The sequence below is a fragment of the Pseudomonas sp. GW821-FHT02C04 genome, assembly GCF_059421845.1.
The window spans coordinates 339,689-394,334 of record NZ_JBWKVT010000003.1 but is presented as its reverse complement, the minus strand read 5'-3'; the positions used below and the strand labels follow the sequence as shown (position 1 = coordinate 394,334).

Here is a 54,646-nt window from a genome sequence, read left to right as displayed (position 1 = left end):
TTGTAGAACTTCAGGTCATCTTCGGTGATGGTGAAGTGCACGACTTTCTGCTCGCCGGCCTTGAGCATGATCTTCTGGAAGTTCTTCAGCTCCTTGACCGGACGGATCATCGAACCGGTGACGTCCTGGATGTACAGCTGCACCACGGTTTCGCCGTCACGCTTGCCGGTGTTTTTCACCGTGACGCTGGCGTCGAGCTTGCCGGTGGTGTTCAGGGTGGTCGACGACAGCGCCATGTCGCTCAGGCTGAAATCGGTGTAGCTCAGGCCGAAACCGAACGGGAACAGCGGCCCGGTGGTGTCATCGAAATACTGCGAGGTGTAGTTGCCCGGTTTGCCCGGCGTGAACGGCCGGCCAATGCTCAGGTGGTTGTAGTAGGTCGGGATCTGTCCCACGGAGCGCGGGAAGGTTACCGGCAGTTTGCCCGACGGGTTGTAGTCGCCGAACAGCACGTCGGCGATGGCGTTGCCGCCCTCGGTGCCGCTGAACCAGGTTTCCAGAATCGCGTCAGCCTGTTCCTTTTCCTGAAGGATCGTCAGCGGACGGCCGTTCATCAGCACCAGCACCAACGGCTTGCCGGTGGCTTTCAGGGCGCGGATCAGCTCACGCTGGTTTTCCGGGATGTTCAGGTCGGTACGGCTCGACGATTCGTGGGACATGCCACGGGATTCGCCCACGGCCGCAACGATTACGTCAGCGTCCTTGGCGGCTTTCACCGCTTCGTCGATCAGCACGTTGGCCGGGCGCGGGTCATCGACCACTTCCGGCGCATCGAAGTTGAGGAAGTTCAGGTAGTCGAGGACCTTCTTGTCGCTGGTGATGTTGGCGCCACGGGCATAGATCAGGTTCGACTTGTCGCCGATCACGCTGCTCATGCCATCGAACAGGGTGACCGATTGCGCCGGACGACCGGCGGCGGCCCAGCTACCCATCATGTCGATCGGGGCCTTGGCCAGCGGACCGACCAGGGCGACTTTGGCGGATTTCTTCAGCGGCAGGGTTTCGTTCTGGTTCTTCAGCAGTACCAGGCTGCGACGGGCGACGTCGCGGGCGTCGGCGCGGTGCAGGCGGCTGTCGGCGTAGGTGTCGGCCGGATCGTCTTCTGCCTTGCCGATGCGCAGGTACGGGTCCTTGAACAGGCCCATGTCGTACTTGGCCCCGAGGACTTCACGCACGGCGTTGTCGATGTCTTTCTGTTCGATTTCACCGGACTTGAGCAGCCCCGGCAGTTCTTTGCCGTACAGAGTGTCGTTCATGCTCATGTCGATGCCGGCCTTGATCGCCAGCTTCGCCGCTTCGCGACCGTCTGCTGCCACGCCGTGCTTGATCAGCTCGAAGATCGCGCCGTGGTCGCTGACCGCCAGGCCCTTGAAGCCCCATTCCTTGCGCAACAGGTCGTTCATCAGCCAGGTGTTGGCGGTGGCCGGGATACCGTTGATCGAGTTCAGCGCGACCATCACGCCACCGGCGCCGGCATCAATCGCGGCGCGGTACGGCGGAAGGTAGTCCTGGTACATCTTCACCGGGCTCATGTCGACGGTGTTGTAGTCGCGACCACCCTCGACCGCGCCGTACAGGGCGAAGTGCTTGACGCTGGCCATGATGCTGTCGGCCGCGCTCGGCGTGTTGCCCTGATAGGCCTTGACCATGACTTTGGCAATGCGCGAGGTCAGGTAGGTGTCTTCACCGAAACCTTCGGAGCTGCGGCCCCAGCGCGGGTCGCGGGAAATATCGACCATCGGCGCGAAGGTGATGTCGAGGCTGTCGGCTGCGGCCTCTTTGGCGGCAACGCGCCCGGACTGGCCGATGGCGTCCATGTCCCAGCTTGATGCGAGGGCCAATGGAATCGGGAAAATCGTACGGTGACCGTGGATCACGTCGTACGCGAAAAACATCGGGATCTTCAGGCGGCTGCGCATGGCAGCGTCCTGCATCGGACGGTTTTCCGGGCGGGTGATCGAGTTGAACGTGCCACCGATGTTGCCGGCGGCGATCTCTTTGCGGATCAGTTCGCGCGGCATCTCCGGGCCGATGCTGATCAGGCGCAACTGGCCGATCTTCTCGTCGAGGGTCATTTGTTTCATCAGGTTACTGATGAACGCATCCTTGTTTTCCAGGGGTACCGGGGTCGTGGCGGCCAGTACTTGATGACTGGCCAGGCTGACGAACAGGCCCAGCAAACACAGCTTCTTCATGAATAGTTTTCTCAAGGGCCTAAACGGCGTTGCAATGCCGGCCAGCCAAAATTTAGGGAGCGACTATTGTTGTTCGGGTGCTGATTCAGAAAACGACAGCCGAATGTACATCGTCAGTTTCGACGACGTGATCGCGCAGGGCCTCTTTTTAGCCCATCGGCCCGCCGCAATCCAGTGGCGCGGGCGATTATGCCCCAACCGCCGGCTGAGAATGTTTCGCGAGTCATTATTCATGAAATGTGCAAGGGAGCACCCGTCCGATGAATGTCAGTCCTGTCTACCGCTCGCGTTTGCAGGTCGCCACCTTGCTGGTGCTGGCCACGCTGTTGACCGCCTGCGGCATCAACAACATCCCCACCCTCGACGAACAGGCCAAGGCCGCCTGGGGCCAGGTGCAAAACCAGTATCAGCGCCGCGCCGACCTGATCCCCAATCTGGTGGAAACCGTGAAGGGTTATGCCAAGCACGAGGAAGAAACCCTGACCGCCGTCATTGAGGCCCGGGCCAAGGCGACGTCGATCCAGGTCGATGCCAGCACCCTCGACAACCCGGAAAAGCTCAAGCAGTTCCAGCAGGCTCAGGATCAGCTGACCGGTGCCTTGAGCCGCTTGATGGTGGTGTCCGAACGTTATCCGGACCTGAAGGCCAACCAGAACTTCCTCGCCCTGCAATCGCAACTCGAGGGCACGGAAAACCGTATCGCCGTGGCCCGCCGGGATTTCATCCTGGCGGTGCAGAAATACAACACCGAGATCCGTACCTTTCCCGGTCGCCTGTGGCACAGCGTGATGTACAGCGACCTGCCGATCCGCGAGACCTTCGAAGCCACCAGCCCCGGCGCGGACAAGGCCCCGGAAGTGAAGTTCTGAGCCGGAGATGCCCATGCGCGTGTTGAGGATGGGCCTGGTGCTGATGCTGTGGCTGTTCGCCGTCAGCGCCCGGGCCGAGTTGACCTTTCCGGCGCTGACCGGGCGGGTGGTGGACGACGCACAGATGATCGAACCCTCGGTGCGCGCGCAACTGAACCAGCAATTACAGGCCCACGAACAGGCGACTGGCGAGCAGTTGGTGGTCGTGACGTTGCCGAACCTGCAAGGCACTACCATCGAGGACTACGGCGTTGAACTGGGCCGGCATTGGGGCATCGGCCAGAAGGACAAGAACAACGGCGCACTGTTGATCGTCGCCCGGGACGAGCGCAAATTGCGCATCGAAGTCGGCTACGGGCTGGAGGATCGCCTGACTGATGCCCAGAGTTCGGTGATCATCCATCAGGTGATCACGCCGTCGTTCAAGTCCGGTAATTACAGCAAGGGCATCAGTGACGGCGTGGCGGCAATGCTGGTGGTGCTGGGCGGCAATCCGCTGGACGAACCTTCCACGGTGTATGAATCGGCCGGCGATCCGTCGGATGATTTCGTCTCGCGGCACCCGGCGTTGTTCGTATTTCTGGTGATGTTGTTCATCCTGACTGTTTTTATCTGCCAGATGCTCGGTATCCTTCCCGCCGGCCGGGGCGGCTCCGGAGGAGGGGGCGGCTTTGGTGGCGGTGGTTTTGGCGGCGGCGGTGGAGGCGGGGGCTTCAGCGGCGGCGGTGGCAGTTTCGGCGGGGGCGGGTCCTCCGGCGGCTGGTGATAACAATAATGAGCAGGCACTTCACGACATGGCATTACTGACTGAACACGAACAACGCAAGGTCGCCGAGGCCATCGCCCGGGTCGAGCGCGACACCGACGCCGAACTGGTGACGGTGCTGGCGGCCCGCGCCGACGACTACGCGTACATCCCGCTGCTGTGGGCCAGCCTGCTGGCGCTGGTGGTGCCGGGTATCGTGCATTACCTGACCGGCTGGCTGACGATGCACAGTCTGCTGCTGGTGCAGTGGGTCAGTTTTGTCGTGCTGTGCCTGGTGTTTCGTTTGCCCAAGGTCACCACCCATCTGATTCCGCGCCACGTCCGCCACTGGCGTGCCTCGAACCTGGCGCGGCGGCAGTTTCTCGAACAGAACCTGCATCACACGGTAGGCAGCACCGGCATGCTGATTTTTGTCTGCGAGGCCGAGCGGTATGTGGAGATCCTGGTAGATGAAGGGATTTCCAGAAAACTGGACAACAAGAGCTGGGATTCGATTGTCGCGGTGTTTACCGAGCAGGTGCGGCAGGGGCAGACGTTGCAGGGATTTGTCACCTGCATCGAGGCGTGCGGCGAGTTGCTCAAGGTGCATGTGCCGGTGACGCAGGTGAGGAATGAGTTGCCGAATCGGTTGGTGGTGCTGGGATAAGCCGTTCGGGAAATTAGCCGTGCCCTTGAACGCCATCCCCCCTAAACTAGCGGCCATTCCCGATTTGCCCGTCCGAGGCCGCTTTTTCCCATGTCCGTTACCGCCCCATCTGCCAAACCGGCGCCCGATCACCACGCCCAGTTCATCGAGCTGCTGCAAGCCAGCCTCGAACAGAACGGCTTCATCAAACTGGTGCTGGCCAAGTACGTCGGCGAAGAAGCGGACCTGCAGCGGATCATTATCAAACCGGTGACGGTCAAGGCGCAGCCGTGCCTGTCGTTCGTTTATCGCTACAAGACCCGCGACATCACCAAGAACCTGCCGCTGGACGAGGCGGTGACGACGATTGCCGGGCTGTTGCCGGCCGCGTTCAAAAATGCGCATTTGCTCACGCTGACTGACGAAGCCCAGCTCGAATACAGCAAAAAGGGCAAAAGCTCGCTGTTCATGAGCAAACCCCAGCAATTGCGCGAAGTGCCGTCCGCCGAGCATAACCGTGAGAAGAACCGCTTCCTCGATCTGAACCGACCGTTCCTCAAGGATCTGGGCGTCACCAACGCGCAACACGAGCTGATTCCGGCGATGTCGCGCAAGTGGAAGCAGATCAACAAGTTCATCGAAGTCTTCAGCCATGCGCTGACCTCGTCGCCGCTGGCTCTGGACAAACCGGTGCGGGTGGCGGATTTCGGTTCAGGCAAGGGTTACCTGACGTTCGCCATCCATGACTATTTGCGCAACACGTTAAAGGCCGAGGGCGAAGTCACCGGCGTCGAGTTGCGCGAAGAAATGGTCAATCTGTGCAACACCGCCGCGCAGAAGCTCGATCACCCAGGGCTGGTGTTCAAATGCGGTGATGTACGCAGCGTGGCGCCGAGCGAGCTGGAAGTGATGATTGCTTTGCATGCCTGCGACATTGCCACCGACTATGCGATCCACACCGGCATCCGCTCAGGCGCATCGATCATCATGTGCTCGCCGTGCTGCCACAAACAGATCCGCTTGCAGATCCAGAGTCCGGCGCTGCTCAAGCCGATGCTGCAATACGGCCTGCATCTGGGGCAGCAGGCGGAAATGGTCACCGACAGTCTGCGTGCGCTGTTCCTTGAAGCCTGCGGTTACGAGACCAAAGTGTTCGAGTTCATCTCCCTGGACCACACCAACAAGAACAAGATGATCCTCGCCGTGAAGCGCGCCGAGCCGGTGGACCCGGCCCAGTTGCTGGTGAAGATTCAGGAGCTCAAGGCGTTCTACCAGATCAGCGAGCACTGCCTCGAAACGCTGCTGCTCGCCGATGGCCTGCTGCCGCTCAAGGCTTGAGCTGAACTCCGGCCGGTAACGTGCCCGGTTGAGCCGGGCGCACCGCCGTCTTGCGCCCGAGCATCACTGTCGCGATCACCCCGCAGGCGAACAGCCAGGTGATCGGCTCCACGTGTTCGCCGAAGAACAGCGCGGAAAACGCGATGGTGAAGAAGATCTGCAACAACTGGATCTGACTGACCCGGGCAATGCCGCCCATGGCCAGCCCGGCGTACCAGGCGAAGAAACCCAGGAACTGCGAAAACAGCGCGACGTAACCGAAGGCCCACCAGGTTTTCGTCGACACCGCGCCTTGATGCTGGAACGCCAGATACAGCACCGGGCCGATCAGCAGCGGCGTCGACAGCACCAGCGCCCAGCAGATCACCTGCCAGCCGCCCATCTCCCGGGCCAGCCGTCCGCCCTCGGCATAACCCAGACCGCCCACCGCAATCGCGCCGAGCATCAGCAAATCCCCGGCCTGAATGCTGCCGGCGCCGGTGTACAACGCATAACCCAGCACCAGCGCACTGCCCAACGCGGCGCAGGCCCAGAAGGCTTTCGACGGACGCTCATGGGACAGCCACGCGGCGTACAGCGCCACGCACAGCGGCTGCAAACCGTTGACCAGCGCACCGTGGGATGCCGGCAAGGTCTGCATGGCCCATGCGGAGAGCACCGGGAATCCGAGAATCACCCCGGCGATCACCAGGCTCAGGCCTTTGACCTGTTGCCAGGTTGGCCACTTTTCCCGTCGCCACAACAACAGTAATGCCGCTGGAATCGCCGCGAACAACGCACGGCCGAGGCCGTTGAGCAGAGGGTGAAGTTCCTGCACCACGATACGGGTGAAGGGCAGGGTGAGGCTGAAAATCACCACGCCGAGCAGGCCGAGGGCCATGCCGGTGTTTTCGCGCGAAGACATGAGGGCAACCCGATTAGAAGGTGGCAGGGAGGTGGCTTCATCTAGCCACAAACCTTGCGCATCGTGCTGTTACAGTCAGGCGCAGAGTTATCCATACAGTTTGCGGACGCCATCGCGAACCTTGGACTACTTTGAATACTCCTGTGCATTTACCAGAGGAGTCCTGCCCATGGCCGCGAAAAAAATTCTGATGCTGGTCGGCGATTATGTCGAAGACTACGAAGTGATGGTGCCGTTCCAGGCCCTGCAAATGGTCGGTCACACCGTGCACGCCGTGTGCCCGGACAAGTCCGCCGGCAAGACCGTGCGCACCGCGATCCATGACTTTGAAGGGGACCAGACCTACAGCGAGAAACCCGGTCACCAGTTTGCCCTGAACTTCGATTTCGCCAAGGTCGATGCCAAAGACTACGACGCATTGCTGGTACCCGGTGGCCGTGCGCCGGAATACCTGCGGCTGAACGAAAAAGTCCTGGAACTGGTGCGAGCCTTCGACAAGGCCGGCAAGCCGATTGCTGGTGTCTGTCATGGTGCGCAACTGCTGGCGGCGGCGGGGATTCTTGAAGGCCGCGAGTGCAGCGCCTATCCGGCCTGTGCCCCGGAAGTGCGGCTGGCCGGTGGCACCTACATCGATATTCCGGTGACCGAGGGCCACGTCCAGGGCAATCTGGCTACCGCCCCGGCCTGGCCGGCGCATCCGAACTGGCTGGCCGGTTTCCTCGGGTTGCTCGGAACCAAAATCACCCTGTGAACGAGAGGCCCATCGCGAGCGTGTTCGCGATGGGCAAGCCCGGACGGATCAGAAGAACCGTGTCACGCTGACCTTGGCATTGCGTCCCTGACTGTAAGCCCGATCACCGCTCAGCGCCGGGCGGTAATCCTCGTTGAACAGGTTGTCGACGGTGAGGTTGACCTCGGTGCCCTTGAGGTACGGCTGCTGCGGTTTCCATTTGGCGAACAGACCCTGCACGTTGTAGCGGTCGTTGGCGTACTGGTCGTAGAACACGTCACCCAGGGTGTTTTTGCTCGAGCCGTACTTGTCGCTCGGCAGGCGATCGGTCTGGCGCACGAACTCTCCTTGCCAGCCGACCTGGGCATCCCAGCTCGGAATCTTCACGCCGAGCACGGCAATCCATTTGCTCGGTGGAACGTCCCGCACCCAGACGTCCGGTCCCCATGGATTGGTGTAGGCACCTTCGTGCTTGCCGGTCATCCACGAGTAGGACAGCGAACCGAACAGGTACGTCGAGTCATAGAAGCTTTCGACTTCAAAGCCCTTGATGGTCAGCCCGCCGATGTTGCGGTAGTTGCCCATGGGGCCGGAGCCTTTGCAGTCCGAGGCGATGCTGCCGCCCTTGATGGCCTGGTTCTCGCAGCCGATGCCGGTGGCCTTGAAGATCTCGTCGTCGATCTTGTTGCGGAACAGCGTGGTGCGGACCTGCACGTTGTCGTGGTCGGTGAACACGTTGGCGAAGTGGCTGATATTACCGGCACGCCAACCGGTGATGCGTTCCGGGTCGAGATCCACGCTGGTGGCGGTGCGGCTGCCCAGCCCCTGCACTTCGTACTGCTCGTCGATGACCGGCGCGCGCCAGGTCTTGCTGTAGTCGACGAAGAAGCCGACGTCCGGGGTCATCCGCCAGAACGCCGACAGACGCGGCGACCAACCGGTGTAAGTGCGGTCGCTGTAGTCGTGGCCGAAGCTCGGGTCCGGGTTGTCGTAGTAAGGCGCGTCGTTGGCTTCGCCGCGATTGCGCACATGGTCGTAGCGCACGGACGGGGTCAGGGTGAAATCGTCCAGTGTGATCGCGTCTTGCAGATAAACGCTGTTGGTGTCGACCTTGCCCTGGGGCATGAAACTCGGCTGGAAGTAGCCGTAGTTGTACTTCGGCACTTCGTAGGTCTTGCCCGGCATCCACATTTCGGTGTCGCGGCTGTGCTTGCGGATTTGCACACCGCCGGTGACCGCGTGAGACAGCACGCCGGTTTCGAACAGGCTGATGTTGCTCGCCTCGACGATGCGGTCCTTGTAGGCGGTGTCCATCTTGCGTCCGCCGGTGGACGTCTGGAAGAACGCCGTGGCATCGCGCTCGTCGGTCTGATCGGTGTTGGACTCGGAATAGCTCAGCTTGAAATCGATCAGGCGATTGTCCAGCGGCTGGTATTGATACTTGGCCGACCACGTGGTGTCGGTGGTCTCGCGGTTGGCGAGGAAACGCTTGAGGGCGTTTTCGTAGCCGTATTGCTTGATGTTGGCGCGGGTCGGCGGGGTCGGATAACTGGCCGACGAGAACGGCGCCCAGCGTTCGCTTTGCGAACGCGAGTACGACAGGCCGACGCTGTGCTCGTCGTTCAGGTGCAGGTTGAACTTGAGCAGTTGGCCGTCCAGATCCAGCGCGCTGTTGGGCAGGCGCCGAGGGTTGATCGGGTACTGATTGTCCGGATCGGGCGGGGTGCCGGCCAGCTTCATGTCGCCGCCATCGCGCTTGGTCAGATACACCAACGCATCGGCGCGACCGTCGTCGGTACGGCCAAACGCGGCACCGGTGTAGGTTTGCTGATGGTCGTTGCTGGCGTAACCGTACTTGACCATCGCACCGCTGTTGCGACCTTCCTGCAACAGGTCCGGGGCGTCCTTGGTTTCCATGTGCACGGTGCCACCGAAACCGCCGTTGCCGGTGAGCATCGAGTGCGGGCCTTTTTCCACTTCAATGCGTTTGATCAGCTCCGGCTCGATGAAAATCGTCCCTTGCTGGTAGCGCTCGAAACCGCTTTTGGTGGCGCCGTCGACGGTCAACGGTACGTCTTCGGCATCGCCCAGGCCCCAGATGTTGATGGTCTGGCCGCCCGGTTTCATCGAACCGCCCATGCTCACGCCAGGCAGGGTCGCCAGCAGGCTGGGAATGTTGTTCGGCTGGCGGCGGTCGATGTCGGCCTGGGTCAGGGTCGAGCGGCCGACGGTGCTGGAGTCGACTTCGGTACCGCTGCCGATCACGCTCAGGGCGTCGAGCTGGATGCCGTCACCGCTGCTGGTGACCGGCTCTTCCGGGCGCACGACGTAGGTCTGGTTGACCTTGATCAGGCCGAACTGGCTGTTGTCGAGCAACGTGCGAATCGCCGCTTCCGCGCTGTATTCACCGTCGAGGGCCGGGGCCTTGAGGTTGCGCAGTTGCGCTTCATCGAACAGCAACTGGATCTTCGCCTGTTGGGCGACCTGACTCAGCGACGTTGCCAAGGGTTGCGCCGGCAAATGCAGGCTCAGGTCAGCGGCATGGGCTTGTACGCTGAACGCCAGGCAAGTGGCGAGCAGGGTCGGTCGAAGGCAAGTGAGCGGGTACGGCGAAAACACGCGAAACATGGAATCCCCCAGGGCGGCGAAAAGGCCAGAAAGGCCTGCGTACGAAGCGCAGACCGGAGGAAGACGCGGCAGGTAAAAAAAACCTCACATGCGAATGCAAAATATTCTCATGTGAGGTTTTGTCAGCGGTTTTCGAGACGGATACCGCCATCGGCCAGCGCGACGGTTTTCACCGGAACCAGAGCGGGCAGGGCGTTGATCAGCGCGTCCGGGTCGTCGACGTCGAGATTGCCGGAGACCTTGATCTGCCCCAGTTTTGCGTTGGCCAGCAGCACCGGACGCGGGCGATAGAGGTTCAGCTCATCCACCAGACTGGCCAGTTCACGGTTGCGAAAGGACAGATGCCCGGTGCGCCAGTCGGCTACCTGGCTGGCTGCAAGACTGTGTTGCTGCAGGGTGCCGCTGGCCAGGTCGACCGCGACCTGCTGCTGTGCGCCGAGCAGCAGCGGCGCGCGGCTGTCCGGTGTGAACGCGACCTGGCCGTGGGCGACGCTGACCACCAGTTGCCGCTCGCTGCGCCGCACATCAAAACCGGTGCCGACCACGCGGATCGTGGCGTCGCCGGTCTGCACCCACAGCGGCCGTTCCTTGTCCGGCGCAACGTCGATGTAGAACTGTCCGCGATCGAGAATGAGCCGGCGCTGGTGGCTGTCGAAGTCGACACGCAGTTGCGTGTTGGCATTCACCGACAAGGTGCTGCCGTCGGGTAATTCGAAAGTGCGCAGGCCTTTGGCGTGGGCAGCAATCTGCTGCTGATAGACCTCATGTGACGTGCCCAGAGGCGTAGCCAGTACCGCAACAATCAGCGCGGCGGCCATCGCCAGCGCGGGTCGCCAACGGTTCTTTGAGCGGTGTACCGGCAGTGGCGTTGGCCGGTTCAGTTGCTGCAATTCACCAAGCTCGGCCCACAACACCTCAAACGACCGATAGGCGCTGGCGTGCGCCGGCTCGCGCAGCCATTGCTCGAATGCCTGGCGCTCTGCGGGCTGCTGATCCTGACGATTGCGGGTAAACCAGGCCGCGGCTTGAGCGTCGATGCTGTCGTCGGGCAGTTCCCCGGTGACGTCGTGAGAACGGTTCATTCTGGCTGCTCCATGCCGTTGTCGTGATCCAGGCGTTGCTTGCAATGCAGCAGTGCGAAGGCGATGTGTTTTTCCACCATGCTCAGCGAAATCCCCATGCGCTCGGCAATCTGCGCCTGACTCAGGCCTTCGAAGCGGTGCAGCACAAGCGCCTCGCGCCGACGTGGCGAGAGTTCGCCCAGCACGGCTTTGAGTTGCTCCAGCCGTTGCTGGCGCTGCGCGGCCGCCATCGGATCGTGATGCTCATCGGCCAGTGGTTCGGCATCGTTGTCTTGAGTGGGCTGCACGATGTGCCGCACCTTTTGGCGGCGCCAGTGGTCACGCAGCAGGTTGCGCGCCATTTGAAACAGAAAGGCCCGCGGTTGCTCGACCTTGGCCCGGTCGCGATAGTCGAGCCATTGGGTGAACACGTCCTGGGTCATGTCCGCCGCGTCACTGGGATTGTCCGTGCGTTTGCGCAGGTAATGCAGGATGTCCCCGTAAAACCGGCGAAACGAATCGGCCGACAGAGGATCGGGCGTGAGGCGGGGCATGACTATCCTTCTCGACGAAGCTGGGGTGCAGAAAGGCGCGGATGATATGAGAATGATTGTCATTTGTCATGTTCGCATTCGCGCCTGTCAGTGCGGAGTGGCTAAACCGTCGAAACGGTCTTTACTTGCCGGGATTCAATCGACAGGAGCAGCGACATGTCCGGATGGTACGAGTTGAGTAAAAGCAGCAACGGCCAGTTCAGGTTCGTGCTGAAAGCGGCGAATGCCGAAACGATTCTGACCAGCGAGCTTTACACCACCCGCAGCGCCGCCGATAACGGCATCGCCTCGGTGCAGGTCAACAGCCCGCTGGACGAGCGTTACGAGAAGAAATCGACGAAGGACGGCCATCCGTATTTCAACCTCAAGGCGGCCAATCACCAGATCATCGGCAGCAGCGAGTCCTATTCATCCGAGGCAGCGTGCGCCAAAGGCATCGCCGCCGTGAAGGCCAACGGGCCGACGACGGTGATCAAGGACAAAACCCTGCCGGTGCTTTGAGTTCACCTCCGGCACAAAAGACTGTGGGACCGGCAGCGTGCCGATCCCACAGGTTTTGTGCAGTGCTTGAAGATCAGCGCAGGGTTTTGAGAATGGCCTGCAACTGGTTGCGCCCGGCCTCGCTCAACGGAAATACCGGCAAACGTGGATCACCGACTTCCAGCCCGGTATCACGCAGACCGGCCTTGATCGTCGCCGGCAACCCGCCCTTGAGGATGAAATCCAGCAGCGGCAACTGGCGGTAGAACAGTTCCCGCGCCTTGCCCAGATCCCCCGCCAGTGTGGCCTCGTACAAATCCAGATTGAGTTGCGGAATCAGGTTCGGTGCTGCCGTGCACCAGCCCTTGGCCCCGGCCGCAAAGGCTTCCAGCGCCAGTGGATTGCAGCCGTTGTAGAACGGCACCTGGCCTTCGCCGAGCAGTTGCAGCTTGTGCATGCGCTGGATGTCGCCGGTGCTCTCCTTGACCATGGTCACGTTTTCCACGCCGTTGACGATGCGCAGAATCAGTTCCACCGACATGTCGGTGCCGCTGGTGGCCGGGTTGTTGTAGAGCATGATCGGCACGCCGATGCTGTCGCCGATGGCGCGGTAATGGGCGAGGATTTCCGCCTCGGTCAGCTTCCAGTAGGACGCCGGCAGCACCATCACCACATCGGCGCCGTGGGCTTCGGCAAAGCGGGCGCGACGCACGGCTTTGGCGGTGGTCAGGTCGGAGACGCTGACCACGGTCGGCACGCGTTTGGCCACGTGCTTGATGCTGAATTCGGCGACCTGGTCCCACTCCGCATCGCTTAGGTAAGCGCCTTCGCCGGTGCTGCCCAGCGGCGCGATGGCATGGACGCCGCCGTCGATCAGCCGATCGATCGAACGACCCAGGGCCGGCAAATCAAGACCTTCGCCATTGGCGCCGAACGGGGTGATGGTGTAGCCGATGATGCCGTGAATGTTGGACATGAGAGTGCTCCGCAAGGATGAGTTGTTCAGTTCAGGCAATCGGCGTGTTGACGCAGGTTCTGCCGGGCGTAGTAGTTGAAGGCAGCAGCGTGGCGTTTGGGTTTCGACACCCAGTCATGGGCCTCGCGACCCAGCTCGGGAATGATCGGTTTGATCGTCCCGGCGGCCATCGCCAGCAATTGCAGTTTGGCGGCGCGCTCGATCAATTGCGCGATGACACAGGCTTCCTCGATGGTCGTGCCGGTGGACAGTTGACCGTGGTGGGAAAGCAGGATCGCCCGTTTATCGCCCAACGCGCCGGCAATCAATTCGCCTTCTTCGTTACCGACCGGCACACCCGGCCAGCCTTCAAGGAACGCGCAATCGTCGTACAGCGGGCACAGGTCCATGTGGGAAATCTGCAACGGTACTTCGAGCATCGACAGCGCGGCAATGTGCGTCGGATGGGTGTGGATGATGCAGTTCACGTCCGGCCGTGCGCGGTACACCCAGCTGTGGAAACGGTTGGCCGGGTTGGCCATGCCGTGGCCTTCGAGCACTTCCAGGTCTTCGTTGACCAGCAGCAGATTGCTCGCGGTAATTTCATCGAAACCCAGGCCCAGTTGCTGAGTGTAGTAAGTGCCCGGCTGCGGGCCACGGGCGGTGATCTGCCCGGCGAGGCCCGAATCGTGGCCGTTCTCGAAGAGGATCCGGCAGGTCAGGGCCAGCTTTTGCCGGTCCGTCCACGTATTATCCGCCAGGCTTTTTTGCATCTGGGTCAGCGCTTGCTTGACCAGTTCGTCTTTGGGTAGTGCTAATGTCTTCGCCATATCCGTGTCCTGTGGTGGTTGCCATGGATGACACTTAAGAGGCTATATGACACTTTGTGTCATTGGCAAGGACAAATCGTCTTTCCTTTGCTGGATTAATCGCTTCGCATGTCTATCCGTTTGAAATTATTGAGAAAAAAACTTGGCGTAACCCTTGAGGCACTGGCCGAGAAATCCGGCATGACCAAGAGTTATCTGTCGAAAGTCGAACGCGGGTTGAACACGCCGTCGATTGCCGCCGCGTTGAAACTGGCGAAAGCGCTGAATGTGAAGGTCGAGGAATTGTTCTCCGAAGACAACGTCAGCCTCGATAGCTACAGCCTGGTGCGCAGCCACGAGCGCCAGTCACTGGCGGCCAACGACCACAGCCCGGGTTATGCGGTGCTGGCCCATCAGGTCAGCGAGCGCAGTCTGCTGCCGTTCATCATCTATCCGCCGAGCGAATTCACCGACAAGACCTTCAAGGAACACTTGGGCGAGGAGTTCCTGTTCGTCCACGAAGGCCGGGTCGAAGTGGACTTCGTGAACGAACGGGTGCTGCTGGAGCGGGGCGACGCGCTGCATTTCAATGCGCAGAAACCCCATCGCATCCGCTCAGTGGGCGAGGTGCAGGCGCAGTTGCTGGTGGTGGTGCACAGCAGCGAGGAGTGATCAGACCTCGACCGGTACCGACAGCTTCGGATGGCCCAGCGCATGGCTCTTCGAATCAAAGAAGCGCAACTCGGCGCCTGTGCCTTCGAACACTTTTGCGTAGTGGCGCTTCTGGTGCTGGATGAACGCCGCGCTGCGCGGATAGATCGAAATCGCCACGGTCTGCGGTTTCGCCAGGCGCAGGGCGCGGACGATGTGATCGTCCTGCTCGCCCAGGGCATGGCCGAAGATGCACAGACTGTCGCCGTGCGCGAGTAGCTGGTCGTAGCAGAACGACAGGTAATCGGAACTGCGGATGGTCTTGAGCTTGTCCGCGCTCGGCCCTTCGTTGACGAACAGCGGCACATCATCGAGCGTCTTGATCGTGTTGTTGATCGCAAAGCTGCCCAGCAGCGTGCCCTCGGTAGCGGTCATTTTGCGGGCGCTGCCGTTCAGGTTGCGCACCAGATGCAGGCCACCGTGCAGGTACAGCAGACGCGGTTTTTCGGTGTGGCTTTCGCACAAGTCGAAACTGGCGTCGGGACCGTTGAACAGGTCGTCGATGGCCTCGCCCTGGTGTTGCAGGGCCCAGTAGTTGAGCAGGTCGTAATTGGTGGTGAACACCGTGCGGTAACTGGCCAGTTCGCGGTTCAGAATGCTCAGGGTCGACGCTTCGACCAGTCGCCACGGAATGTGCAAATCGTGGACGGCATTGATCAGCGCTTCCTTGATCGCGTAGTAGCGGTTGCGCGGCGCGGCCGAGCTGACAGCCAATGCCTTGTTGACCCGGCTGGTGGTTTTCAGCGCGCCGAGCACTTGCTCGAAACTGCGCGTCTGCATCGCATCGAACACGCTCAGTTCCGACGGGCTCAGGGGTTTTTCTTCCACCGTGCGGGCGCTTTCGAACAGCGAGTCGTAGCCGAAATCGTCCCACACCGCGCGGCTGGCGCCGTTGCCCACCAGCAAACCACGGAAGTCGGTGGTGGCGCGCAACGCGTTCCAGTCTTCGAGTGTGGCGTCGACATCCAGAAAATCGGTCATTGCAGGGCACGTCTCAAAACAAAGGGGCAGATGGGCGGCGACTTTATCACGAGCGGGCATTGAGCCAGATCAACATCCGCCGTGACCGATCGGTCGATCCTGTATGCATCCGCCGAATCGCAGGAGTCGATTCGGCCCCTGTCAGGAGACGCACCATGAGCAGCACCTTTTTCATTCCCGCAGTAAACATCATGGGCAGCGGCTGCCTCGACGAAGCGATGAATGCGATTCGCAACTACGGTTTCCGCAAAGCGCTGATCGTCACCGACGCCGGGCTGGCCAAGGCTGGCGTGGCGACCATGATCGCCGAGAAACTGGCGATGCAGGACATCGATTCGGTGATCTTCGACGGCGCCAAGCCGAATCCGAGCATCGCCAATGTCGAGGCCGGGCTGGCGCTGCTCAAGGACAGTCGCTGCGATTTCGTGGTGTCCCTTGGCGGCGGCTCGCCCCACGACTGCGCCAAGGGCATCGCCCTGTGCGCGACCAACGGCGGGCAGATCCGCGATTACGAAGGTGTCGATCAATCGGCCAAGCCGCAGTTGCCGCTGATCGCCATCAACACCACCGCCGGCACGGCCAGCGAGATGACCCGTTTCTGCATCATCACCGATGAAACCCGCCATGTGAAAATGGCCATTGTCGACCGTAACGTCACGCCGCTGCTGTCGGTCAACGACCCGGCGCTGATGGTCGCCATGCCGAAAGGCCTGACCGCCGCCACCGGCATGGACGCACTGACCCACGCGATCGAGGCCTACGTCTCCACCGCCGCCAACCCGATCACCGACGCTTGCGCCTTGAAGGCGATGACCCTGATCAGCAACAACCTGCGCCTGGCGGTTCGCGACGGCAGCGACCTCGCCGCGCGGGAAAACATGGCCTACGCGCAGTTCCTCGCCGGCATGGCGTTCAACAATGCATCGCTTGGCTTCGTGCATGCGATGGCGCACCAGTTGGGCGGTTTCTACGATTTGCCTCACGGGGTGTGCAACGCGGTGTTGTTGCCACATGTGCAGACGTTCAACGCGCTGGTCTGCGCCGATCGCCTCACCGCCGTCGCCCATGCCATGGGCGCCGACATTCGTGGTTTCAGCCCGGAGGAGGGTGCGCAAGCCGCGATTGCCGCAATCCGTTGCCTGGCCAAAGACGTCGATATCCCCGGTGGCTTGCGTGATCTCGGCGCCAAATGCACCGACATCCCGATACTCGCCGCCAACGCCCTGAAAGACGCCTGCGGTTTGACCAACCCTCGGGCGGCGGATCAACGGCAGATCGAAGAGATTTTTCGCAGCGCGTTTTAAGCGCGATGGCGACCGGGCGCGAACCTCACGCAGAGCACCGCGCCCAACGCCAGAGCGCAACACAACAGCGACAGCGGCCACGCTTGCGGACTGGCGAACAGGCTGGCCACAGCGCCGATCAGTGCGGCCATCAACTGGTGGATGAAACCGCTCAGGGCCATCGCGTAAGCGCCGGCAATCGGCGCTCCATCGTTGGCCCGTGACAGGCTGATCGGATAATTCAGCGACTGGCCGAACACGGCGACGCAGTAAGGCAGCCAAAGCAACCAGGCCATCGAACTGGCCAACAGGCTGCCAGCCAGCATCACCCCACTGCCGGCCATCACCAACCCGACCCCCAGTGTCATCAACCGGTGCTGACCCGTGCGCAAGACAAAGCGATTGACCGCCAGCGCCCCCAGAAAATACGCCGCACTGATCGGCCAGCCCAACAGTCCGTATTCGGTCGTCGACCAATTGAACGGGCCTTGCAGAATCAACGGCGCAGCGCTGTTGAACGCGATGATCACGCCATAGCCCAGACCGCCCGCGAGCGCCGGCAGAAGAAACGCCCGACAGGTCAGAATCCTTCCGTAGACCGCCCAGGGCGACGCGGTTGCGGGTGCCTCGACAAGATCCGGAAAATTCAGGCGCGAGACAATCGCGGCCATCATCAGACTGACCACGCCCAGCAAATAGAAGATCGCCTGCCAGCCCAGCGTCACCTGAATGAGCGAGCCGGCGTATTGCCCGATCCCGAGCGCGACAACGAACGAAATCGAAATCCATGACAGCGCTTTCGCCAGCAGATCACCCTGGAAACTGTCACGAATCAACACCCGCGCCATCACCGAAATGCCGCTGGCGCCAATCCCCTGAAGCAGTCGCATCAGCAGGAACGACTCCAGTGTCGAGCCCAGCGGCAGCGCCAGATTTGCGAGGCCATAAATCCCCAGCGCCGCCAGCAATACCGGTTTTCGACCGATACGCTGCGCCAGACTGCCCCAGAGCAGCATCGGCAGCGCCATGCCGATCAGGTACAGCGACAAGCCCCAGGCCACCTGCGTTGCATCGACCTGCAAGTGCCCGGCGATCTGTGGCAACGCCGGCAGGTAGATACTCATGCCCAGTTGGGCGAGGAACACAGTGGAGCAGGTGATGAGCAGGATGAGGCTGGGGTTCATGAGTCGTCCGTGAAGGTTCAGCGGTCGCGATGGCCGCCGTGAGTCAGTAACAGTTCGATGATCAGATCACAGAAATGGTGGATCAATGGGGTTTCCATGTCGGCACGCAGAGTAACGCGGATCGCGGCTTTACCTTGAGCCACCACCGGGAAAAACACCGCGCTGGTGAAAAAGCCGTGTTCGGCCAGTTCGATGGCAATTCGAGTGGCCAGGGCGGCTTCGCCGCAGTTGATCAAACGAATGGCCATGGGGCTGCCGTGCTGTTCGGTGCTCAACAGGCTGTCGAACAAGCGAATATTGGCCTGGAGCCGAACCTGCAATGCACGCAGCTCTGCACTGCGATGCAGCTGGATCGAGGCAAGGCCCGCACCGATGGCCGCGCAATTAAGGCTTTGCGACCAGTTGCTCGGGCCGCCGTAACGCTGGATCATTTTTTTCTGGCGCTGATTGCCGAGCATCACCAGACCGCCGCTGGCGCCGAACGATTTGGCCAGCGAAGCGACGATCAGGCAATCCTCTTCCAGCGCCGGCATTCTTGGCCGCACAAGACCGGCACCGTTGCTGCCGACCGCCGACAACGCGTGGGAATCGTCCAGATACAGGAACAGGCCATAGCGTTCCTTCAGATACAACAGACCGTCCAGATTGGCGACGCCACCCATGCTGTAGGCACCGTCGGCGATGTAGGCGACGGTGGTGTGGCGTTGGCACACCGATTCGAGAAAATCCATGTCGTTGTGAGGGCAGGTCAGTACCTGGGTTTCATCGGCGCAACTGGCTTTCAGGTGATGCATCGAATAGTGGGCCAGGCGATCGAACACCATCACCGGCGGGCGGTTGTGCGTGAACACGCCACTGGCCAGCAGCGGCAGGATACCGGCGCTCGCGGCGCTGCAGGACAGACTGCTCAGACACACCGCGCCAAACAAGTGCGACAGCTCGCTTTCGTATTGATCGAGCAGTGCCAGCTTGCAGCGATTTTTCGAGTTGGCTACGCGCAGTGTGCCGGTTTCACGTAGCGCCGATATGGCACCTTCAAGCAGGGCCGGGTGATGGTCGAGGCCCAGATAGGATGTGGTGCAAAAGTGATGGAACCGGCGCCCGTGTTGATCGAGCAAGTGGTTGCAGCCTTTGACCTCGACGTTGAGAGCAGCGATTTTTCCGGCTTCGGCAGCCTCCCAGTCGTGGTCTGCCAAAGCGATGACTTTGCGATAGTTGGAGAAGGTGTTGAGGGAATCCGTCAGATGATTCAAAGGCAGCTCTCCTTGAGCATGGCAATCCATGGGGTGTTTCAATTTGTGTGTGTTGCCAGACTTTACAGAGGGCTTTGCAAGCTCAGAATCGGCTGTATCCGATAGCGCTGAGGGCTGTTGGAGTTTTGCTTGTAGGGCGATGCCTCGCCGGGTTGTAAGGCGATGAAATGCCCGACAACCCTTAGAGTGAAGGGCTTACCTTTGCCCTGTTATCCGACGGCGGTGGCGCTCTTTTCCAGCGCCGGGGAGAACTGGATCAACACCACGCCCGCCATCAACAGCACCGCGCCGAATACCCGTGGCAATGTGAGTTGCTTCTCCAGCAGCCCGAACAACCCGAAGTGGTCCAGCGCCATCGACGCCAGCACTTGTCCGGCCAACGCGAGCGCGACAAACCCCGATGCCCCGAGTTTCGGCACCAGCATCACCGCCAATGCCACAAAACACACCCCGAACGCACCACCGGCCCACATCCACAGCGGCGCCTTGCCGATGAACGCCAGCGATGGCAGCGGTAGTCGCAGCGCGGCAATCACTGGCAACAACACCAGCACGCTGACCAGCAAAGACGCCAATGTCGCCCACAGCGGATGGCCCAGGCCCCGGGCCAGATTGGTGTTGATCGCACTTTGAAAAGGCACTACCGCCCCGGCCAATACCGCCAGCAACAACAGACCGGCCCACTGCAACGTACTCATGATCGTTCTCCAGCAAGGTTTTGCTGGACTCTAGGGTATTCGTCGCGCAGATTTAAATTCTGTTTTGTCATCAGGAACATGCATCAGATGAATGATCTTCGGCGCATCGACCTCAACCTGCTGGTGATCCTCGACGCCTTGCTCAGCGAGCAGCACGTCACCCGCGCCGCCGAGCGGTTGCACTTGAGCCAACCGGCGGTCAGCCATGCGCTGGCCCGTTTACGCGATTTGCTCGGTGATCCGCTGTTGGTGCGGGCCGGTTCGGGGCTAGTGCCCACCGCTCGGGCACTTGAATTGGTAGCGCCGCTGGCCGAGGCCTTGGCTCAGGTGCAATCGCTGCTGGCGCCGAACACCTTTGATCCGGCCAGCGCGCGCCGGACCTTTCGGCTTGCGATGTCGGACTACGGCGCGGCGATCATCCTGCCTCGCCTGATTCGTACATTGCGCGCGGAAGCGCCGGGCATCGACCTGCAAATCAGCCATGCCAGCCGCGAAGGGATGGTCGAAGGTTTGCTCAACGGCGACATCGACCTCGCTGCCGGTGTGCTCCCGGAACTCCCCGGTGAATTACACAGCACGCCGCTGTTCGAGGAGCGCTACGTCTGCCTGCTGGATCGCCAGAGCCTACCCGCCGGAGGTGTTCTCGACCTGGCAACTTATCTTTCCCGTCCCCATGTCCTGCTGGAAATGCGCGGCAGCGGCACCCCGGAAATCGAACGCACCCTGACCGCCCTGCGCGAACGCCGTCGCGTCGCCATCAGCCTGCCGCATTGGAGCGTTGCACCGCAGTTCATCAGCGGCACGGATCTGATCCTGACCGTGGCCTCTCGGGCGTTGAACGATATTGATGAAGAGGCACTGATCGTCGTGCCGCCGCCGTTCGAGATCGCGCCGTTCACCTTTGTCTCGGCGTGGCACAAGCGGCGGGGTGGGGATCAGGCGTTGAACTGGTTGAATCGGCGGATTGAGCAGGGGATAGTGCGCGGCTGAAAAACATCAAGGAGCGGGGCGTGACAGTGAAGTCTGGGGTGATGGGGTGTCTGGCGCTTTGCGGCGCGTTGATGGCGGGGCAGGTGTTGGCTGATTGTGTGCCTGCGCCGGTGGCGAACGAGCGGGATTTTTCTGTTTGCAAGGAGTGGCCGGCTTATCCCGGGTTGATCATCAACGCCAAATCGGAGCGCGTCCCTGCACCTGAAAATACCGAGATGATCGCTTCCTACAATTTGGATGTGTCTGTTCTGAAAGACGGCCAAACGGATCCGATTGCAACTCATCACCAGGCTTCTGCCTTCAAAACAGATGGCATAGCGTTCCGGGAACTTGCGCTCGATACGGCTCGATACACGCTCGCCCCTGATCTTCGAGCTTTTGGAGTCCGGGTGCAGTTCACCAACGGATCTCGCCTCATTCCGCTTGAAGAAACGCATCTCTCTCTTTATGTGAGAGACGGCGCCAAGTTGCGCCCCGTCCTGCGGCGATTAGTGGTTTATCAGTACGGCGGCGAATGGGACGGTGAATGCACCGGCGAGCGATATGAGACAACCAGAACGCTAGAAATCGCCAAGACCAGCTCCCATGGTTATGCCGATCTGATCATCAAAACCCGACAGACAGGGACGACCAATGTCGTCAAAGGCGATGATTGTGAAGACAAGACCAGTGTCGGCAGTCCGGTGTTGACGACAATTCACTACGACGGAAAATCATACGTCTTGCCTAAAGGTTTTCAGGCGATCGAGTGATACAGAACCAACGCGACTTTTATCAAGGAAGAACAATGCTCACCCCGACCCGACTTTTCATCGCCCTCAGCTTTTTCGCGATCACCGCTCAGGCGCAACCGGCCTGCGTGACAAAGAATCACGACGACCAATCGCTCTCGCGCTGCAAACCATGGCCGGCATTCAAGGAGCAGGTGATTGCCCTCAAGTCCACGTATGTACCGGACGCCGGAAGTGACGATGCGGGTGTGTTTGATCTGGATCTGGCGGTGCTGAACAGCACCAACGCCAAGCCGATTGCCACTTACACCAAACCCGGGGCTTACAACACTGATGCCATCCGGTTCGACGACCTGGTGATCGATACGGCCCGTTACAGGCTGGCTCCGGATGTCCGTGCCTTTGGTCTGCGTTCGAAGTTCGAGCACAGTTCAAGTGCCATCCCCTACGAAAAAACCGACCTGACACTCTATGTACGCGAGGGTAATAAACTGCGCCCGGTACTTGATGGCCTGGTGGTCTACAAGAATAACGGTGAATGGCTGGAAAACTGTGTGGGTGAAGGGCAGCAAATTCGCCGAACCGTGGAAATCGGCCCGACCAGCCACAACGGTTATTCCGACTTGATCATTACTTCAAGCGGCACGGCGATGAAAACCGTCAAATCCGGCAAGGAATGCGTTTCCCAGGATTCCCCACTGAAGAAAACCCAGATCACCCTGACCTACGACGGCAAGCAATACACCATCCCCGAAGACTTCAGAGGTTACTGATCCGATGCTCACCGGCCTCAACCACCTGACCCTCGCCGTCACCGACCTGGATCGCAGCCTCGCGTTCTACCGCGACGTGCTGCATCTGCGGGTCGAGGCCACGTGGGACGCCGGTGCCTACCTGTCGCTCCCGGGCCTGTGGTTGTGCCTGTCCCTCGATCCTAAGCGCAATCCCGAGCCCGCCGCCGACTACACCCATTACGCCTTCAGCCTCGACGCCGCGGACTTTCCACGGTTCGTGCAAAAGCTTCGCGCCGCGAACGTGCGGGAATGGCGCGACAACCGCAGCGAAGGTGCGTCGTTCTACTTCCTTGACCCGGACGGCCACAAGCTCGAAGCGCATGTTGGCGATCTGGCCTCGCGACTGGCCGCGTGTCGGCAAAAGCCCTACGCAGGCATGCGTTTTTTCAACGAGTCGTGAATATTCACAAACCGCTGGGATAGACTGGCGGCCACGTTTTCCGGCGCTTGCAGGTTTTCCATGACTCCATCGTTGCTTATGGCCGTGCTGGCCTCGGGTTTCATCTACGGCATCACGCCGGGGCCGGGTGTGCTGGCGGTGTTCGGCATTGGTGCTGCGCGGGGCCGGCGGGCCGGGGCGGGGTTCCTGTGCGGGCATCTGCTGGGCGATGTGATCTGGTGCAGCACGGCGTTGGTCGCGATTGTCGGCGCCCGGGAAATCGGCAGTACCGCGTTCGATGTACTCGGCGTACTCAGCGGTCTGTACCTGTTCTGGCTTGGCTGGCGCGCCGTACGGGCCAAACGCAGTAACGGCGATCAGCCACAGGGCGCTGCGCGCCAGCCGTTCTGGCACGGCATCCTGTTCGGCCTGACCAACCCCAAGGCCTACCCGGTGGCGGTGGCGACGTTCACCGCGCTGCTGTCGAGCCGCGCCGAACTGCTCAACTGGTCGATGCTGCCGATGCTGATCGCTTTGAGCTTCCTCGGTGGATTGCTCGCCTACGCTATTCTCATTGGCATTGTCGGCGCCCGACAGGTGCGTACGCTGTATCAGCGCCATGAACTGGCCATCACCCGGTTGTGCGGGGTAATGTTTATCGGTTTCGCCATCAACGCCCTGGTGCATGCGCTACCGGGGCTGATGCCGAACAAGACTTGAATGTGATCGCTGGGATGCGAGGTCGAGGTCAGGGACGGTTGATCAGTGCTGCATTGTCCGGACACCCACGCTGAACCATGGAAAGTCGAAATTCTGCACCGTTGGCGAGTTATATCGATCTGTTGCTGGACGCCGTGTGCGCAGTCGACAAGCAGGGTCGTTTCGTTTTTGTCAGCGCAGCCTGCGAGCGGATTCTCGGCTACACGCCTGACGAACTGATCGGCCAGTCGATGATCGACTACGTCTATCCCGCCGACCGTGAACGCACCTTGTCCGCCGCCAGTGACATCATGGGCGGCGAGCCCAAGCACAACTTCGAAAACCGCTACGTGCGCAAGGACGGCAGCCTCGTGCACATTCTGTGGTCGGCGCGCTGGTCTGAAGTCGATCAACTGCGCATTGCCGTGGCTCGGGATATCACCGAGCGCAAACTCGCCGAATCCCGTCAGGCGGCGTTGTATGCGATCTCCGAAGCGGCGCATGCGGCGGAGGATCTGCTGGCGCTGTTCAAGCGCATTCACATGATCATTGGCGAGTGGCTGCCGGCGCTGAATTTCTCCGTGGCGCTGTACGACGAACACTGCGCACAGCTGAACTTTCCCTATCACGTCGACGATGACGAGTTGCAACCGGAGCAGCCCGGCACCGTGACCGGACGGCTGTGCGCCGAGGTGATCCGCAGCGGCCAGCCGATCCTGCTGACCCCGGATTGCCCGCACGCACCGCCGGGTTTCGAAGCGTTGGTGGCGGGGCAGCAATCGCCGTGCTGGCTCGGCGTGCCTCTGAATTCGAAGAACGGCACCATTGGCGCGCTGATCGTCAAAAGCCTGGCCGGCGGCGAGCGCTACACCGAGCGCGACAAGGAACTGCTGCAATACGTCTGCGCCCAGGTCGCCACGGCCATCGAGCGCCAGCAATTACACGCCCGTCTGCGGCGAATGGCGCAATACGATCAGTTGACCCAGTTGCCCAACCGCGAATTGCTGCGTGATCGGCTCAAGGCTGCGCTTGCGGGTGCGCGGGAGCAGTCGGGGTTCATGGCGCTGCTGTATGTCGATCTGGATCGCTTCAAACAGGTCAACGACACCTTTGGCCACGCCGTTGGCGACATGCTGCTGCAAACTGTGGCCAACCGTCTCAAGGGCTGCGTGCGCGACACCGACACCGTGGCGCGCATTGGTGGCGATGAATTCGTGGTGCTGCTGCACAGCGTTCACGCCGCCGAAGATGCCGACAGCGTGGCGGAAAAAATCCGACAGATTCTGGTGCAACCGATGCGTCTGGACGGGCACAACCTGCACATCGAACCGAGCATCGGCGTCGCCCGTTATCCCGAGCACGGCAGCGAAGAACAACAACTGTTCCGCCACGCCGACCAGGCCATGTATGCCGCCAAACGGCAGAATCACCGGGCACGGGATATCTGACTGACATCATCCGTTCGTCGCGACAACGGCAACTTTTCTAAACCTTTGGCGGTCAGGAAATTCTCAATCTAGGCGGGCAGCAGCTCGCCTACGATCAATACCAAGAGGTAGAGAATCATGCCTAACTCAAGAAACTCGAACTCGGGAAACTTCGCCAACGATCGAACCAAGGCGTCTGAAGCCGGTCGCAAAGGTGGGAAAACCACCACCACGACGGTCGACAAAGAGCCAAAAACCGACATGGGCCGCAAGCCTGCTCAGAAATCGAAGTAGTCGGCGAAGGTTGTTTTGATTGAGAGGCGGGGGCGAAAGCTCCCGCTTGAATTTCGAGAGAAGGAGGGCGCGACCATGAACCGGATGGCCACCCGAGTACGCAACTTCAGTTTTGTCACCCTGCTGGGACTGTGTGCCGGCAGTGCGTTCGCCCAGTCGCCCGCCGACTTCATCAACGAAGCTTCGGCCAAAGGCATGGCCGACATCGAGGCCAGTCGTCTGGCGCACCAGAAGTCCGAGTCCAAAGAGGTCAAGGACTACACCATCGTGGTCATCAACGACCGCACCACCGCCAACCAGCATTTGGCAAAAATTGCCAAGAAGCTGGACTTGCCTGTGGCCCCCCGTGAAGAGGTCGCCGACAAGGCCAAGGCATTGATGCCGGAAGTGAAGGACGGCGCGACCTTCGATCAGGCTTACGCCGCCAGTCAGGTCAAAGCCACGGAAGAGGCCATCGAACAGATCCAGCAGGAAGCCCAGACCACCGACGTGCCAGAAATCAAAGCCTTCGCCGACGAAACCCTGCCGAAGCTGCAAAACCACCTGCAAATGGCCCGGGCTCTACAGGCCAGCCGCTGAGGTCGGTTAAAACAAAAACGGCGCTCAAGGCGCCGTTTTTTGTTTTGCTCAACAATCATTCAAGTCCTGTTTCGGTTTGCTCTTGTGGCCGAGCCCCTCAAGATCGAACACTTCACCTTCACCCATGGCGCGGTAGTGCCTGCGCAGGGCTTCCAGTTGCTTGAGGTCCAGCGACTCCAGCCCGAGCATCGCGTTCTGCGCCTCTTTGTTTACCCGCAGCAACTCATCAAGTTTCAAATGCAGGATGTCGGTGTCGCGGTTCTGGGTGTTCTGGATCAGAAACACCATCAGAAACGTGATGATCGTGGTCGAGGTATTGATGATCAGTTGCCAGGTGTCATTGAAATGAAAAAACGGCCCGCTCAACCCCCACAACCCAATCAGAATCAAAGCCCCCATGAACGTCTTGGGGCTGCCGGCCCAGAGTGCCAGCGTCTGCGAAACCTTTGCGAATTTCATGGCTGTGTTCCTTGTTGGGGGGAGCTTGAAATTCAGACATCGGTGGGGATGGGAAAATTCTACTGACAACCCTTTGTTGCCTCACGACAGTCGGCTACTACGACTGAAAAAAACCGGCCCAAGTGGCCGGTTTTTTACGACTAGTTCGTCACCTCTATGTTTGCAGTCCACCTGAAATACCCCACGGCCTCACATTGCTGATTGACCAGCATGAAGTTCATTTCGAGTCTGGCCATGCCCGATGCCTTCGTCGTGCACGCCCAGAAATGATCGTGGGCCTTTTGGCTAACGGGTTCAGTTGGAGCGCTGGGGTTGGGAGCGGGAATGGTGAGGTTCGGGTGAACTTCCAGGTGAAGCCCTGAAAGGACGTTGCTGGTATCGATTGTCATGTCATAGACCACAACGCTGTACTCGGCGATGAGGCTGACGGTTCTCCCGCGCAAATGGACAATACGACCAATGTCGATGGGTAAAGTTATATTGCTGTCATTTTTTGCTTTTTTTTGAGGACTGTCATCTGTAGCAAAAAAGACGAATCCATCGCTGATGCTCGTCGGTGAACTGGCATCCAGACTGGGGGCCGGGTAGCGCGCGCGTATTGATTCGGCATCGACGATCAACAGAATATTGTGCGCGTTCTCGGTGACGGAAGACGGTGAGGGGATCGGTTCGGAGGTCATCATGGATTCCTTTCATGATGTTGGCGCAAGACGCCAACCGCTTCGGCCGGCCGTGCATCCTGGTATGGCCGAGGCGGTAGCGAATCCGTCGGGCCCCTTGTCGCCAAGGAGCCCGAAGCAACGTCAGTTGTGAATGGAAATGAACGGATCCCACGAGCAGCAGCCGATGATCTGGCAGTTGCGGTCAACGATCAGGAAGTGGAAGTGATAGGTCACGCGACCGCACGAAAGGGTCTCCGACGACCAGTAGTGGTTATCGACTTTCTGGCAGCTCGGCACCGATGGATTGCTGGTGTTTGGCACCGCAACACAGGCCGTAGCCTTGCGCGGCGAGGGCGGGGAGATCAGGTCGGCGCCCTGGTTGCCGATGAATTTGTAGAAGATCACGGCGGTTTCGAAGCTTTGCGACAGGCTGGTTTCACGCCAGCGAATCAAATCGCCGACCTGTGCCTTCAGGTCCAGTTCACCACCGGCCTGGCCGCTGACCACGTTGTCCTGGTTGGTGACCATGTACACATGATGCCAGTCGATCAGCGTCGGGTTTTTCGGGTCTTTGCTGATGCCGGGATACTTTTTCAGAATGGTTTCGGTGTCGATCGTGACCAGCACATCCGTGACTCGAGACATGGTAAAGCTCCTTGTTCATAGTGATTGCCTGATATTTGTTTCAGGCACGACAACGTTGCTTGCCATTCGGCCGTTGCGAGCACACTACTGCCGGAACCCATCGGTCACGAGAGATGAGCGGACCTGCTCCCTGCAGGACAACTGATAGATCGGGTTCCTTCCGATTGCCGCAAATTGACTATAGGCAGGTATTGCAGGCTGTCAAAATTGCGTTTAATCAGTTCGACGGACGGTCAATTTAGTGATAACTCCCAGCGATTTGGCGATAAGCAGCGAAACGCCGGACAGGGTTTGCAATCTGTCGGTCTGGAGCTGAGTGCTGCCCAGCCTATATCGTAACGAACCGCTGGAATGCCCCGACAGGAGAACGCAATGACCTGGTCCGCCAAGCAATACGTCGCTTTTGAAGATGAACGCACCCGCCCGGCCCGAGACTTGCTGGCGGCGATTCCCACGCCCGAGGCGCGCTCCGTGGTTGATATCGGGTGTGGTCCCGGCAACTCGACCGAGCTTCTGGTGGAGCGTTTTCCGGGGGCGAAAGTGCAGGGGCTCGACAGCTCGGCGGACATGATCGCCGCCGCGCGCAAGCGTCTGCCGCAGTTGCAGTTCGAGGTGGCGGACATTGATAAATGGGCCGATGAAGGGCCATTCGATGTGATCTTCGCCAACGCGGTGTTGCAGTGGGTGCCGGATCACGGGACGTTGCTGCCGACGTTGGCAGGCAAGTTGGCGTCGGGTGGCAGTCTGGCGATCCAGATGCCGGACAACCTGAATGAGCCGTCTCATCGGTTGATGCGCGAAGTGGCCGCCAATGGGCCGTGGGCCAGCAAACTGGCGGGTGCGGCGGGGCAACGGACCGAAATGGCGGATGCCAGTGCCTATTTCTCGATGCTGCGCCCGCATTGCGCGCGGATCGATGTGTGGCGCACCACGTATCACCATCAATTGGCGGGCGGGGCTTCAGGCGTCGTTGAATGGTTCAAGGGCAGCGGTTTGATTCCGTTCCTCAGTCCGCTGACGGAAACGGAGCGGGCGGAGTATCTGGCGCAATATCTGGTGGAGGTTGCCAAGGCTTATCCGGCGTTGGCGGATGGTTCGGTGTTGTTGCCGTTCCCTCGGTTGTTCATTGTCGCCACACGTTGATACGAAAAAGGGCCGAGTTGATCGGCCCCTTCTTTTTCGGTCAGCGCTGTACGGCGACCAGCATCATCATTGGTCGCTCCCGCTCTTCAGCGAGCGCCGGTTGCGCGGCCACTTCTGCATCGCTCGGGCCCCATTCATTGACGTGTTGAATGGTGAACCCGGCGCCAATCAACGCGTTGAGCAGCGTCCCGACCGTGCGATGTTGCTTGATCACGCCGTCGGCCAGCCAGTTGGTCACCCGCTCGCCTTCCATCTGATAGCTGTCCAGCGGCCAGCGCTTGTTGCCTTCGCCGTCGATCAGCCAGCCCGGATTGCGCGGCGCCATGAAGATCGGGTGCTCGATGGAAAACACAAAATGCCCACCGGGTTTAAGCGCCGCATGCAGTTTGGCGAACAGCCCCGAAAGATCCTTGATGTAATGCAGCGCCAGCGAGCTATAGGTCAGATCGAATGTACATGTAGGCAAATCGAGCTGTTCCAGGTCGGCACGTTCGTAGCGGATGTTCGTGGCTGATGTGGTTTCCTTCGCCCGTTCGAGCATTTTCTCCGAGACATCCAGCCCCAGTACCTCGGCTGCGCCCTGTTCACTGGCCCAGCGGCAGAACCAACCGTAGCCGCAGCCCAGATCCACTACCTGTAAACCGTGGAGGGACGGCAACAAGGCTTTCAGCGCCGGCCATTCCGGTGCGGCATCGAGGCCGCCAATGGAGCGGTTCATCTGGCTGTAGCCCTGGAAAAATTCGGGGTCGTCGTAGATGTTCTGGGTCATGGGTTTGGTGCTCTTTTGATTTGATTTGGGTGGCTCGGAGGCCACGGTTTTGAATCCCTCGAAAGGTGATGGCGCGTATTCGTCGATGGCCGCGCAGGGGGAGGGGGATGGGCAATGGGGAAATGCTAGCGGGTCGTGGCGAGGGTGAGAACAGGCGGAGTGTTGGGGATCTGTAATCGCAGTTTTTCGTAGAAGCAAGAAACCGGTCTTCAAGACCGGCTTTCAGTATTCAGTTCAACCCTGCTGCAACACCTTGAGCGCCGCCGAAGCCAAGAACCCGGAGCGGCTTTTTTCCTCCGGATGGTGCAACACGTATTCATCGATACGGTTGAGTAGATAGCCCGGCAAAGTGATGTTGAGTTTCTGAGCTTTGCCCAGGTATTTGGTTACATCGATGTCTACCAACGCCCATGTGCAGCCCGCGTATTTTGGATTGGCGGCATGCAGCGTGACCTTGTTGGCGGGCGGGATCGGTGAACCGTCTTCGGCCAGAATCTCGAAGTGGCCTTCGATGGCTTCACGGGCCATGGCCATTGCGTCGTCCAGATCATCTCCAGCGGAGAAGCAGCCCGGAATATCCGGCACCTCCACTCCCCAGGCATGTCCTTCATCACCCATTGAAATCGCGATCGGGTAAAGCATATGTGTTGTCCTCCTGGGCGCTGCTGACCGAGCGAGTCAAAGCAACGCCTGCTGCAAAATACTGATGGCCGTTTTCTTGAGCAGATCTTTCTTCGGGTGAGGCACCGTAACCAGACCAGGTTTGGCCGGATGCTTGAAGTGATGATGACTACCCTTGATCCGCACCAGATACCAACAGTCTGCGACGAGTTGGCCAATTAGAAAACGGCTATTCACAACACCTCCTTGTGGTGTGCTTGGTGGGTACTATACCCACGATTTTTTCTCGATCAACACTATAACCACCGAGCGGTCATCATCCTTTGATGGAGCTGGTGTTCATGAAAGAGTCTAGGCGGGGATACTTCAGCAGGATTGGGAGTGTATTGCGGGCCGTTTCCATGAAATCCAATGGGTTGGTGTTAAGGCTGAACAGACGTGGGTCCCTGACCAAAGTAAATTTTTGAGGCAGGTTCTAACTCCAATATTTTGTGGCTTATCCCGATTTTGGCGCGATAACCCACTGTTAAATGGAGTTAAGCAGTCGAAGTAATGTCCGCCCCCGGCGTATTGGGGGGATTCGCTCCAAATCCTAGGCACAAAAAAACCGGCCATCAAGGCCGGTTTTTTCTGTTTCCGAATCCCCCGTCAAACCACGACGCAGGACTTAAATTCGATTGGAGCGGGTGAAGGGAATCGAACCCTCGTTATCAGCTTGGGAAGCTGGAGTAATGCCATTATACGACACCCGCTCAGAGCGGCTGACTTTGTACCAGACTCGGCCACGGATTTGAAGTTTTCTTTGCGTGTGGCGAGTGGAAAAGCCTGAATCAGAGCCGGATCGGTCTATCGCGGGCAAGCCTGCGGGCTGGAGGACGACTAAAACTCAGCCCCGCAGACTTGCTCGCGACGACACTGTTTCAAATGGCCAATGCATGGTGATCCTGGACTAGCTGGTAACGCGTTCGGCTGGCCTGTTGCGCCGGTTTCAGGAAACCGAGCAGGGCGTTCTGGCTGTCCCGGCAGGCCGACTTGTGTTCCATGTCGAGGAAGTGACCGGTGGCTTGCAGGGTGGTGAAGGTACTCTGCGCCACATGGTTGCCGAACAGGCGCGCATCTTCGGCGGCGGTGTATTCGTCCCATTCGCCGTTCATGAACAGCACCGGTACGTTGATTTTCTTCGCCGCGTTCAAATAGCACTGGCGATCACTGTGCAGCACGTTGCTGATGTGAAAGTGCATCTGCCCGTATTCGTGCTCGGCGAGGCTGCTGACATGGCGATAGTTGAAGCGCTTGAACAGCGACGGCAGGTGTTTGCCGATGGTGTTGTTGACCAAATGGCCAACCCGGTCGCCGTCGCGTTTACCGAGGCATTCGACGCCGCGCTCAAGGTAATCGAGCATGTGCGCGTTGACCACCGGAGAGAACGAACTGATCACGGCTTTTTCGATGCGCCGGGGTTGGTGCGCAAGGGCGACCATGGTCGCGGCGCCACCCCAGGAAAACGACAGCACATGTTCGGCCGCGAAGTGGTCGATCAGCTCCAGCAGGATCAGACCTTCGACTTCTTTCGTCAGATGTTTCTCGTGGCGGTTGTGGACTTTCGACTTGCCCGCGTAGGGCTGGTCGTAGCAGACCACGTTGAATTGCGGGTGCAGATTTTTCACGGTTTGTGCAAACGACGCAGTCGTGGCCATCGAGCCGTTGACCAGGATGATGGTCTTTTCTGCGGCGTCTGCGCGATAGAACTCCGTGTAAACCCGATACTGACCCTGTATATCCAGCACAGCGATTTCTGGCCTCATGTCATAAGACTCCTGGCAAGCAAGCGGGTATGCGCGCAAATAGAGATTGCACGAGCTTTGTGACAGGTAGGCATACGCCTGGAATTTTGGAGCCCATGTCGATCCGTTACGGCAGGTCGACGGGTATTGTTATTGGCGGGCAATCTGCCGGCTGAGGCGGAGCCCTGAGGGCTCTCTACCGGCAAAAGGTTTCTTAGAAGTTATGTGTGACTCATCGGTCACAATTTGGCCGACGTCCTGATTCAAGCAGGGGGATCCGGATCGCGCAAGTGCCGTTGGTAAATTGTTCGACAACTTCTGCTGAGCGGTCGGCTGCTTAGAACAAATGAATCTCTTCGGTGCGCAAGGCGCGGTACTCGCCCGGTTTTAGCGCGTGATCCAGCGGCAGCGGGCCCATGGATTCGCGGTGCAGGCGCAGCACTTTGTTGTTGAAGTGGCCGAACATGCGCTTCACCTGGTGGTAGCGTCCCTCGACGATGCTCAGTCGCGCCGTTCGCGGGCCGAGCAGCTCCAGCTGCGCCGGTTGGGTGGTCAGGTCCTCGAAGGCGAAGTAGATCCCCTCGGCGAACTTGATCGCATATTCCGGGCCGATGTCCTGTTCGGTCTCGACGTAATAGACCTTCGGCAGTTTGGTCTGCGGCTGGGTCAGGCGCCGCGACCAGCTGCCGTCGTTGGTGATCAGCATCAGGCCGGTGGTGTTGAAGTCCAGGCGCCCGGCGATGTGCAGGTCGTCCTTGTCCGGCTCGTGGATCAGGTCGAGCACGGTCGGATGCTCGGGGTCCCGTGTGGCGCTGACGCAGCCCTGCGGTTTGTACAACATGAAATAGCGCGCCGGTTTGCCGCTTTGCAGCACTTCGTCGTCGACTTCGACGCGGCTGAATTCCAGGACTTCGCTGTGAGGGTCGCTGACGACTTTTCCGTCAACGCGCACGCGCTTTTCCACCAGCAACAGGCGAACCTGCTTGCGGTTGTAGCGGGGCAGGTTACTGAGGAAACGGTCGACGCGCATGATCAGGAATCGGCAGGAAGCGGGGCGCGCATCTTACGGGATCGGTCGTTTTGCCGCTTGCAGTTGCGCCTCGACCTGGGCGCAACGCGGGCACAGGCAGGATTGGTCGCGCAGTTCCGGCGGCAGGGCTTCGAGGACCGCCGGGTCGATGCTCACGCCGTAGCACCAGCAGGCACGGTCGGCGGTGCGCGGGTCGGCCAGGGTGCAGTCGTTGCGGGCGCCGCAGGCCGGGCAGAGGTCAGGTTTGTTCAGAGCGTCAGGCATAGGTCGATTGATGCATTTCCACGCAGGTGCGGTTACGGCCGGTCTGTTTGGCCCGGTACATCGCATGATCGGCCCGGGACAGCAGGCTGTGCAAGGTGTCATCCCGTTGCAGGGTGGTGGCGCCGATGCTGACCGTCAGATTCAGGGTGTGACCGTTGTAGGCATAGTCCTGCTGTTCGACGTGTTGGCGGATCTTCTCGGCAATCTTCTGACCGGTCTCACCGTCAGTGTCCTTCAGCAGAACGATAAATTCCTCACCGCCCCAACGGCAGACGATGTCGGAATGCCGCAGACAACTTTGCAGGTCCCGAGCGAACCCGATCAGCACCTGATCGCCGGCCATGTGCCCGTAGGTGTCGTTCAACACCTTGAAGTGATCGAGATCCAGCAGTAACGCCGTCAATGGTTTCGGCTCGCGGTGGGCTTCGTGCAGAGCTTGCACGGCGAGCAGGTCGAAGCCGCGTCGGTTGGGTAGTTCAGTGAGGCTGTCGAGGGTGGCCTGGGCCTGGATTTTTTCCTGATAGCGCCGGATCAACCGGTTGACCAGGGCCAGCACGATCAGCGTCACCAGCAGGCAGATCAGCAGATTGAGGTACAGCGACTGGCGGATTTCGCTGAGCGCGCCGTCTTCGCGCTTGTCGACGAACAGGTACCAGTTCAGCTCCGGAATGAACCGCACGTTGAGGAAATGTCCCTGGCCGTGGGCGGAATATTCGTAGCTGCCGCTGTGGGGTTTGGGTAATTGGCTGACCAGACCTTTCATACTGTCGAGGTCGGTCAGGCTTTTCCCGACCCGCGCACCTTCCGGCCCGCCCTCGGCGCCGGTCAGTACCAGCCGGCCGAAGGTGTCGACGAAGTAAACGCTGCGTTGATAACGCTGCTGGTACTTGTCGATCAGCTTGATCACCGCATCCACGGTCAGCCCGACGCCGGCGGCGCCGATGAAGCGATCGTTGTAGTCGTAGACCTTGTAGTTGATGAAGAAGGTCATGTTGTCTTTGTTGGCCAGGTCCGGGTCGACGTTGATCTCGTACGGATCCTTCATGTCGCGCACCCGGAAGTACCAGGCGTCGCGCGGCTCGTCGATTTTCACCTGCTTGAGCACTCCCTTGGCGTGGTAGTAGGTGTGGGTGCTGTTGGAGACGAAGAACGCGGTGTAGGCGCCGTAGTGGGTCATGACCTCGTCGAGATAGCGGGTCATCTGGTCGCTGTCTTTTTCGCCGTTCACCACCCAGTCGCGCATGAAGGTGTCGCGGGACATCATCGAGGAAATCAGGATCGGTCTGACGAGGTCTTTCTGGATTTCCGAATACACCGTGTCGGATGTCAGCGGCAGTTCGGTGTTGACGATGTTGTCGCGGATCGATGCCCGCGAGGCGTAGTAGCTGAGCAGTGAGGTGGCGAGGAAGCCTGCGCCGAGGAGGGCGACCAGCGTCAGTACCAGCGAACGTTGAGAGTAAAACGCAGATCTGAGCGGCATTGGCATTTCCGTCGACGGTGGCCCGATGGCAGCATTCTAGTGGCAGTGACGAGGAAAAGGTTGCGGCATATTTGCCTGAAATGAGCAGCCTGTTGCGCCGCTGATCCGACGGGCGCTGGAAGTTGGCACTCGGTTGCGGTTTGCCAGTCAAAACTCTTGTCAGCCGGTCTGTGCCGACTGCTGTCGCAGGTCTTTCAGGAGGCCGTCATGCGTATTTCAAAATGGCTGCGTCGGGTGCTGCTGGGAGCAGTGCTCGGTCTTGGGCTGTCCGGTTGTTATTACTATGGTGGCGGCTATGACGTTTACTCCCCGCCTTACTACTATCCCGGTTACTACTCGCCCTATTACTACGGTGGCTATTACGGCCCGCGCTACTACGGTGGCGGCCGCTATTACTACGGCGGCTATGGGTATCGTGGGGGTTACGGGCGGGGTTATCACGGTGGTGGATACCATGGCGGCCACCACTAATCAGCGGCTGAATGGCGGCGTTTGCGGATGAACAAGATTTCATGAATCACTTGTTTCAAGTTGTTACTGAAACGCACCAGATTCAGAAAACGCTGTCAGATATCTCGTCAGTCACCGAATAAAAGACTGACGCCTGCCAGCGTCGCTGGTGTGGCTACCCGCGGTCCAGGAGGCCGCCATGTATCGCCGAATTCTTCTGCTTGCCGTGATGCTTTTTTCGATTGGCGGTTGCGTCCCTTATTCCTACGGAGATGGCTACTACACCTCAGAGGTCTACACCTCCCAGTCTCCTTCGTACTACAACAGCGGTGGCACTTATTACAGCGGCGGCAGCACCTACTATTCGGCCCCGCGTTACTACCAGCCAGCGCCACGCTATTACCAACCGGCTCCACGTTATTACTCGGCGCCTCGTTACTACCAACCGGCCCCGCGTTACTACGAGAGCCGCCGCTGGCATGGCGATGATCGTGGACGCTGGGATGGCCATCGCCGCGGTGGTTGGGACGATCACCGGGGTCGTGGCGACTATGACCGCCATAGCGGACGCGGCGATCACTGGCGCGGTAACCGCTGGTAACTCTACCCGCAAAAAAAGCGGCGCATTGAGCGCCGCTTTTTTTATGCCCGGATTTCAGTAACTGGAGAGATCCGCCAACGGATGCCGCCCCTCCCAGACCTTGTGAAAGTGCGCCTCGACCACCGCATCCGGCACCCGTGTGATGTCCGGCCAATGCCAGTGCGGTTTGTGATCCTTGTCGATCAAACGCGACCGAACCCCTTCGCTGAACTCCGGATGCCGGCAGCAATTGAGGCTCAAGGTGTATTCCATCTGAAAGACTTCGGCCAGCGACAAGTGGCGGGCGCGGATGATCTGTTCCCAGACCAGATGCGCAGTAAGCGGAGAGCCTTCGCTCATGGTTTTCGCGGCACGGGCAATCAGCAGGTCACTGCTGTCCCTTTGCAGGCTGATGGCTTTCCAGGCGCAGGTCACGTCGCTGACATCCAGCAGCTCATCGATCTGCCGACGGCGCGGCAGCCACTGCGCCTCCGGCATCTGCGCCACGGCTTCCTGCTGCAACGCCTTGAGCAGGCTGTTGAGTTGCATGGCGGTTTGTTCCTGCCAATTCAGTTGCAACAAACCGTCGATCAATTCCTGCTGCTGTTCATCGAGCAGGAAGCGGTCGGCCAGATCCAGATCGATCGCATCGCGACCGTTCATGTGTGCGCCGGTCAAACCGAGGAACAAACCGAGCTTGCCCGGCAGGCGTGACAGAAACCAACTGGCACCGACATCCGGGTACAGACCGATACTGATCTCCGGCATGGCCAGACGACTGCTCGGCGTGACGATCCGGATGCTCGCGCCTTGCAGAAGGCCCATGCCGCCGCCCAGCACATAACCATGGCCCCAGCAGATCAACGGTTTCGGGTAGGTGTGCAGGCTGTAATCCAGGCGGTATTCAGCGTTGAAAAACTGTGCAGCCAGCGGCGGCACTTCACCGGGATGGGCGCGACAGGCCTCCACCAGGCTGCGCACTTCGCCGCCAGCGCAGAAGGCCTTGGCGCCATTGCCGCGCAGCAGCACGCAGACGATTTGCGGATCCTTGGCCCAGGCGTTCAGTTTGTCGCTCAGGGCGTGGATCATTGGCAGGGACAGCGCATTGAGCGACTTTTCGGCATCCAGACTGGCCACGCCGATGCGCGCGCCGTCGGTGCCGGTGAGTTCTTCGAAGTGCAGATTCATCGTGACCTCGATCGGGAATTTGAACGATCAGTATGATCGCTGTGTGGGAAAGTGCCGGATCTGCGTCAGATCAATTGACAAGCGTGGTCGGCTTTCCTAGGGTTCGCCCCATTGTTTTTGCCGGGTATGACCATGACTGCTGACGACCGTATCAAACTCGAACCGAGCTGGAAGGAGGCACTGCGTGCCGAATTCGACCAGCCCTACATGGCAGAGTTGCGCACTTTTCTGCAGCAGGAGCGGGCGGCCGGCAAGGAAATCTATCCGCCGGGCCCGATGATTTTCAATGCGCTCAACTCGACACCGCTGGACAAGGTGAAAGTGGTCATCCTCGGCCAGGACCCGTACCACGGCCCGGGCCAGGCTCACGGCTTGTGCTTCTCTGTGCAACCGGGCGTGCCGGCGCCGCCGTCGCTGGTCAACATCTATAAAGAGTTGAAGCGCGACCTGAACATCGACATTCCCAACCACGGCTACTTGCAAAGCTGGGCCGATCAGGGCGTGTTGATGCTCAACACCACCATGACCGTCGAACGCGCCAACGCCAATGCGCACAAGGACAAGGGCTGGCAGTTTTTCACGGACCGGATCATCGAAGTGGTCAGCCAGCAGCAACCGCATCTGGTGTTCATGCTCTGGGGCGCGCATGCCCAGAGCAAGCAGAAGCTGATCGACGCCACCAAGCATCTGGTGCTGACGTCGGTGCACCCGTCGCCGCTGTCGGCCTATCGTGGCTTCCTCGGTTGCGGGCACTTCAGCCGCACCAACAAATTCCTTGAGCAGAATGGCGAAGCGCCGATCGAGTGGCGTTTGCCGTCGGTTGTTTAAATAATCTTCTGAAGTCTCTCGGGTGGTGAGAGCCGCCCGTCGGATTGCTTCATCTACCTGTTATTTCTGACAGTAGATATAAAGGTGAAACCCGCGTTTAGTTGTGCAGTCGGCGTCACAGTCGAATTTGCTGGTAAACAATGGAGCGGGAGATCGTCATGACAGATTTGAGAATCAAGGATGTAAAGTCCTTTCCGAAGGCAATGGGAAGTCTTTTCGCAAGAACTACTCGGTTTGATCCAAGCGACCCACGAAGCGTTATCGACACTCAAGATGTTTTTCTCCGCGATGACGACAACTTTTACACCGTAGGTGGTCGTATCGATACCGCTAGCTATTTTACGTCGCTTATTTTTAAGCTTCCAAAAGGCCTCGCGAGTGGCAAGCACGCTCTCGGGCCCGGCAGTATTGACGTAGATCACTTCGTTGATGAGGGTAAAGGCGAAGAGTACTACCGAGCGATTAGTGGAGAGATCACGCTCACTGAAGTCGTCGAGGGCACCCGTTATCAAGCCACGGAGTTTCGATTTACAGGTCGCATCGGCGCGGCTGGTAAAACGGTAGAAGTGATGATGGGGAAATTCGATATTTCCTGATTGGTCTAGGAATACGCTTCAAGTCATGGTCCTCCGGTCTTGAAGCGTATTGGGCGTCTACATGACTTACGGACATTCCCCGTTTCTATTCCAATACTTGAACAACGGCTCCGCCAGAAACAACACGAACAACAGCCGCATCACCTGCATCGCCGTCACCAGCGGCACCGACAGTTGCAGGGTTTCCGCCGTCAGGCTCATCTCTGCGATCCCGCCGGGCATCATACCCAGCGTCAACGATCGCAGATCCAGATGCGTCATTGCACTCAGTCCCAACGCCGCCAGCGTCGCGATCAGCATGGTCAGCGCCGTGCCAATCAACGTGCGCCCCATGAACGACGGCGCCCGGCGGAAGAACTGGCGGTTGAAGTGACAACCCAGTCCGCTGCCGATCAGCCACTGGCCAATCTGGCTGCCACCATTGGGCAGACTGATGTGCAAGTCCCAGGCGATGCTAACTGTCGCACTCACCAGCAACGGCCCGAACAGCCAAGGATTGGGTTGACGCAGACGTTGCCAGAGCCATGCGAGCAAGCCACCCGCCGGAAAAAGAATCGCCAGCCAGCGCCAGTCGACGCTGCCAGCATGTGAAATCGGTGTGCCGTCACCCAGCAGATACTTGAACGCAGCCGGTACACATAACACCACCACCAACACCCGCAGACTTTGCCCGGCCGCGACATGGCTGAGCATCGCGCCGTTGCGTGCGCCGAGGTTGACCATCTCGCCGGAGCCGCCGGGCATGCTGGAAAAAAACGCCGTGGCGCGATCTTCACCGGTGCGGCGCATCAACCACACGCCGACCACCGCCGACAGGCTGGTGACCAGCGCTCCGAAGAAGATCAGGCCAAAGTGACTGAGCACTTGCTCCATCACCAGCGGGGTGAAGTGCAGGCCGATGCCGATCCCGACGATCCACTGGCCGCACTTGCGGCCGCCAGGGATTTCGGTCAGTTGCCACGGGGTCAGGCAGCGCACCAGGATGATCGCCAGCAACGAGCCGACCATCCACGGCAGTGGCCAGCCGATCTGGCTGGCGACATAGCCGCCCAGCAGACCGACCAGCGGGGTTCCCCACCAGGTTTTGAAGGACCGATCAAACATCGGCCACAGCACGCCGTGCGACCGAACGTTTACGCCAGATGCGGATGATCGGCACCAGCAGCATCGCCACGATCAGCCCCCAGACGCTGAGGGTGATCCCGCTCGACCAGAGGATGTCCAGCGAACCGTTGGAGATCGACAGCGCGCGGCGCAGGTTTTGCTCCATCAGACCGCCAAGGATGAAACCCAGCAAGACCGGCGACAACGGGAAATCGAGCTTGCGCAGGATGTAACCGAAGATACCGATGCCGATCATCAGGAACAGATCGAACGTGGTCGCATGTACCGCGTACACGCCGATGGCGGTGATGATCGCGATCATCGGCACCAGCGCCCAGTTCGGCACGGCGAGGATGCGGGTGAAGATGCGGATCATCGGGATGTTCAGGATCACCAGCATGATGTTGGCGATGAACAGCGACGCGATCAGGCCCCAGACGATGTCCGGTTGTTGCTGGAACAGCAGCGGGCCGGGGGTGATGTTGTACAGCGACAGCGCGCCGATCATCACCGCCGTGGTGCCCGAACCTGGAACGCCGAGGGTCAGCATCGGCACCAGCGCACCGCAGGCTTCGGCTCCGATGGCGGTTTCCGGTGCGGCCAGACCGCGCTTGTCACCCTGTCCGAACTTTCCGTTCGGGCCGGCGATTTTCTTCTCGGTCATGTAGGCCACTGCGCTGGCCAGCGTCGCGCCGGCACCCGGCAATACGCCCATGATGAAACCTAGCACGCCGCAGCGCAGGTTCACCGCGAACACCGACGCAGCTTCCTTGAAGTTGAACATCATGCGTCCGGTGGCTTTGAACGCTTCCTGGCCACGGTGGGTTTTTTCCAGCAGCAGAAGGATTTCGCTGATGGAGAACAAGCCCAATACCAACACTACAAACTGAATGCCGTCGGTGAGGTGAATGTTGTCCCCGGTGAAGCGATACACGCCGCTGTTGGCGTCGATCCCGACGGTGGACAGGAACAGGCCGATCAACGCGGCGATGAAGGTTTTCAGCGGTCGGTCACCGGCCATGCCGCCGAGACAGACGATCGCGAACACCATCAGCACGAAGTATTCGGCGGGCCCGAAGGCGATCGCCCACTTCGCCAGGATCGGCGCAAAGATCACCATGCCGCAGGTCGCGATGAACGCGCCGATGAACGAACTCCATGCCGACAGCGACAACGCCACACCGGCCAGACCCTGACGAGCCATCGGGTAACCGTCGAGCGTGGTCATCACGGTGGAGGCTTCGCCCGGGATGTTCAGCAGGATCGAACTGATTCGGCCGCCGTATTCGCAACCCAGGTACACCGCCGCCAGCAGGATCAGCGCCGATTCCGGTGGCAGGCCGAGAGCAAAGGCAATCGGGATCAGCAGCGCCACGCCGTTGATCGGGCCCAGCCCCGGCAACAGGCCGACGATGGTGCCGATCAAGGTGCCGCTCAGGGCGGTGACGAGGTTATAGGGTGTCAGCGCGACCCCGAAACCGTGACTCAAATATCCAAGCGTATCCATATCAGTTCTCCAGAACGTCGAGCAGGCCCAGAGGCAGAGGAACGTCCATGACTTTGTCGAACAGCAGGTACAGGCCGATGCTCAGCAAACTGATGATGATCGCGCCGGGCAGCCAGCGACCGCCGTACAGACGGGCCATCGGAATGCCGACCAGAATGCTGCTGAGGATGAAGCCCAAGGGTTCGAACAGGCCGGCGAACACCACCAGCAGCAACACGCAGACACCGATTTTCTTCAGCGTTTCGCGGTCCAGCGGCGGGTCTTCTTCGGTGTGCTTGATCGGGGAGGGGCGATAGATCATGTAGACCAGCGCCAGCCCCATCAGCCCGAGCATCAGCAGCGGGAAGGCACGAGGGCCGATCGGTTCGTAGGAAAAGGGTGCCTGGTAAGGCCAGGCCATCAGTATCAGGCTGACACAGGCCAGCAGCAGTACCGACGCAAAGATGCGTTGAACGAGCATGAGGAACTCCTGGGCCACGGCCTCGATGCGCGAGGCCGTGGCCGCTAGACAGAGACGATCACTGGATCAGGCCGAACTCTTTGGCCAGCACTTTGTAGTCCGCGACTTGCTTCTTCACGTAGGTGTCCAGCTCCGGGCCGGTCATGGCGAACGGGAACAGTTCACGCTGATCACGCAGCTTGGCGAAGTCTTCGGAGGCCAGCAGTTTGTCGAAAGCGTCCTTCCACCAGGCGTAGTCTTCGTCGCTGACTTTCGGCCCGAGGTAGAAGCCGCGCACCACCGGCCAGACGATGTCGTAGCCTTGTTCCCTGGCGGTCGGGATACCTTTCATTTCCGGCTCGTCGAGGCGGTTTTCGGCGAAGACTGCCAGCAGGCGCATGTCACCGCTCTGGATGTGCGGCATGGAGTCGGAAATGTCGGTGCTGCCGACCTGAATGTGGCCGCCGAGCAGGGCGGTGGCGATCTCGCCGCCACCTTCGAGGGCGACGTAGCGCAGGTCGCGCGGGTTGATTCCAGCGGCTTTTGCGATCAACGCCGTCTGCATCCAGTCCTGGCTACCAACGGTGCCGCCGGAACCGATCACCACTTTGCTCGGATCTTTCTTCAGCGCCTGTACCAGATCGTCGAGGTTCTTGTAGGGCGAATCGCTTTTCACCGCGATGGCACCGTAACTGGTACCGACCGCCGCCAGCCAGCGCACGTTGCTTTCATCGAAGCGGCCGAACTTGCCTTGCGCCAGGTTCAGCAGCGAACCGCTGGACCACGCCACCAGCGTGCCCGCATCCGCCGGACGCTGGGCCACCACCGCGTTGTACGCCACCGCGCCGACACCGCCGGGCATGTAGGTCACGCGCATCGGTTTGGTCAGCAGTTTTTCGTTGACCAGCGCGCTTTGCGCCAGTTTGCAGGTCAGGTCGAAACCGCCGCCGGGGGAGGCCGGGGCGATGCATTCCGGACGCTTCGGTTCGGCCATCAGTTGGCCGGCGAACAACATGACGCCAGCGGCTAGAGCAACTTTACGCAGTGATAAGTTCATCTATGTCTCCTTGGGAGTTGTTGTTATGGACGTACTGAATTACCAAAGGGCAACGCTATAGCTCACCAGCAGACGCACTTCATCGGCATCGCGAGCGGAGTAATTGGAACGGTAAGTGGCATTACGCAAACGCACGGCAACGTCCTTCAGGGCGCCGCTTTGTACTACATATTTGATCTCGGTGTTGCGCTCCCACTCTTTGCCTTCGTCACCGTTCTTGAGCTTGATGTTGTCACCGCTCAAGTAGCGGCTCATGAAGCTCAGGCCGGGGATGCCGAGTTTGGCGAAGTCGAAGTCGTAGCGCGCCTGCCAGGAGCGCTCTTCGGCGCCGGCGAAGTCGTTGATCTGCACGAAGTTGACCAGGTACGGGTCGCTGCCATCGACATAGGGGAACGCGCTGTCGCCGGACATGTGCTGATAACCGGCGGTGAACTTGTGGCCGCTCAGGGCATAGCTGACCAGACCGTTGAGCGAGCGGTTGTCGATCTCCCCGCCACGAGCGGCGCCCTGATCGTCACTGACGGCGAAGCGCAGGTCGGTGGCGAAAGTGCCCGGGCCCATCGGCCGCGAAGCGACCAGTCCGAAGAAGTGCTGGTTGTAGACTTCGTCGAGTTGCGCGAAGTGGTAACTGCCGGTGATCTTGTCGGTGAACTTGTAGTCCACGCCGGCAAAATCGAAGTGCTTGCCGGCAACGGTGCCAGCAAAGCGGCCGTTCTTGTTGTTGAGGGCAATGTCCTCGAAATCGGTGCTGTCGCGGTCCTTGGCCTTGTCCAGGCGCCCGCCGGTGAAGGTCAGGTTCTTGATCTCCTTGGAAGTCAGCAAGCCGCCTTCGAAGGTCTGTGGCAGGATTCGCCCGTCGTTTGGCTTGAGGATCGGCAGTTCCGGAATCAGGCTGCCGATCTTCAGTTCGGTGGCGGAGATCTTCACTTTGCCGGTCAGGCCGACCTTGGAGTATTCGTCCGCCGCGCGCCCGTCATCGTGGGTCGGCAGCAGGCCGGTGCCGGTGCGGTCCGGGCTCGAATCGAGCTTGACCCCCAACATCCCCAGCGCATCGACACCGAACCCCACGGTGCCGTCGGTGTAACCCGATTGCAGGTTGAGCATGAAACCCTGTGCCCACTCGTCGCGCTTGGACTGTTGGGCGCTGGTGCCGTCGCGAAAGTCGCGGTTGAAATACATGTTGCGGGTTTCGAAGGTGGCGGAACTGTCTTCGATGAAATCGGCGTAGCTCATCGGCGCGAAACCGGCGAGGGCGGCGGCACTGGCAAGGGCGGTGTGGCTGAAACGGGAAGGACGAACAGGCGTAAGAGCCTTGGTCTGCAAGGACGGCATGCGAGGTGTACTCCGTTTATTGTTCTTATTGGTCGAAAACGCTTCGAGGCGTTTTTCTTATCGCTGTGTGGCATCAGCGACGGCAGTCGGAACTGTCCGTGGGCCGACTCTAACGGCCTAACCTTTCGCTAACCTTTCAGCTGACTTTCCCGGATTTCGGGCTTCACAGCGGCGGTTGCGGCTGTAAACTCCGCGGCAAAGAATGGCGTCGGCCATCCCTGAATGAGGTAGAGATCCATGCGTGTTCTGCTCGTCGAAGACCATTTGCCACTGGCCGAAAGTGTCGCCCAGGCGCTCAAGAGCACCGGTCTGACCGTGGACGTGTTGCACGACGGCGTGGCCGCTGACCTGGCCTTGGGCAGCGAGGAGTACGCGATGGCGATCCTCGATGTCGGCCTGCCGCGCATGGACGGATTTGAAGTGCTGGCGCGTCTGCGGGCCCGGGGCAAGAACCTGCCGGTGCTGATGCTCACGGCCCGCAGCGACGTCAAGGATCGGGTCCATGGGCTCAACCTCGGTGCCGACGATTATCTGGCCAAACCGTTTGAATTGACCGAGCTTGAGGCGCGGGTCAAAGCCCTGCTGCGCCGCAGTGTGCTCGGCGGCGAACGGCAGCAGCGTTGTGGGGTGCTGGCTTACGATCTGGATACCCGGCGCTTCACCCTCGGCGAAGAACTGCTGACGCTGACCTCCCGCGAGCAAGCGGTGCTTGAAGCGCTGATCGCACGCCCGGGTCGGGTGATGAGCAAGGAGCAACTGGCGTCGCAAGTGTTCGGCCTCGACGAAGAGGCCAGCCCCGACGCCATCGAAATCTACGTGCATCGTCTGCGCAAGAAGCTCGACGGCCATGCGGTGGCCATCGTGACCTTCCGTGGCCTCGGCTACCTGCTGGAAAGCCGTGATGCATAAGCCCAGCAGCCTGCGCTGGCGGTTGTTGTGGAACCTCGCGCTGTTGCTGGTGGTGTTGATGCTGGCCAGCGGCTTGAGCGCTTACTGGAACGGTCGCGAAGCTGCCGACACCGCTTATGACCGCACTTTGCTGGCATCGGCGCGGACCATCGCCGCCGGCCTCTCGCAGCGAGACGGCAGCCTCAGTGCCGACGTGCCTTATGTGGCACTCGACACCTTCGCCTACGACAGCGCGGGACGCATCTATTACCAGGTCAACGACATCCATCAGAAGCTGATTTCCGGTTACGAAAACCTGCCAGGCCCACCACCGGGGACGCCGAGAACCGACAGCTACCCGGCGCTCGCGCGTTTTTACAACGCCACGTATCAGGGGCAGAACGTGCGCGTCGTCAGTCTGTTGAAAGCCGTGACCGAGCCGAACATGAACGGCATGGCGGAAATCCGTGTCGCCGAAACCGACGAAGCACGCGTCAGCATGGCCCGCAGTCTGGCGGCCGACACCTTGCTGCGATTGGGCATGCTGGCGATTGGCGCATTGTTGCTGGTGTGGTTTGCGGTCAGCGCGGCGTTGCGGCCGATCGAGCGTTTGCGCACCGCGGTCGAAGAGCGTCAGCCCGACGATCTGCGGCCCTTGCCGTTGGTGGAGGTGCAGCACGAATTGTGGCCGTTGGTGCGGGCGCTCAATCACTTCACCGAGCGCCTGCGCGGGCAGTTCGAGCGTCAGGCGCAATTCATCGCCGATGCGGCCCACGAATTGCGAACGCCGCTGGCGGCGCTCAAGGCGCGACTTGAGTTGGGCCTGCGCTCAAACGAGCCGCAGACCTGGCGCGACACGCTGGAATCTTCGGCGCAAAGCACCGATCGGCTGACCCATCTGGCCAACCAGTTACTGTCGCTGGCCCGGGTGGAAAACGGCGCCCGGGCGATTGCCGAAGGCGGCGCGCAGTTGCTTGATCTGAGCCAATTGGCCCGGGAGCTGGGCATGGCGATGGCGCCGCTGGCCCATGCTCGCGGCGTGGCGTTGGCGCTGGAAGCGGACGAACCGGTCTGGCTGCGCGGCGAGCCGACATTGCTCAACGAACTGTTGAGCAATCTGGTGGACAACGCGCTGGCGCACACGCCGTCGGGCGGTAACGTGATCTTGCGGGTGCTGTCGCCGGCGGTGCTGGAGGTTGAAGACGATGGCCCGGGCATTCCGCAGGATGAGCGTGACCGGGTGTTCGAGCGTTTCTACCGACGCAACCAGCAGGTCGCCGGTTCCGGGCTGGGGCTGGCGATTGTCGGGGAAATCTGCCGCGCGCATCTGGCGCAGATCACGCTGCACGATGGTGAGCGGGCGGGGTTGAAGGTGCGGGTGAGCTTTATTGCCGGCTAAGGATCAGTAAAACATCGACCGCGATTCTTCCAGGTCGGCACACAGCACTTTGTTGTCCGGATCGATCCCCAGTTTGCGGAAGGCCGGCACGCTGAAAGGGTCGATGCGGGCGAGGGGGTGGTCAGTGTCCTTGTGGCAATACAGGCTGGCCACTTGCACCAGATCCACGTAATCGATCTGCGACGAATCGCGTTTCAGATCCTGATACAGCCCCGGCAACTCCACCAGCCGCTCGGGGAATTCCCAGACCCGCAGCAATTTGTCGCCCAGCAGCGGATGAATGTGGTCGATCACATGGTTGAGGCTGACCGGGTCGGACAGCAATTCGTAGTGGTCTTCGGCATAGGTCAGGATTGGCAGCACACCGATCTGGTGCACCAGTCCGCCCAGCGCGGCCTGGTCAGGCTTGAGCTGGGTATAGCGACGGCACAGGGCGTAGCTGACCCCGGCAATTTCCAGGCTCTTGCGCCAGACTTCGCGCATCTTCTGTTCGACCACGTCGGAGCGGGCGTGGAAGATCTGCTCCATCACCAGACCGATCGCCAGGTTGCTGCTGTAGTTGACGCCCAGCCGGGTGATCGCGGTGTGCAGGTCGGTGACTTCCTGGGTCGCGCGCAGCAACGGGCTGTTGACCACTTTGATCAGGCGCGCCGACAGCGCCGTGTCACGGCCGATCACTTTGCTCAGGTCGCTGACGCTGATATCCGGGTCTTCAGCGGCCTTGCGAATCTGCAGGGCCACTTCCGGTAACGTTGGCAGAACCAGGTCATCGTTATCGATGGCCTCAACCAAATCCTGTTGGACCTTATCCGCCAGCTCACTCATGTCGTTTCTCTAGGGTGTTGCACAAATGCTGCGATCAACGCTGGATTTCGCGGTCGCGATCCAGTTCGTAAGGCAGGTCGAGCAAGTGCAGCGCCGGACCTTCGGCCGTGCCCAGATGCAAATCGCCCGCTTCGGCAGCTTCGGCCTGCAACACCGCCAGCAGTTCAATATTCTTTTCGGTACGGGCGGCCAGCACCACTTCGCCGATGGAGCTGCCGTGGCTCGGGGCGAACAGCGGGGTGCCCGGCTCCGGCAATTCGCTGGCGTCCAGCTGCACGCGGTACAGGCGACGCTTGAGCTTGCCCAGGTATTGCATGCGCGCAACGATTTCCTGGCCGGTGTAGCAGCCTTTCTTGAAGCTCACGCCGCCGACGGCTTGCAGGTTGAGCATCTGCGGGATGAACAGCTCACGGGTGCTCGGCATGACTTGACCGATACCGGCGCGGATCTGGCCCAGCAGCCATTGATTGAGTTCGGCTTCGCTCAGTTGCGCGGACAGCTTGCCTTTGACGCTGTCGGCCTGATCGGCCGGCACCCAGAGTTCGGCACGGTTCGGGGAGACGCGAATGGCGATCAGGCCTTCGTTGCGGGCCACGCTGTCGGTTTCTGCCGGCAGTTCCAGACCCAGGCTGCTCAGGCTAGCATCGCCATGATCGAGGCCGAAGCGCACCCAGGAGGCGCTTTCGTCGGTCAGTTTCGATTTGGAGAACACCGCGTACTTTTTCAGATCCGCCAGTTGCGGTTCCAGCAGCTCGCCGGCCATTGCCAGCAGTACGCCGTCGCCTTCAAGCACGATGCGGAAACTCGACTGCATCCGGCCTTTCTGCGTGCAGCGGGCACCGAGGCTGGCCTGGGTATCACTCAAGTAATTGATGTTGCAGGTCAGCTGGCCTTGCAGGAATTTGCCGGCATCCGCGCCGCGAACCGCGAGAACGCCTTCATGAGACAGGGTGCAGAAAAAAGCAAAATCGGCCATGGGTCATCGCAGGGTAAATAGACTGGGGCACATCATAAGGGGGTGGTGTTGAAATGGGTAGTTCATAAAGGATCGGTGGTGCCCGACCAAAGCCGACTGTTCGCCCCGTGTCGGGCCTGTATACTTGCCGCCTATTTGAGGAGGGCTCCATGGTCGAACAAGTTGAACTGAATCGCCTCTTTTGGCACAGCCGTCGCGGCATGCTTGAGCTTGACGTGCTGCTGGTGCCGTTCGTGAAAGAGGTCTACGCGAATCTGAACGAGGTGGATCGCGCGCTGTATGTCCGCCTGCTCGAGTGCGAGGATCAGGACATGTTCGGCTGGTTCATGGAGCGCAGCGAGTCCGAAGACCCCGAGCTGCAACGCATGGTTCGCATGATTCTGGATCGTGTCCAGCCCAAGTAATACGTTCGAATGCCGCTGGCAGGCCTCACGGCAATTGCTGGCGGCGTATCTCCTGGCCCAGGCGTTCGCCCTGTGCACTCTGTTTCTGCTTGTCCTGCCTTTCTGGGTCAGTCTGCTCGGTGCGGTCGCCTGTCTGGGCCATGCCGCATGGGTGTTGCCCCGCCAGATTCTGTTGAGTCATCCCAAGGCTTTCTGCGGATTGCGCCGCGACGCCGATGGCTGGCAGCTGTGGAATCAGGCCGATGGCTGGCAGCCGGTGCAGTTGCGCCCGGACAGCCTGGCGCTGCCATTGATCGTGGTTTTGCGCTTTCGATTGCGTGGGGAGTGGCGGGTCAGGTCGATCTGCGTGCCCCGAGACTCGCAGGCGGCGGATTTGCATCGACGCCTGCGGGTACGCCTCAAGTTCAGCCGGCGTAGGTGGGCGGCACCAGAATAGTGTCGAGGGCTTCGGGCAGCAGATCCGGGTAGTCGAGGGTGTAATGCAGGCCTCGGCTCTCTTTGCGCTCCATGGCTGAGCGGATCATCAATTCCGCCACTTGGGCCAGGTTGCGCAACTCGATCAGGTCGCGACTGACTTTATAGTTGCTGTAGAACTCGTCGATTTCGTCCAGCAGCAGACGCACGCGATGCTGTGCCCGTTGCAGACGTTTGTTGGTGCGCACGATGCCGACGTAGTCCCACATGAAGCGCCGCAGCTCGTCCCAGTTGTGCGCGATGATCACGTCTTCGTCGGAATCGGTCACCTGGCTCGCGTCCCAGGCGGGCAGGGCGCGGGGGATGGCGATGTCGGACAGTTGCTCGAGAATGTCCGCCGCAGCCGAGCGGGCATAAACGAAGCATTCCAGCAACGAGTTGCTGGCCATGCGGTTGGCGCCGTGCAGGCCGGTGAAGCTGGTTTCGCCGATGGCGTACAGTCCGGGTACGTCGGTGCGGCCCTGTTGGTCGACCATCACGCCGCCGCAGGTGTAGTGCGCCGCCGGGACGACCGGGATCGGCTGTTTGGTGATGTCGATGCCGAATCCGAGGCAGCGTTCGTAAACCGTCGGGAAGTGCGTCTTGATGAAAGCTTCGGGTTTGTGGCTGATGTCGAGATAGACGCAATCGACACCCAGGCGCTTCATCTCGTGGTCGATGGCCCGGGCGACGATGTCCCGTGGTGCCAGTTCGGCGCGCGGGTCGAAACGCTGCATGAAGCGCTCGCCGTTCGGCAGTTTCAAATGCGCGCCTTCGCCGCGCAGGGCTTCGGTGATCAGGAAACTCTTGGCCTGCGGGTGATACAGGCAAGTGGGGTGGAACTGATTGAATTCCAGGTTCGCCACCCGGCAGCCCGAACGCCAGGCCATGGCGATGCCATCACCGCAGGCGCCGTCGGGGTTGCTGGTATAGAGGTAGACCTTGGCGGCGCCGCCGGAAGCCAAGATTACAAAACGCGCGCCGTAGGTGTCGACTTCGCCGGTCTTGCGGTTGAGCACGTAGGCGCCGAGGCAGCGGTCGCCGTCCAGTCCCAGGCGTCGTTCGGTGATCAGATCGACGGCGACGCGCTGTTCCAGCAGCTCGATGTTCGGGCGTTGTCTGGCTTGGGTCAGCAAAGTTGTGAAGATCGCGGCGCCGGTGGCATCGGCGGCGTGAATGATGCGGCGGTGGCTGTGGCCGCCTTCACGGGTGAGATGGAACTCGAAACCGCCATCTTCTGTGCCGGACTGCTCATCTCGGGTGAAGGGCACGCCCTGGTCAATCAGCCACTGAATCGCCTCTTTGCTGTGCTCGACAGTGAAACGTACTGCATCTTCATGGCACAGGCCGCCGCCGGCATTGAGCGTGTCGTCGACATGGGATTCGACAGTGTCGGTGTCGTCCAGCACGGCCGCGACGCCACCCTGTGCCCAATAGGTCGAACCGTTGGCGAGATCGCCCTTGCTCAATACGGCGATGCGCAAGTGACCGGGCAGGGTCAGCGCGAGACTCAAACCGGCAGCGCCGCTGCCAATCACCAGAACATCGTGTTGAAACTGTTGGCTCATTTCAGGATTCCGCTCAAAGCGACCCGGGTCGGGGTTGGCGCAAGACAGGCGGATGGGCGAGTCGAGACAGCCACACAGCCCACTAGTATATAGAGGGGTGGGGCGGCACAATAGCCGGGCCGATATGGCATTGTGAAACTACCGTGACGGAAAAATACAGACGCTTTGTCGGATGTTTTTTTCGCCGGTTTTGGGAAAAAGCGACTGTATCGCAGATGAAACACGCTTTTTCCGCTCACGGTTGCCCAATGTCGGCGTGGCGCGTCTATAAATATTTGGAACTTTTGCCAGAGGCCCAAGATCAATAGACAGTTGCCCGAAACAAGGGACAGTGTCGGCTTCAATGCGGAACCTGCGGTTGGGTTCTAGCCGGCGAGCCGATTAAAAGATTATTCGCGCAGCCGGTTTATCCCGCGCTGCGTTTTTCGTGCGTGCCAAATCAGAGCCCGCAGGAAACTTGCTTGGAGGGGGAGAACTTTTGCGAAAAGCCCGAGTCTATGTTTGCAAGTCCGGTCGTTTAGTCATGCAAGCTTCCTCCGAGTTTATCGAGGAGTGTTCATGCTAACCCAGGAAGAGGATCAGCAGCTGGTCGAGCGCGTTCAGCGCGGTGACAAGCGAGCTTTCGATCTGCTCGTGTTGAAGTATCAACACAAAATTCTCGGGTTGATCGTGCGTTTCGTGCACGACACCCATGAAGCCCAGGATGTTGCTCAAGAAGCCTTTATCAAGGCTTACCGGGCACTAGGAAATTTCCGCGGAGACAGTGCGTTTTATACGTGGCTTTACCGCATCGCCATCAACACGGCGAAAAACTATCTGGTTTCACGCGGCCGCCGGCCGCCGGATAGCGATGTCAGTTCCGAAGATGCAGAGTTCTATGACGGCGATCACGGCCTGAAGGATCTCGAATCTCCTGAGCGCGCATTGCTGCGGGATGAGATCGAAGGCACCGTCCATCGAACCATTCAGCAACTGCCAGAGGATTTGCGCACGGCTTTAACTTTGCGCGAATTCGATGGTCTGAGTTACGAGGACATCGCGAGCGTCATGCAATGTCCGGTTGGTACCGTGCGCTCCCGGATTTTCCGCGCCCGGGAGGCCATCGATAAAGCCCTGCAGCCGTTGTTGCAGGAAAACTAAAGACAGCGGCGACAGCCAAGAGAGGAACGCCATGAGTCGTGAAGCCCTGCAGGAATCGCTGTCCGCAGTGATGGATAACGAAGCGGACGAACTGGAATTGCGTCGAGTGCTCAATGCACTGGACGATGTTGAAACCCGTGAAACCTGGGCTCGTTATCAGATCGCTCGGGCAGCCATGCATAAGGATCTGCTGCTTCCACGTCTGGATCTCGCTGCGGCAGTGTCTGCTGCGCTGGAAGATGAAGCCACGCCAGCCAAAGTGTCCCGCGGTCCATGGCGCAGCCTCGGTCGTCTGGCCGTTGCAGCCTCGGTGACCGTTGCCGTTCTGGCGGGTGTTCGTCTGTATAACCACGACGAAATTGCCGGTGTAGAACTGGCGCAGCAATCCAATCAGCCTGCATTGGCCGTTCCTCAAGTCAAAGGCCCGGCTGTATTGGCAGGCTACAATGAGAGTTCGGAAGCCACCGGCCCTATGGCCAATGGTGTGCTGCAAGGCCAGCCAGGCTGGCACGATCAGCGTCTACCAGGTTACCTGCGCCAACACGCTCAACAAGCTGCGCTGAAAGGTACTGAAAGCGCATTGCCTTACGCGCGTGCAGCAAGCCTGGAAAACCGTTAAGGAGGATCATGCGCTCCATACCTCTACTTTCGCTTCTGCTCAGTGGCTGGTTCATTGTTCCAGCCCACGCCGACGAGGCCCAGGACTGGCTGACCCGTCTGGGCCAGGCCGAGCAGCAGCAAAGCTTTCACGGCACATTCGTTTACGAGCGTAACGGTAGTTTCTCTACCCATAACATCTGGCATCGTGTCCAGAATGGCCAGGTCCGCGAGCGTTTGCTTCAGCTCGACGGCTCGGCTCAGGAAGTCGTGCGCGTTGATGGGCATACTCAATGCGTCAGCGGCACCCTGATTGCGGGGCTGGGGGATTCTCCCAACTCTGCCGCTCGTCCTCTTGATCCTCAAAAGCTGAAGAATTGGTATGACCTTGCCGTCATCGGCAAGTCGCGTGTGGCCGGGCGTGAGGCGGTGATCGTGTCGCTGACGCCGCGCGATCAGCATCGCTATGGATTCGAACTGCATCTGGACAAGGAAACGGGTTTGCCGCTCAAGTCGTTGCTGCTCAACGACAACGGGCAGTTGCTTGAAAGATTCCAGTTCACTCGACTGGAGACTTCTGAAGTTCCGTCCGACAAGGATCTTCAAGCCGATTCCGATTGCAAGCCTGTGAACCTTGAAGGCGACAAGGCTTCTGCCGTCAAGACTGCTCAGGTCTGGCGCTCTGACTGGCTGCCTCCTGGCTTTGAACTCACCAGCAGTTCTTCGCACAAGGATCCCGAGACCAAGACGCAGGTCAACAGCCTGCTGTATGACGACGGTCTGGCGCGTTTCTCTGTATTCCTCGAGCCGTTGAACGGTGCAACCGTCACCGATACCCGGACTCAGTTGGGCCCTACCGTTGCCGTATCCCGTCGCTTGACCACGCCTCAAGGTGAAGTGATGGTGACGGTTGTCGGCGAGATTCCAATCGGCACCGCTGAGCGGATTGCCTTGTCGATACGCAATGATGGCGCTGCAACCAGCAAGCAGTGAGCTGATTCCAGCTGTTTCCACCTCGTTTTCGAGACGTGAAATGTTTGCTGAGCATTTTCATTTGCAAATAATCCGAAAATTTTTTATAGGTCAGAGCCTCTCGGCTCTGGCCTTGTTTTGTTGTTCCCGGAACAAAAATGCCGGCCTGTGGTTCCCGGTGTTCCTTGCTCCATATCGCTTAACCCTGCTCGTCGTAACGGGAGCTGTATGTCGATACCAAGCTTGAAGTCTTATCTCTCCATCGTCGCCACCGTGCTCGTGCTCGGTCAGGCTATTCCTGCAGCCCAGGCGGCTGAAGCGGCCAGTCCGGCCAACCTGCCGGATTTCACCCAGTTGGTCGAACAGGCCTCGCCTGCGGTGGTGAACATCAGTACCACGCAAAAGCTGCCGGATCGCAAAGTGAACCAGCAGATGCCAGACCTGGAAGGCTTGCCGCCGATGCTGCGCGAGTTTTTCGAGCGAGGCATGCCGCCGCAACAGCGTTCCCCGCGCGGTGATCGCCAGCGTGAAGCGCAATCGTTGGGTTCGGGCTTCATCATCTCGCCGGATGGCTACATCCTGACCAACAACCACGTGATCGCCGACGCCGACGAAATCCTCGTTCGTCTGGCTGATCGCAGTGAAATGAAAGCCAAGCTGATCGGCACCGACCCACGCTCCGACGTGGCCCTGCTGAAAATCGAAGGCAAGGATCTGCCAGTACTCAAACTCGGTAAATCCCAGGATCTGAAAGCCGGCCAGTGGGTCGTGGCGATCGGCTCGCCGTTCGGCTTCGATCACACGGTGACCCAGGGCATCGTCAGCGCCGTTGGTCGTAGCCTGCCAAACGAAAACTATGTGCCGTTCATTCAGACCGACGTGCCGATCAACCCGGGCAACTCCGGTGGTCCGCTGTTCAACCTGAACGGTGAAGTGGTGGGGATCAACTCGCAGATCTACACCCGTTCCGGTGGCTTCATGGGCGTTTCGTTCGCCATTCCGATCGACGTTGCCATGGACGTATCCAACCAGCTGAAAAGCGGTGGCAAGGTCAGCCGTGGCTGGCTGGGTGTGGTTATTCAGGAAGTGAACAAGGATCTGGCCGAGTCGTTCGGTCTGGAAAAACCGGCCGGTGCGCTGGTGGCGCAGATCCAGGATGACGGTCCGGCAGCCAAGGGCGGCCTTCAAGTGGGCGACGTGATCCTGAGCATGAACGGTCAACCGATCGTCATGTCCGCTGACCTTCCTCATCTGGTTGGCGCGCTGAAGGCTGGCGCCAAGGCCAATCTGGAAGTGATCCGTGAAGGCAAGCGCAAGAATGTCGAGCTGACCGTCGGCGCGATTCCTGACGAAGACAAGGAACTGGATGCCCTGCCGAAGTCCGGTGTCGAGACCAACAGCAATCGTCTGGGTGTTTCGGTCGCTGAGCTGTCTGCCGAGCAGAAGAAAACCTACGACCTCAAGGGCGGTGTGGTGATCAAGGAAGTGCAGGACGGTCCTGCCGCCCTGATCGGCCTGCAGCCAGGCGATATCATCACTCACCTGAACAACCAGGCCATTGGTTCGGCC

At 60.1% G+C, this 54,646-nt stretch carries 59 protein-coding genes and 1 tRNA gene (2 of these 60 cut by a window edge); 29 read left to right on the top strand and 31 right to left on the bottom strand.

The window, feature by feature from the left end:
• Positions 1 to 2,195, bottom strand: the 5' portion of a protein-coding gene (gene bglX, locus AC07VV_RS13820; RefSeq protein WP_495036521.1) for a beta-glucosidase BglX. It extends 97 nt beyond the left edge of the window; only the first 2,195 of its 2,292 coding nucleotides appear in the window; its start codon is at positions 2,193 to 2,195; its stop codon lies beyond the left edge, outside the window.
• 260 nt (positions 2,196 to 2,455) lie between these two features.
• On the opposite strand from bglX, the gene AC07VV_RS13815 reads away from it, so the two are divergent.
• The 4 genes from AC07VV_RS13815 (at position 2,456) to AC07VV_RS13800 (ending at position 5,793) form a co-directional block, all read left to right on the top strand.
• A complete protein-coding gene (locus tag AC07VV_RS13815; protein ID WP_007957897.1) occupies positions 2,456 to 3,064 on the top strand; it encodes a LemA family protein in 609 nt (202 codons plus the stop codon).
• Positions 3,065 to 3,077: 13 nt separating this feature from the next.
• Complete coding sequence (locus AC07VV_RS13810) at positions 3,078 to 3,830, top strand: TPM domain-containing protein (RefSeq protein ID WP_495036520.1); 753 nt, start codon at positions 3,078 to 3,080, stop codon at positions 3,828 to 3,830.
• A gap of 28 nt (positions 3,831 to 3,858) precedes the next feature.
• Positions 3,859 to 4,476: a TPM domain-containing protein gene (locus AC07VV_RS13805; protein WP_192559989.1), complete on the top strand. Its 618-nt coding sequence runs from the start codon at positions 3,859 to 3,861 to the stop codon at positions 4,474 to 4,476.
• Between the two features lie 90 nt (positions 4,477 to 4,566).
• On the top strand, positions 4,567 to 5,793 hold the full coding sequence (locus AC07VV_RS13800; RefSeq protein WP_495036519.1) for a class I SAM-dependent methyltransferase: 1,227 nt from the start codon (positions 4,567 to 4,569) through the stop codon (positions 5,791 to 5,793).
• On the opposite strand, the gene AC07VV_RS13795 is transcribed toward AC07VV_RS13800, so the two are convergent.
• The gene (locus AC07VV_RS13795) at positions 5,783 to 6,697 is read right to left on the bottom strand and encodes a DMT family transporter (RefSeq protein WP_207985274.1); all 915 of its coding nucleotides are present in this window, start codon (positions 6,695 to 6,697) and stop codon (positions 5,783 to 5,785) included. The genes AC07VV_RS13800 and AC07VV_RS13795 overlap by 11 nt on opposite strands.
• Positions 6,698 to 6,866: 169 nt before the next feature.
• On the opposite strand from AC07VV_RS13795, the gene AC07VV_RS13790 reads away from it, so the two are divergent.
• Positions 6,867 to 7,448 carry a DJ-1/PfpI family protein gene (locus AC07VV_RS13790; RefSeq protein ID WP_495036518.1) on the top strand — a complete coding sequence of 194 codons (582 nt, stop codon included), beginning with the start codon at positions 6,867 to 6,869 and terminating at the stop codon, positions 7,446 to 7,448.
• Positions 7,449 to 7,496: 48 nt separating this feature from the next.
• Here AC07VV_RS13790 and AC07VV_RS13785 read toward each other — a convergent pair whose 3' ends face one another.
• The 3 genes from AC07VV_RS13785 to AC07VV_RS13775 form a co-directional block, all read right to left on the bottom strand.
• Positions 7,497 to 10,055 carry a TonB-dependent receptor gene (locus tag AC07VV_RS13785; RefSeq protein ID WP_495036517.1) on the bottom strand — a complete coding sequence of 853 codons (2,559 nt, stop codon included), beginning with the start codon at positions 10,053 to 10,055 and terminating at the stop codon, positions 7,497 to 7,499.
• A 122-nt stretch (positions 10,056 to 10,177) separates the two neighbouring features.
• Positions 10,178 to 11,137 carry a FecR family protein gene (locus AC07VV_RS13780; protein WP_495036516.1) on the bottom strand — a complete coding sequence of 320 codons (960 nt, stop codon included), beginning with the start codon at positions 11,135 to 11,137 and terminating at the stop codon, positions 10,178 to 10,180.
• Complete coding sequence (locus AC07VV_RS13775; RefSeq protein ID WP_096819451.1) at positions 11,134 to 11,670, bottom strand: RNA polymerase sigma factor; 537 nt, start codon at positions 11,668 to 11,670, stop codon at positions 11,134 to 11,136. The genes AC07VV_RS13780 and AC07VV_RS13775 overlap by 4 nt, the downstream gene beginning before the upstream one ends.
• Before the next feature lie 156 nt (positions 11,671 to 11,826).
• Here AC07VV_RS13775 and AC07VV_RS13770 point away from each other — a divergent pair, with 156 nt between their 5' ends.
• On the top strand, positions 11,827 to 12,171 hold the full coding sequence (locus tag AC07VV_RS13770) for a YegP family protein (protein ID WP_096819450.1): 345 nt from the start codon (positions 11,827 to 11,829) through the stop codon (positions 12,169 to 12,171).
• Between the two features lie 73 nt (positions 12,172 to 12,244).
• Here AC07VV_RS13770 and AC07VV_RS13765 read toward each other — a convergent pair whose 3' ends face one another.
• On the bottom strand, positions 12,245 to 13,126 hold the full coding sequence (locus AC07VV_RS13765) for a dihydrodipicolinate synthase family protein (protein ID WP_096819449.1): 882 nt from the start codon (positions 13,124 to 13,126) through the stop codon (positions 12,245 to 12,247).
• Positions 13,127 to 13,152: 26 nt separating this feature from the next.
• Positions 13,153 to 13,935, bottom strand: coding sequence for an aldolase (locus tag AC07VV_RS13760; protein ID WP_007957912.1), 783 nt, complete (start codon positions 13,933 to 13,935; stop codon positions 13,153 to 13,155).
• Positions 13,936 to 14,043: 108 nt separating this feature from the next.
• Here AC07VV_RS13760 and AC07VV_RS13755 point away from each other — a divergent pair, with 108 nt between their 5' ends.
• Positions 14,044 to 14,586 (top strand): helix-turn-helix domain-containing protein, encoded by a 543-nt coding sequence (locus tag AC07VV_RS13755; protein WP_085747256.1) that lies wholly within the window; start codon positions 14,044 to 14,046, stop codon positions 14,584 to 14,586.
• Here the strand turns inward: AC07VV_RS13755 and AC07VV_RS13750 are convergent, their stop codons facing one another.
• Positions 14,587 to 15,606, bottom strand: coding sequence for a DUF4917 family protein (locus AC07VV_RS13750; RefSeq protein ID WP_249485040.1), 1,020 nt, complete (start codon positions 15,604 to 15,606; stop codon positions 14,587 to 14,589).
• 155 nt (positions 15,607 to 15,761) lie between these two features.
• Between AC07VV_RS13750 and yiaY the strand changes: the two genes are divergently transcribed.
• Positions 15,762 to 16,910 (top strand): L-threonine dehydrogenase, encoded by a 1,149-nt coding sequence (gene yiaY, locus AC07VV_RS13745; protein WP_495036515.1) that lies wholly within the window; start codon positions 15,762 to 15,764, stop codon positions 16,908 to 16,910.
• Here yiaY and AC07VV_RS13740 read toward each other — a convergent pair.
• The 3 genes from AC07VV_RS13740 to AC07VV_RS13730 all read right to left on the bottom strand — a co-directional run bounded on the left by AC07VV_RS13740 (position 16,907) and on the right by AC07VV_RS13730 (position 20,024).
• A complete protein-coding gene (locus AC07VV_RS13740) occupies positions 16,907 to 18,073 on the bottom strand; it encodes an MFS transporter (RefSeq protein WP_495036514.1) in 1,167 nt (388 codons plus the stop codon). The two genes, yiaY and AC07VV_RS13740, sit on opposite strands and share 4 nt — an antisense overlap.
• Positions 18,074 to 18,090: 17 nt before the next feature.
• A complete protein-coding gene (locus AC07VV_RS13735) occupies positions 18,091 to 19,326 on the bottom strand; it encodes an aminotransferase class I/II-fold pyridoxal phosphate-dependent enzyme (RefSeq protein ID WP_495036513.1) in 1,236 nt (411 codons plus the stop codon).
• 209 nt (positions 19,327 to 19,535) lie between these two features.
• Positions 19,536 to 20,024 (bottom strand): DMT family transporter, encoded by a 489-nt coding sequence (locus AC07VV_RS13730; protein WP_495036512.1) that lies wholly within the window; start codon positions 20,022 to 20,024, stop codon positions 19,536 to 19,538.
• A gap of 78 nt (positions 20,025 to 20,102) precedes the next feature.
• Here AC07VV_RS13730 and AC07VV_RS13725 point away from each other — a divergent pair, with 78 nt between their 5' ends.
• From AC07VV_RS13725 to AC07VV_RS13690, 8 genes are all read left to right on the top strand, one after another.
• Positions 20,103 to 21,014: a LysR family transcriptional regulator gene (locus AC07VV_RS13725; protein WP_495036511.1), complete on the top strand. Its 912-nt coding sequence runs from the start codon at positions 20,103 to 20,105 to the stop codon at positions 21,012 to 21,014.
• A gap of 20 nt (positions 21,015 to 21,034) precedes the next feature.
• Positions 21,035 to 21,766: a PA3715 family protein gene (locus tag AC07VV_RS13720; protein WP_495036510.1), complete on the top strand. Its 732-nt coding sequence runs from the start codon at positions 21,035 to 21,037 to the stop codon at positions 21,764 to 21,766.
• Between the two features lie 35 nt (positions 21,767 to 21,801).
• Positions 21,802 to 22,518: a PA3715 family protein gene (locus tag AC07VV_RS13715; RefSeq protein ID WP_249485033.1), complete on the top strand. Its 717-nt coding sequence runs from the start codon at positions 21,802 to 21,804 to the stop codon at positions 22,516 to 22,518.
• Between the two features lie 4 nt (positions 22,519 to 22,522).
• Entirely contained in the window at positions 22,523 to 22,939 is a 417-nt protein-coding gene (gene fos / locus AC07VV_RS13710; protein ID WP_495036509.1) for a fosfomycin resistance glutathione transferase, read from the top strand.
• A gap of 60 nt (positions 22,940 to 22,999) precedes the next feature.
• Complete coding sequence (locus AC07VV_RS13705; protein WP_495036508.1) at positions 23,000 to 23,638, top strand: LysE family translocator; 639 nt, start codon at positions 23,000 to 23,002, stop codon at positions 23,636 to 23,638.
• Positions 23,639 to 23,715: 77 nt separating this feature from the next.
• Positions 23,716 to 25,065 (top strand): sensor domain-containing protein, encoded by a 1,350-nt coding sequence (locus AC07VV_RS13700; protein WP_102622191.1) that lies wholly within the window; start codon positions 23,716 to 23,718, stop codon positions 25,063 to 25,065.
• Positions 25,066 to 25,182: 117 nt separating this feature from the next.
• Positions 25,183 to 25,338: a KGG domain-containing protein gene (locus AC07VV_RS13695; RefSeq protein ID WP_077045875.1), complete on the top strand. Its 156-nt coding sequence runs from the start codon at positions 25,183 to 25,185 to the stop codon at positions 25,336 to 25,338.
• Positions 25,339 to 25,413: 75 nt separating this feature from the next.
• Positions 25,414 to 25,917, top strand: coding sequence for a DUF4142 domain-containing protein (locus AC07VV_RS13690; protein WP_096819437.1), 504 nt, complete (start codon positions 25,414 to 25,416; stop codon positions 25,915 to 25,917).
• Positions 25,918 to 25,965: 48 nt separating this feature from the next.
• Here the strand turns inward: AC07VV_RS13690 and AC07VV_RS13685 are convergent, their stop codons facing one another.
• The 3 genes from AC07VV_RS13685 to AC07VV_RS13675 all read right to left on the bottom strand — a co-directional run bounded on the left by AC07VV_RS13685 (position 25,966) and on the right by AC07VV_RS13675 (position 27,683).
• Positions 25,966 to 26,376 (bottom strand): low affinity iron permease family protein, encoded by a 411-nt coding sequence (locus AC07VV_RS13685; protein ID WP_495036507.1) that lies wholly within the window; start codon positions 26,374 to 26,376, stop codon positions 25,966 to 25,968.
• Between the two features lie 140 nt (positions 26,377 to 26,516).
• Positions 26,517 to 27,056, bottom strand: coding sequence for an AidA/PixA family protein (locus AC07VV_RS13680; RefSeq protein ID WP_495036506.1), 540 nt, complete (start codon positions 27,054 to 27,056; stop codon positions 26,517 to 26,519).
• A gap of 123 nt (positions 27,057 to 27,179) precedes the next feature.
• The gene (locus AC07VV_RS13675) at positions 27,180 to 27,683 is read right to left on the bottom strand and encodes an inclusion body family protein (protein ID WP_007957947.1); all 504 of its coding nucleotides are present in this window, start codon (positions 27,681 to 27,683) and stop codon (positions 27,180 to 27,182) included.
• A gap of 372 nt (positions 27,684 to 28,055) precedes the next feature.
• On the opposite strand from AC07VV_RS13675, the gene tam reads away from it, so the two are divergent.
• Entirely contained in the window at positions 28,056 to 28,826 is a 771-nt protein-coding gene (gene tam, locus AC07VV_RS13670; protein ID WP_495036505.1) for a trans-aconitate 2-methyltransferase, read from the top strand.
• A 40-nt stretch (positions 28,827 to 28,866) separates the two neighbouring features.
• On the opposite strand, the gene AC07VV_RS13665 is transcribed toward tam, so the two are convergent.
• The 8 genes from AC07VV_RS13665 to AC07VV_RS13630 all read right to left on the bottom strand — a co-directional run bounded on the left by AC07VV_RS13665 (position 28,867) and on the right by AC07VV_RS13630 (position 34,774).
• Complete coding sequence (locus AC07VV_RS13665; protein ID WP_495036504.1) at positions 28,867 to 29,595, bottom strand: class I SAM-dependent methyltransferase; 729 nt, start codon at positions 29,593 to 29,595, stop codon at positions 28,867 to 28,869.
• A 234-nt stretch (positions 29,596 to 29,829) separates the two neighbouring features.
• The gene (locus tag AC07VV_RS13660) at positions 29,830 to 30,237 is read right to left on the bottom strand and encodes a type II toxin-antitoxin system HicB family antitoxin (protein ID WP_495036503.1); all 408 of its coding nucleotides are present in this window, start codon (positions 30,235 to 30,237) and stop codon (positions 29,830 to 29,832) included.
• Between the two features lie 36 nt (positions 30,238 to 30,273).
• Positions 30,274 to 30,453 (bottom strand): type II toxin-antitoxin system HicA family toxin, encoded by a 180-nt coding sequence (locus AC07VV_RS13655; RefSeq protein ID WP_495036502.1) that lies wholly within the window; start codon positions 30,451 to 30,453, stop codon positions 30,274 to 30,276.
• Between the two features lie 441 nt (positions 30,454 to 30,894).
• Positions 30,895 to 30,968: transfer RNA gene (locus AC07VV_RS13650), tRNA-Gly, on the bottom strand.
• A gap of 168 nt (positions 30,969 to 31,136) precedes the next feature.
• Positions 31,137 to 32,021 (bottom strand): alpha/beta fold hydrolase, encoded by an 885-nt coding sequence (locus AC07VV_RS13645; protein WP_249485023.1) that lies wholly within the window; start codon positions 32,019 to 32,021, stop codon positions 31,137 to 31,139.
• Between the two features lie 316 nt (positions 32,022 to 32,337).
• Complete coding sequence (locus tag AC07VV_RS13640; RefSeq protein ID WP_495036501.1) at positions 32,338 to 33,030, bottom strand: pseudouridine synthase; 693 nt, start codon at positions 33,028 to 33,030, stop codon at positions 32,338 to 32,340.
• A gap of 33 nt (positions 33,031 to 33,063) precedes the next feature.
• Positions 33,064 to 33,282, bottom strand: a complete 219-nt coding sequence (locus AC07VV_RS13635; protein WP_493065434.1) for a cysteine-rich CWC family protein — start codon at positions 33,280 to 33,282, stop codon at positions 33,064 to 33,066.
• A 4-nt stretch (positions 33,283 to 33,286) separates the two neighbouring features.
• A complete protein-coding gene (locus tag AC07VV_RS13630) occupies positions 33,287 to 34,774 on the bottom strand; it encodes a sensor domain-containing diguanylate cyclase (protein ID WP_495036500.1) in 1,488 nt (495 codons plus the stop codon).
• 207 nt (positions 34,775 to 34,981) lie between these two features.
• On the opposite strand from AC07VV_RS13630, the gene AC07VV_RS13625 reads away from it, so the two are divergent.
• On the top strand, positions 34,982 to 35,245 hold the full coding sequence (locus tag AC07VV_RS13625) for a hypothetical protein (protein WP_096819428.1): 264 nt from the start codon (positions 34,982 to 34,984) through the stop codon (positions 35,243 to 35,245).
• Positions 35,246 to 35,423: 178 nt separating this feature from the next.
• Complete coding sequence (locus tag AC07VV_RS13620; protein ID WP_096819427.1) at positions 35,424 to 35,825, top strand: hypothetical protein; 402 nt, start codon at positions 35,424 to 35,426, stop codon at positions 35,823 to 35,825.
• A 54-nt stretch (positions 35,826 to 35,879) separates the two neighbouring features.
• Here AC07VV_RS13620 and dspII read toward each other — a convergent pair whose 3' ends face one another.
• On the bottom strand, positions 35,880 to 36,992 hold the full coding sequence (dspII, locus tag AC07VV_RS13615) for an enoyl-CoA hydratase/isomerase DspII (protein ID WP_495036499.1): 1,113 nt from the start codon (positions 36,990 to 36,992) through the stop codon (positions 35,880 to 35,882).
• A gap of 132 nt (positions 36,993 to 37,124) precedes the next feature.
• On the opposite strand from dspII, the gene ung reads away from it, so the two are divergent.
• Together ung and AC07VV_RS13605 are read left to right on the top strand one after the other, a co-directional pair.
• Positions 37,125 to 37,820: a uracil-DNA glycosylase gene (gene ung / locus AC07VV_RS13610; protein WP_085605867.1), complete on the top strand. Its 696-nt coding sequence runs from the start codon at positions 37,125 to 37,127 to the stop codon at positions 37,818 to 37,820.
• 158 nt (positions 37,821 to 37,978) lie between these two features.
• Positions 37,979 to 38,416: a hypothetical protein gene (locus AC07VV_RS13605; protein WP_495036498.1), complete on the top strand. Its 438-nt coding sequence runs from the start codon at positions 37,979 to 37,981 to the stop codon at positions 38,414 to 38,416.
• Positions 38,417 to 38,482: 66 nt separating this feature from the next.
• On the opposite strand, the gene AC07VV_RS13600 is transcribed toward AC07VV_RS13605, so the two are convergent.
• From AC07VV_RS13600 to AC07VV_RS13580, 5 genes are read right to left on the bottom strand one after another with little or no spacing between them, the layout of a single operon-like run.
• Positions 38,483 to 39,520 carry an AbrB family transcriptional regulator gene (locus AC07VV_RS13600; protein WP_495036497.1) on the bottom strand — a complete coding sequence of 346 codons (1,038 nt, stop codon included), beginning with the start codon at positions 39,518 to 39,520 and terminating at the stop codon, positions 38,483 to 38,485.
• Positions 39,513 to 41,027, bottom strand: coding sequence for a tripartite tricarboxylate transporter permease (locus AC07VV_RS13595; protein WP_096819424.1), 1,515 nt, complete (start codon positions 41,025 to 41,027; stop codon positions 39,513 to 39,515). The genes AC07VV_RS13600 and AC07VV_RS13595 overlap by 8 nt, the downstream gene beginning before the upstream one ends.
• Position 41,028: 1 nt before the next feature.
• On the bottom strand, positions 41,029 to 41,487 hold the full coding sequence (locus tag AC07VV_RS13590; RefSeq protein ID WP_096819423.1) for a tripartite tricarboxylate transporter TctB family protein: 459 nt from the start codon (positions 41,485 to 41,487) through the stop codon (positions 41,029 to 41,031).
• A gap of 58 nt (positions 41,488 to 41,545) precedes the next feature.
• Entirely contained in the window at positions 41,546 to 42,523 is a 978-nt protein-coding gene (locus AC07VV_RS13585) for a Bug family tripartite tricarboxylate transporter substrate binding protein (protein ID WP_096819422.1), read from the bottom strand.
• A gap of 39 nt (positions 42,524 to 42,562) precedes the next feature.
• Positions 42,563 to 43,855: an OprD family porin gene (locus AC07VV_RS13580; RefSeq protein ID WP_192560018.1), complete on the bottom strand. Its 1,293-nt coding sequence runs from the start codon at positions 43,853 to 43,855 to the stop codon at positions 42,563 to 42,565.
• Between the two features lie 237 nt (positions 43,856 to 44,092).
• On the opposite strand from AC07VV_RS13580, the gene AC07VV_RS13575 reads away from it, so the two are divergent.
• Together AC07VV_RS13575 and AC07VV_RS13570 are read left to right on the top strand one after the other, a co-directional pair.
• Complete coding sequence (locus AC07VV_RS13575) at positions 44,093 to 44,764, top strand: response regulator (RefSeq protein ID WP_192560019.1); 672 nt, start codon at positions 44,093 to 44,095, stop codon at positions 44,762 to 44,764.
• Positions 44,757 to 46,142, top strand: coding sequence for a sensor histidine kinase (locus AC07VV_RS13570; protein ID WP_493065437.1), 1,386 nt, complete (start codon positions 44,757 to 44,759; stop codon positions 46,140 to 46,142). The genes AC07VV_RS13575 and AC07VV_RS13570 overlap by 8 nt, the downstream gene beginning before the upstream one ends.
• 3 nt (positions 46,143 to 46,145) lie before the next feature.
• Here AC07VV_RS13570 and AC07VV_RS13565 read toward each other — a convergent pair whose 3' ends face one another.
• Positions 46,146 to 46,967 (bottom strand): HDOD domain-containing protein, encoded by an 822-nt coding sequence (locus tag AC07VV_RS13565; RefSeq protein ID WP_096819418.1) that lies wholly within the window; start codon positions 46,965 to 46,967, stop codon positions 46,146 to 46,148.
• A 34-nt stretch (positions 46,968 to 47,001) separates the two neighbouring features.
• Entirely contained in the window at positions 47,002 to 47,943 is a 942-nt protein-coding gene (gene ygfZ / locus AC07VV_RS13560; RefSeq protein WP_495036496.1) for a CAF17-like 4Fe-4S cluster assembly/insertion protein YgfZ, read from the bottom strand.
• Positions 47,944 to 48,092: 149 nt separating this feature from the next.
• On the opposite strand from ygfZ, the gene AC07VV_RS13555 reads away from it, so the two are divergent.
• Together AC07VV_RS13555 and AC07VV_RS13550 are read left to right on the top strand one after the other, a co-directional pair.
• The gene (locus AC07VV_RS13555; protein ID WP_007957989.1) at positions 48,093 to 48,347 is read left to right on the top strand and encodes an FAD assembly factor SdhE; all 255 of its coding nucleotides are present in this window, start codon (positions 48,093 to 48,095) and stop codon (positions 48,345 to 48,347) included.
• On the top strand, positions 48,331 to 48,783 hold the full coding sequence (locus tag AC07VV_RS13550; protein ID WP_495036495.1) for a protein YgfX: 453 nt from the start codon (positions 48,331 to 48,333) through the stop codon (positions 48,781 to 48,783). Before AC07VV_RS13555 ends, AC07VV_RS13550 begins: the two co-directional genes overlap by 17 nt.
• Here AC07VV_RS13550 and nadB read toward each other — a convergent pair.
• The gene (nadB, locus tag AC07VV_RS13545; RefSeq protein WP_495036494.1) at positions 48,752 to 50,368 is read right to left on the bottom strand and encodes an L-aspartate oxidase; all 1,617 of its coding nucleotides are present in this window, start codon (positions 50,366 to 50,368) and stop codon (positions 48,752 to 48,754) included. The genes AC07VV_RS13550 and nadB overlap by 32 nt on opposite strands.
• 558 nt (positions 50,369 to 50,926) lie before the next feature.
• Here nadB and rpoE point away from each other — a divergent pair.
• From rpoE to AC07VV_RS13525, 4 genes are all read left to right on the top strand, one after another.
• Positions 50,927 to 51,508 carry an RNA polymerase sigma factor RpoE/AlgU gene (gene rpoE / locus AC07VV_RS13540; RefSeq protein ID WP_003172477.1) on the top strand — a complete coding sequence of 194 codons (582 nt, stop codon included), beginning with the start codon at positions 50,927 to 50,929 and terminating at the stop codon, positions 51,506 to 51,508.
• 31 nt (positions 51,509 to 51,539) lie between these two features.
• Positions 51,540 to 52,127: a sigma-E factor negative regulatory protein gene (locus tag AC07VV_RS13535; RefSeq protein WP_096819414.1), complete on the top strand. Its 588-nt coding sequence runs from the start codon at positions 51,540 to 51,542 to the stop codon at positions 52,125 to 52,127.
• Between the two features lie 8 nt (positions 52,128 to 52,135).
• Positions 52,136 to 53,098 (top strand): MucB/RseB C-terminal domain-containing protein, encoded by a 963-nt coding sequence (locus AC07VV_RS13530; RefSeq protein WP_495036493.1) that lies wholly within the window; start codon positions 52,136 to 52,138, stop codon positions 53,096 to 53,098.
• A 207-nt stretch (positions 53,099 to 53,305) separates the two neighbouring features.
• Positions 53,306 to 54,646 carry the 5' portion of a DegQ family serine endoprotease gene (locus tag AC07VV_RS13525; RefSeq protein ID WP_495036492.1) on the top strand. 108 nt of this gene lie beyond the right edge of the window, so the window shows 1,341 of its 1,449 coding nt (coding positions 1-1,341); it begins with the start codon at positions 53,306 to 53,308; its stop codon lies off the right edge, out of view.

Coding starts and splice junctions, on each gene's coding strand:
- AC07VV_RS13815 (WP_007957897.1), top strand. CDS start 2,456: ATGAATGTCAGTCCTGTCTACCGCTCGCGTTTGCAGGTCGCCACCTTG.
- AC07VV_RS13810 (WP_495036520.1), top strand. CDS start 3,078: ATGCGCGTGTTGAGGATGGGCCTGGTGCTGATGCTGTGGCTGTTCGCC.
- AC07VV_RS13805 (WP_192559989.1), top strand. CDS start 3,859: ATGGCATTACTGACTGAACACGAACAACGCAAGGTCGCCGAGGCCATC.
- AC07VV_RS13800 (WP_495036519.1), top strand. CDS start 4,567: ATGTCCGTTACCGCCCCATCTGCCAAACCGGCGCCCGATCACCACGCC.
- AC07VV_RS13795 (WP_207985274.1), bottom strand. CDS start 6,697: ATGTCTTCGCGCGAAAACACCGGCATGGCCCTCGGCCTGCTCGGCGTG.
- AC07VV_RS13790 (WP_495036518.1), top strand. CDS start 6,867: ATGGCCGCGAAAAAAATTCTGATGCTGGTCGGCGATTATGTCGAAGAC.
- AC07VV_RS13785 (WP_495036517.1), bottom strand. CDS start 10,055: ATGTTTCGCGTGTTTTCGCCGTACCCGCTCACTTGCCTTCGACCGACC.
- AC07VV_RS13780 (WP_495036516.1), bottom strand. CDS start 11,137: ATGAACCGTTCTCACGACGTCACCGGGGAACTGCCCGACGACAGCATC.
- AC07VV_RS13775 (WP_096819451.1), bottom strand. CDS start 11,670: ATGCCCCGCCTCACGCCCGATCCTCTGTCGGCCGATTCGTTTCGCCGG.
- AC07VV_RS13770 (WP_096819450.1), top strand. CDS start 11,827: ATGTCCGGATGGTACGAGTTGAGTAAAAGCAGCAACGGCCAGTTCAGG.
- AC07VV_RS13765 (WP_096819449.1), bottom strand. CDS start 13,126: ATGTCCAACATTCACGGCATCATCGGCTACACCATCACCCCGTTCGGC.
- AC07VV_RS13760 (WP_007957912.1), bottom strand. CDS start 13,935: ATGGCGAAGACATTAGCACTACCCAAAGACGAACTGGTCAAGCAAGCG.
- AC07VV_RS13755 (WP_085747256.1), top strand. CDS start 14,044: ATGTCTATCCGTTTGAAATTATTGAGAAAAAAACTTGGCGTAACCCTT.
- AC07VV_RS13750 (WP_249485040.1), bottom strand. CDS start 15,606: ATGACCGATTTTCTGGATGTCGACGCCACACTCGAAGACTGGAACGCG.
- yiaY (WP_495036515.1), top strand. CDS start 15,762: ATGAGCAGCACCTTTTTCATTCCCGCAGTAAACATCATGGGCAGCGGC.
- AC07VV_RS13740 (WP_495036514.1), bottom strand. CDS start 18,073: ATGAACCCCAGCCTCATCCTGCTCATCACCTGCTCCACTGTGTTCCTC.
- AC07VV_RS13730 (WP_495036512.1), bottom strand. CDS start 20,024: ATGAGTACGTTGCAGTGGGCCGGTCTGTTGTTGCTGGCGGTATTGGCC.
- AC07VV_RS13725 (WP_495036511.1), top strand. CDS start 20,103: ATGCATCAGATGAATGATCTTCGGCGCATCGACCTCAACCTGCTGGTG.
- AC07VV_RS13715 (WP_249485033.1), top strand. CDS start 21,802: ATGCTCACCCCGACCCGACTTTTCATCGCCCTCAGCTTTTTCGCGATC.
- fos (WP_495036509.1), top strand. CDS start 22,523: ATGCTCACCGGCCTCAACCACCTGACCCTCGCCGTCACCGACCTGGAT.
- AC07VV_RS13705 (WP_495036508.1), top strand. CDS start 23,000: ATGACTCCATCGTTGCTTATGGCCGTGCTGGCCTCGGGTTTCATCTAC.
- AC07VV_RS13700 (WP_102622191.1), top strand. CDS start 23,716: ATGGAAAGTCGAAATTCTGCACCGTTGGCGAGTTATATCGATCTGTTG.
- AC07VV_RS13695 (WP_077045875.1), top strand. CDS start 25,183: ATGCCTAACTCAAGAAACTCGAACTCGGGAAACTTCGCCAACGATCGA.
- AC07VV_RS13690 (WP_096819437.1), top strand. CDS start 25,414: ATGAACCGGATGGCCACCCGAGTACGCAACTTCAGTTTTGTCACCCTG.
- AC07VV_RS13685 (WP_495036507.1), bottom strand. CDS start 26,376: ATGAAATTCGCAAAGGTTTCGCAGACGCTGGCACTCTGGGCCGGCAGC.
- AC07VV_RS13680 (WP_495036506.1), bottom strand. CDS start 27,056: ATGACCTCCGAACCGATCCCCTCACCGTCTTCCGTCACCGAGAACGCG.
- AC07VV_RS13675 (WP_007957947.1), bottom strand. CDS start 27,683: ATGTCTCGAGTCACGGATGTGCTGGTCACGATCGACACCGAAACCATT.
- tam (WP_495036505.1), top strand. CDS start 28,056: ATGACCTGGTCCGCCAAGCAATACGTCGCTTTTGAAGATGAACGCACC.
- AC07VV_RS13665 (WP_495036504.1), bottom strand. CDS start 29,595: ATGACCCAGAACATCTACGACGACCCCGAATTTTTCCAGGGCTACAGC.
- AC07VV_RS13660 (WP_495036503.1), bottom strand. CDS start 30,237: ATGCTTTACCCGATCGCGATTTCAATGGGTGATGAAGGACATGCCTGG.
- AC07VV_RS13645 (WP_249485023.1), bottom strand. CDS start 32,021: ATGAGGCCAGAAATCGCTGTGCTGGATATACAGGGTCAGTATCGGGTT.
- AC07VV_RS13640 (WP_495036501.1), bottom strand. CDS start 33,030: ATGCGCGTCGACCGTTTCCTCAGTAACCTGCCCCGCTACAACCGCAAG.
- AC07VV_RS13630 (WP_495036500.1), bottom strand. CDS start 34,774: ATGCCGCTCAGATCTGCGTTTTACTCTCAACGTTCGCTGGTACTGACG.
- AC07VV_RS13625 (WP_096819428.1), top strand. CDS start 34,982: ATGCGTATTTCAAAATGGCTGCGTCGGGTGCTGCTGGGAGCAGTGCTC.
- AC07VV_RS13620 (WP_096819427.1), top strand. CDS start 35,424: ATGTATCGCCGAATTCTTCTGCTTGCCGTGATGCTTTTTTCGATTGGC.
- dspII (WP_495036499.1), bottom strand. CDS start 36,992: ATGAATCTGCACTTCGAAGAACTCACCGGCACCGACGGCGCGCGCATC.
- ung (WP_085605867.1), top strand. CDS start 37,125: ATGACTGCTGACGACCGTATCAAACTCGAACCGAGCTGGAAGGAGGCA.
- AC07VV_RS13605 (WP_495036498.1), top strand. CDS start 37,979: ATGACAGATTTGAGAATCAAGGATGTAAAGTCCTTTCCGAAGGCAATG.
- AC07VV_RS13600 (WP_495036497.1), bottom strand. CDS start 39,520: ATGTTTGATCGGTCCTTCAAAACCTGGTGGGGAACCCCGCTGGTCGGT.
- AC07VV_RS13595 (WP_096819424.1), bottom strand. CDS start 41,027: ATGGATACGCTTGGATATTTGAGTCACGGTTTCGGGGTCGCGCTGACA.
- AC07VV_RS13590 (WP_096819423.1), bottom strand. CDS start 41,487: ATGCTCGTTCAACGCATCTTTGCGTCGGTACTGCTGCTGGCCTGTGTC.
- AC07VV_RS13585 (WP_096819422.1), bottom strand. CDS start 42,523: ATGAACTTATCACTGCGTAAAGTTGCTCTAGCCGCTGGCGTCATGTTG.
- AC07VV_RS13580 (WP_192560018.1), bottom strand. CDS start 43,855: ATGCCGTCCTTGCAGACCAAGGCTCTTACGCCTGTTCGTCCTTCCCGT.
- AC07VV_RS13575 (WP_192560019.1), top strand. CDS start 44,093: ATGCGTGTTCTGCTCGTCGAAGACCATTTGCCACTGGCCGAAAGTGTC.
- AC07VV_RS13570 (WP_493065437.1), top strand. CDS start 44,757: ATGCATAAGCCCAGCAGCCTGCGCTGGCGGTTGTTGTGGAACCTCGCG.
- AC07VV_RS13565 (WP_096819418.1), bottom strand. CDS start 46,967: ATGAGTGAGCTGGCGGATAAGGTCCAACAGGATTTGGTTGAGGCCATC.
- ygfZ (WP_495036496.1), bottom strand. CDS start 47,943: ATGGCCGATTTTGCTTTTTTCTGCACCCTGTCTCATGAAGGCGTTCTC.
- AC07VV_RS13555 (WP_007957989.1), top strand. CDS start 48,093: ATGGTCGAACAAGTTGAACTGAATCGCCTCTTTTGGCACAGCCGTCGC.
- nadB (WP_495036494.1), bottom strand. CDS start 50,368: ATGAGCCAACAGTTTCAACACGATGTTCTGGTGATTGGCAGCGGCGCT.
- rpoE (WP_003172477.1), top strand. CDS start 50,927: ATGCTAACCCAGGAAGAGGATCAGCAGCTGGTCGAGCGCGTTCAGCGC.
- AC07VV_RS13535 (WP_096819414.1), top strand. CDS start 51,540: ATGAGTCGTGAAGCCCTGCAGGAATCGCTGTCCGCAGTGATGGATAAC.
- AC07VV_RS13530 (WP_495036493.1), top strand. CDS start 52,136: ATGCGCTCCATACCTCTACTTTCGCTTCTGCTCAGTGGCTGGTTCATT.